General features: G+C 74.5%; 55 protein-coding genes, 1 other RNA gene and 1 pseudogene (2 of these 57 running past the window's edge). 15 read left to right on the top strand and 42 right to left on the bottom strand.

Annotated features, from left to right (window positions below; all coding sequences use genetic code 11):
* From IEW03_RS11085 to clpS, 4 genes are all read right to left on the bottom strand, one after another.
* Positions 1-265: the start of an MBL fold metallo-hydrolase gene (locus IEW03_RS11085; RefSeq protein ID WP_188523736.1), read on the bottom strand. Its footprint begins 575 nt before the window's first position; only the first 265 of its 840 coding nucleotides appear in the window; it begins with the start codon at positions 263-265; its stop codon lies beyond the left edge, outside the window.
* Complete coding sequence (murI, locus tag IEW03_RS11080; protein WP_188523735.1) at positions 262-1,065, bottom strand: glutamate racemase; 804 nt, start codon at positions 1,063-1,065, stop codon at positions 262-264. The genes IEW03_RS11085 and murI overlap by 4 nt, the downstream gene beginning before the upstream one ends.
* A 132-nt stretch (positions 1,066-1,197) precedes the next feature.
* On the bottom strand, positions 1,198-1,995 hold the full coding sequence (locus IEW03_RS11075; protein ID WP_188523734.1) for a DUF2017 family protein: 798 nt from the start codon (positions 1,993-1,995) through the stop codon (positions 1,198-1,200).
* The gene (gene clpS, locus IEW03_RS11070) at positions 1,992-2,333 is read right to left on the bottom strand and encodes an ATP-dependent Clp protease adapter ClpS (protein WP_371870619.1); all 342 of its coding nucleotides are present in this window, start codon (positions 2,331-2,333) and stop codon (positions 1,992-1,994) included. The genes IEW03_RS11075 and clpS overlap by 4 nt, the downstream gene beginning before the upstream one ends.
* A gap of 104 nt (positions 2,334-2,437) precedes the next feature.
* Between clpS and IEW03_RS11065 the strand changes: the two genes are divergently transcribed.
* The gene (locus IEW03_RS11065; RefSeq protein WP_188523733.1) at positions 2,438-3,910 is read left to right on the top strand and encodes a nicotinate phosphoribosyltransferase; all 1,473 of its coding nucleotides are present in this window, start codon (positions 2,438-2,440) and stop codon (positions 3,908-3,910) included.
* A 52-nt stretch (positions 3,911-3,962) separates the two neighbouring features.
* Here the strand turns inward: IEW03_RS11065 and IEW03_RS11060 are convergent, their stop codons facing one another.
* The 9 genes from IEW03_RS11060 to IEW03_RS11020 form a co-directional block, all read right to left on the bottom strand.
* Positions 3,963-5,819 carry a DEAD/DEAH box helicase gene (locus tag IEW03_RS11060; protein WP_229737921.1) on the bottom strand — a complete coding sequence of 619 codons (1,857 nt, stop codon included), beginning with the start codon at positions 5,817-5,819 and terminating at the stop codon, positions 3,963-3,965.
* Entirely contained in the window at positions 5,816-6,124 is a 309-nt protein-coding gene (locus IEW03_RS11055; RefSeq protein WP_188523732.1) for a DUF3039 domain-containing protein, read from the bottom strand. The genes IEW03_RS11060 and IEW03_RS11055 overlap by 4 nt, the downstream gene beginning before the upstream one ends.
* An 86-nt stretch (positions 6,125-6,210) precedes the next feature.
* A complete protein-coding gene (gene nagB / locus IEW03_RS11050; RefSeq protein WP_188523731.1) occupies positions 6,211-6,993 on the bottom strand; it encodes a glucosamine-6-phosphate deaminase in 783 nt (260 codons plus the stop codon).
* Between the two features lie 174 nt (positions 6,994-7,167).
* Positions 7,168-8,508 (bottom strand): extracellular solute-binding protein, encoded by a 1,341-nt coding sequence (locus tag IEW03_RS11045; RefSeq protein WP_188523730.1) that lies wholly within the window; start codon positions 8,506-8,508, stop codon positions 7,168-7,170.
* 45 nt (positions 8,509-8,553) lie between these two features.
* Positions 8,554-9,618: an ROK family protein gene (locus IEW03_RS11040; protein WP_188523729.1), complete on the bottom strand. Its 1,065-nt coding sequence runs from the start codon at positions 9,616-9,618 to the stop codon at positions 8,554-8,556.
* Between the two features lies 1 nt (position 9,619).
* A complete protein-coding gene (locus IEW03_RS11035; RefSeq protein WP_188523728.1) occupies positions 9,620-10,570 on the bottom strand; it encodes a carbohydrate ABC transporter permease in 951 nt (316 codons plus the stop codon).
* The gene (locus IEW03_RS11030) at positions 10,567-11,505 is read right to left on the bottom strand and encodes a carbohydrate ABC transporter permease (RefSeq protein WP_188523727.1); all 939 of its coding nucleotides are present in this window, start codon (positions 11,503-11,505) and stop codon (positions 10,567-10,569) included. Before IEW03_RS11030 ends, IEW03_RS11035 begins: the two co-directional genes overlap by 4 nt.
* Positions 11,506-11,512: 7 nt before the next feature.
* On the bottom strand, positions 11,513-12,844 hold the full coding sequence (locus IEW03_RS11025) for an extracellular solute-binding protein (RefSeq protein ID WP_188523726.1): 1,332 nt from the start codon (positions 12,842-12,844) through the stop codon (positions 11,513-11,515).
* Between the two features lie 142 nt (positions 12,845-12,986).
* Positions 12,987-14,138: an ROK family transcriptional regulator gene (locus IEW03_RS11020; RefSeq protein WP_188523725.1), complete on the bottom strand. Its 1,152-nt coding sequence runs from the start codon at positions 14,136-14,138 to the stop codon at positions 12,987-12,989.
* 220 nt (positions 14,139-14,358) lie between these two features.
* Between IEW03_RS11020 and IEW03_RS11015 the strand changes: the two genes are divergently transcribed.
* A complete protein-coding gene (locus tag IEW03_RS11015; RefSeq protein ID WP_188523724.1) occupies positions 14,359-15,399 on the top strand; it encodes a DUF4349 domain-containing protein in 1,041 nt (346 codons plus the stop codon).
* Here IEW03_RS11015 and IEW03_RS11010 read toward each other — a convergent pair.
* The 8 genes and pseudogenes from IEW03_RS11010 to IEW03_RS10975 form a co-directional block, all read right to left on the bottom strand.
* Positions 15,306-17,141 (bottom strand): beta-N-acetylhexosaminidase, encoded by a 1,836-nt coding sequence (locus IEW03_RS11010; RefSeq protein ID WP_188523723.1) that lies wholly within the window; start codon positions 17,139-17,141, stop codon positions 15,306-15,308. The two genes, IEW03_RS11015 and IEW03_RS11010, sit on opposite strands and share 94 nt — an antisense overlap.
* A 76-nt stretch (positions 17,142-17,217) precedes the next feature.
* Positions 17,218-17,586: a transfer-messenger RNA gene (gene ssrA / locus IEW03_RS11005) on the bottom strand.
* A gap of 121 nt (positions 17,587-17,707) precedes the next feature.
* Positions 17,708-18,208, bottom strand: coding sequence for an SsrA-binding protein SmpB (gene smpB / locus IEW03_RS11000; protein ID WP_188523722.1), 501 nt, complete (start codon positions 18,206-18,208; stop codon positions 17,708-17,710).
* A 73-nt stretch (positions 18,209-18,281) separates the two neighbouring features.
* Positions 18,282-19,733 (bottom strand): M23 family metallopeptidase, encoded by a 1,452-nt coding sequence (locus IEW03_RS10995; protein ID WP_188523721.1) that lies wholly within the window; start codon positions 19,731-19,733, stop codon positions 18,282-18,284.
* Between the two features lie 4 nt (positions 19,734-19,737).
* Entirely contained in the window at positions 19,738-20,649 is a 912-nt protein-coding gene (ftsX, locus tag IEW03_RS10990; RefSeq protein WP_188523720.1) for a permease-like cell division protein FtsX, read from the bottom strand.
* A 368-nt stretch (positions 20,650-21,017) separates the two neighbouring features.
* Positions 21,018-21,695: pseudogene (gene ftsE, locus IEW03_RS20645) on the bottom strand (cell division ATP-binding protein FtsE); the annotation flags it as partial.
* A gap of 239 nt (positions 21,696-21,934) precedes the next feature.
* Positions 21,935-23,050 (bottom strand): peptide chain release factor 2, encoded by a 1,116-nt coding sequence (gene prfB, locus IEW03_RS10980; RefSeq protein ID WP_188523718.1) that lies wholly within the window; start codon positions 23,048-23,050, stop codon positions 21,935-21,937.
* A 50-nt stretch (positions 23,051-23,100) separates the two neighbouring features.
* Entirely contained in the window at positions 23,101-23,469 is a 369-nt protein-coding gene (locus IEW03_RS10975) for an ankyrin repeat domain-containing protein (RefSeq protein WP_188523717.1), read from the bottom strand.
* 64 nt (positions 23,470-23,533) lie between these two features.
* On the opposite strand from IEW03_RS10975, the gene IEW03_RS10970 reads away from it, so the two are divergent.
* A complete protein-coding gene (locus IEW03_RS10970; protein WP_188523716.1) occupies positions 23,534-24,076 on the top strand; it encodes a putative glycolipid-binding domain-containing protein in 543 nt (180 codons plus the stop codon).
* A gap of 12 nt (positions 24,077-24,088) precedes the next feature.
* Here the strand turns inward: IEW03_RS10970 and IEW03_RS10965 are convergent, their stop codons facing one another.
* The 12 genes from IEW03_RS10965 to IEW03_RS10910 form a co-directional block, all read right to left on the bottom strand.
* Entirely contained in the window at positions 24,089-25,300 is a 1,212-nt protein-coding gene (locus IEW03_RS10965; protein WP_188523715.1) for a globin domain-containing protein, read from the bottom strand.
* Positions 25,301-25,344: 44 nt separating this feature from the next.
* Positions 25,345-25,788 (bottom strand): Rrf2 family transcriptional regulator, encoded by a 444-nt coding sequence (locus IEW03_RS10960; RefSeq protein ID WP_188523714.1) that lies wholly within the window; start codon positions 25,786-25,788, stop codon positions 25,345-25,347.
* Between the two features lie 177 nt (positions 25,789-25,965).
* On the bottom strand, positions 25,966-26,436 hold the full coding sequence (locus IEW03_RS10955; protein WP_188523713.1) for a hypothetical protein: 471 nt from the start codon (positions 26,434-26,436) through the stop codon (positions 25,966-25,968).
* Complete coding sequence (locus IEW03_RS10950; protein WP_188523712.1) at positions 26,433-26,927, bottom strand: pilus assembly protein; 495 nt, start codon at positions 26,925-26,927, stop codon at positions 26,433-26,435. The genes IEW03_RS10955 and IEW03_RS10950 overlap by 4 nt, the downstream gene beginning before the upstream one ends.
* Positions 26,924-27,340 carry a TadE family protein gene (locus IEW03_RS10945; protein WP_268236090.1) on the bottom strand — a complete coding sequence of 139 codons (417 nt, stop codon included), beginning with the start codon at positions 27,338-27,340 and terminating at the stop codon, positions 26,924-26,926. Before IEW03_RS10945 ends, IEW03_RS10950 begins: the two co-directional genes overlap by 4 nt.
* Complete coding sequence (locus IEW03_RS10940) at positions 27,337-27,744, bottom strand: VOC family protein (RefSeq protein WP_188523711.1); 408 nt, start codon at positions 27,742-27,744, stop codon at positions 27,337-27,339. The genes IEW03_RS10945 and IEW03_RS10940 overlap by 4 nt, the downstream gene beginning before the upstream one ends.
* Positions 27,745-27,817: 73 nt before the next feature.
* Entirely contained in the window at positions 27,818-28,024 is a 207-nt protein-coding gene (locus tag IEW03_RS10935; protein ID WP_188523710.1) for a hypothetical protein, read from the bottom strand.
* A 72-nt stretch (positions 28,025-28,096) separates the two neighbouring features.
* The gene (locus tag IEW03_RS10930) at positions 28,097-29,050 is read right to left on the bottom strand and encodes a type II secretion system F family protein (protein ID WP_188523709.1); all 954 of its coding nucleotides are present in this window, start codon (positions 29,048-29,050) and stop codon (positions 28,097-28,099) included.
* Positions 29,047-29,904 carry a type II secretion system F family protein gene (locus tag IEW03_RS10925; protein WP_188523708.1) on the bottom strand — a complete coding sequence of 286 codons (858 nt, stop codon included), beginning with the start codon at positions 29,902-29,904 and terminating at the stop codon, positions 29,047-29,049. Before IEW03_RS10925 ends, IEW03_RS10930 begins: the two co-directional genes overlap by 4 nt.
* On the bottom strand, positions 29,904-31,178 hold the full coding sequence (locus IEW03_RS10920; RefSeq protein ID WP_188523707.1) for a TadA family conjugal transfer-associated ATPase: 1,275 nt from the start codon (positions 31,176-31,178) through the stop codon (positions 29,904-29,906). The genes IEW03_RS10925 and IEW03_RS10920 overlap by 1 nt, the downstream gene beginning before the upstream one ends.
* Positions 31,179-31,395: 217 nt before the next feature.
* Complete coding sequence (locus IEW03_RS10915) at positions 31,396-32,271, bottom strand: alpha/beta fold hydrolase (RefSeq protein ID WP_188523706.1); 876 nt, start codon at positions 32,269-32,271, stop codon at positions 31,396-31,398.
* Complete coding sequence (locus tag IEW03_RS10910; RefSeq protein WP_188523705.1) at positions 32,268-32,963, bottom strand: TetR/AcrR family transcriptional regulator; 696 nt, start codon at positions 32,961-32,963, stop codon at positions 32,268-32,270. Before IEW03_RS10910 ends, IEW03_RS10915 begins: the two co-directional genes overlap by 4 nt.
* 92 nt (positions 32,964-33,055) lie before the next feature.
* Here IEW03_RS10910 and IEW03_RS10905 point away from each other — a divergent pair, with 92 nt between their 5' ends.
* Positions 33,056-34,276: a pyridoxal phosphate-dependent aminotransferase gene (locus IEW03_RS10905; protein ID WP_188523704.1), complete on the top strand. Its 1,221-nt coding sequence runs from the start codon at positions 33,056-33,058 to the stop codon at positions 34,274-34,276.
* 65 nt (positions 34,277-34,341) lie between these two features.
* Here the strand turns inward: IEW03_RS10905 and IEW03_RS10900 are convergent, their stop codons facing one another.
* Positions 34,342-34,965, bottom strand: a complete 624-nt coding sequence (locus IEW03_RS10900) for a LysE/ArgO family amino acid transporter (RefSeq protein ID WP_188523703.1) — start codon at positions 34,963-34,965, stop codon at positions 34,342-34,344.
* A gap of 84 nt (positions 34,966-35,049) precedes the next feature.
* On the opposite strand from IEW03_RS10900, the gene IEW03_RS10895 reads away from it, so the two are divergent.
* Positions 35,050-36,012, top strand: a complete 963-nt coding sequence (locus IEW03_RS10895; RefSeq protein WP_188523702.1) for a LysR family transcriptional regulator ArgP — start codon at positions 35,050-35,052, stop codon at positions 36,010-36,012.
* 12 nt (positions 36,013-36,024) lie between these two features.
* Here IEW03_RS10895 and IEW03_RS10890 read toward each other — a convergent pair whose 3' ends face one another.
* The 3 genes from IEW03_RS10890 to IEW03_RS10880 all read right to left on the bottom strand — a co-directional run bounded on the left by IEW03_RS10890 (position 36,025) and on the right by IEW03_RS10880 (position 41,059).
* On the bottom strand, positions 36,025-37,326 hold the full coding sequence (locus IEW03_RS10890; RefSeq protein ID WP_188523701.1) for an LCP family protein: 1,302 nt from the start codon (positions 37,324-37,326) through the stop codon (positions 36,025-36,027).
* Positions 37,327-37,428: 102 nt separating this feature from the next.
* Positions 37,429-39,705: an esterase-like activity of phytase family protein gene (locus IEW03_RS10885; protein WP_188523700.1), complete on the bottom strand. Its 2,277-nt coding sequence runs from the start codon at positions 39,703-39,705 to the stop codon at positions 37,429-37,431.
* A 115-nt stretch (positions 39,706-39,820) separates the two neighbouring features.
* On the bottom strand, positions 39,821-41,059 hold the full coding sequence (locus IEW03_RS10880; protein ID WP_188523699.1) for a multidrug effflux MFS transporter: 1,239 nt from the start codon (positions 41,057-41,059) through the stop codon (positions 39,821-39,823).
* Between the two features lie 117 nt (positions 41,060-41,176).
* Between IEW03_RS10880 and IEW03_RS10875 the strand changes: the two genes are divergently transcribed.
* Entirely contained in the window at positions 41,177-41,989 is an 813-nt protein-coding gene (locus tag IEW03_RS10875) for an SOS response-associated peptidase (protein WP_188523698.1), read from the top strand.
* A gap of 63 nt (positions 41,990-42,052) precedes the next feature.
* On the opposite strand, the gene IEW03_RS10870 is transcribed toward IEW03_RS10875, so the two are convergent.
* Entirely contained in the window at positions 42,053-43,150 is a 1,098-nt protein-coding gene (locus tag IEW03_RS10870) for an adenylate/guanylate cyclase domain-containing protein (RefSeq protein WP_188523697.1), read from the bottom strand.
* Between the two features lie 69 nt (positions 43,151-43,219).
* Positions 43,220-44,089, bottom strand: coding sequence for a biotin--[acetyl-CoA-carboxylase] ligase (locus tag IEW03_RS10865; RefSeq protein ID WP_188523696.1), 870 nt, complete (start codon positions 44,087-44,089; stop codon positions 43,220-43,222).
* Positions 44,090-44,213: 124 nt separating this feature from the next.
* Here IEW03_RS10865 and IEW03_RS10860 point away from each other — a divergent pair, with 124 nt between their 5' ends.
* The 4 genes from IEW03_RS10860 to IEW03_RS10845 are packed head-to-tail and all read left to right on the top strand — an operon-like array spanning position 44,214 to position 47,320.
* Positions 44,214-45,833 (top strand): acyl-CoA carboxylase subunit beta, encoded by a 1,620-nt coding sequence (locus IEW03_RS10860; protein ID WP_188523695.1) that lies wholly within the window; start codon positions 44,214-44,216, stop codon positions 45,831-45,833.
* Positions 45,834-45,876: 43 nt separating this feature from the next.
* The gene (locus IEW03_RS10855) at positions 45,877-46,479 is read left to right on the top strand and encodes a hypothetical protein (RefSeq protein ID WP_188523694.1); all 603 of its coding nucleotides are present in this window, start codon (positions 45,877-45,879) and stop codon (positions 46,477-46,479) included.
* The gene (locus IEW03_RS10850) at positions 46,476-46,715 is read left to right on the top strand and encodes an acyl-CoA carboxylase epsilon subunit (RefSeq protein ID WP_188523693.1); all 240 of its coding nucleotides are present in this window, start codon (positions 46,476-46,478) and stop codon (positions 46,713-46,715) included. Before IEW03_RS10855 ends, IEW03_RS10850 begins: the two co-directional genes overlap by 4 nt.
* Positions 46,712-47,320, top strand: coding sequence for a hypothetical protein (locus IEW03_RS10845; RefSeq protein ID WP_188523692.1), 609 nt, complete (start codon positions 46,712-46,714; stop codon positions 47,318-47,320). Before IEW03_RS10850 ends, IEW03_RS10845 begins: the two co-directional genes overlap by 4 nt.
* Before the next feature lie 84 nt (positions 47,321-47,404).
* Here the strand turns inward: IEW03_RS10845 and IEW03_RS10840 are convergent, their stop codons facing one another.
* A complete protein-coding gene (locus tag IEW03_RS10840) occupies positions 47,405-48,766 on the bottom strand; it encodes a GntP family permease (RefSeq protein WP_188523691.1) in 1,362 nt (453 codons plus the stop codon).
* A 79-nt stretch (positions 48,767-48,845) separates the two neighbouring features.
* Positions 48,846-50,048 carry a glycerate kinase gene (locus IEW03_RS10835; protein WP_229737920.1) on the bottom strand — a complete coding sequence of 401 codons (1,203 nt, stop codon included), beginning with the start codon at positions 50,046-50,048 and terminating at the stop codon, positions 48,846-48,848.
* A gap of 131 nt (positions 50,049-50,179) precedes the next feature.
* Here IEW03_RS10835 and IEW03_RS10830 point away from each other — a divergent pair, with 131 nt between their 5' ends.
* The 5 genes from IEW03_RS10830 to IEW03_RS10810 all read left to right on the top strand — a co-directional run bounded on the left by IEW03_RS10830 (position 50,180) and on the right by IEW03_RS10810 (position 55,803).
* Entirely contained in the window at positions 50,180-50,401 is a 222-nt protein-coding gene (locus tag IEW03_RS10830) for a DUF6458 family protein (protein ID WP_188523690.1), read from the top strand.
* 38 nt (positions 50,402-50,439) lie between these two features.
* Positions 50,440-52,182 (top strand): DUF885 domain-containing protein, encoded by a 1,743-nt coding sequence (locus tag IEW03_RS10825; RefSeq protein WP_188523689.1) that lies wholly within the window; start codon positions 50,440-50,442, stop codon positions 52,180-52,182.
* A gap of 34 nt (positions 52,183-52,216) precedes the next feature.
* Positions 52,217-53,137, top strand: a complete 921-nt coding sequence (locus tag IEW03_RS10820) for an AEC family transporter (RefSeq protein WP_188523688.1) — start codon at positions 52,217-52,219, stop codon at positions 53,135-53,137.
* Between the two features lie 57 nt (positions 53,138-53,194).
* Positions 53,195-53,851 carry a Maf family protein gene (locus IEW03_RS10815; RefSeq protein ID WP_188523687.1) on the top strand — a complete coding sequence of 219 codons (657 nt, stop codon included), beginning with the start codon at positions 53,195-53,197 and terminating at the stop codon, positions 53,849-53,851.
* 164 nt (positions 53,852-54,015) lie between these two features.
* Positions 54,016-55,803, top strand: coding sequence for an acetyl/propionyl/methylcrotonyl-CoA carboxylase subunit alpha (locus IEW03_RS10810; protein WP_188523686.1), 1,788 nt, complete (start codon positions 54,016-54,018; stop codon positions 55,801-55,803).
* A gap of 14 nt (positions 55,804-55,817) precedes the next feature.
* Here IEW03_RS10810 and IEW03_RS10805 read toward each other — a convergent pair whose 3' ends face one another.
* Positions 55,818-56,416, bottom strand: the 3' portion of a protein-coding gene (locus tag IEW03_RS10805) for an MFS transporter (RefSeq protein ID WP_188523685.1). It continues 718 nt past the right edge of the window; 599 of the gene's 1,317 nt are visible here — the last part of the coding sequence; its start codon lies beyond the right edge, outside the window; it ends in the stop codon at positions 55,818-55,820.

The raw sequence follows: 56,416 nt of genomic DNA, 5'->3' as shown, positions 1-56,416 counted from the left end.
AGACGTAGAGCCCCGACAGGTCGGCGCAGTGGTCGGGGTGCAGGTGGGACAGCGCCACGGCGTCCAGGTCGAGCGGGTCCACGTGCCGCTGCAGCGCGCCCAGCCCGCCGTTGCCGAGGTCGAGGACGACGTTCCAGTCGCGCACGTCGTCGCCGGTGGCCCCGGCCGCCTCGGCCTCGGACGCCGGGACGTGCACCAGGTACGTGGACGCGGGCGAGGCCGGGCCGGGGAAGGAGCCGGACACGCCGACCGTCACGAGCCTCATGCGGCCTCCACCAGCGACACCTCCGGCCCCAGGAAGCGCCGCGCGAGCTGCTGGAAGGGCGCGGGCTCCCCCGTGGCGAGGAACCGGTGGGTGGGCGGCGGCGCGTCGACGGAGCGCTCCAGGCCGTGCGAGACGAGGTTGCGGAACACGTCCTTGGCGGTCTCCTCGGCGCTGGAGACCAGCGTGACGTCCTCCCCCATGACGTACGAGACGACGCCCGACAGCAGCGGGTAGTGCGTGCAGCCCAGCACGAGCGCGTCGACCCCCGCAGACTTCACGGGATCGAGGTAGCGGTGCGCGACCTCGAGCACCTCGGGCCCCGAGGTGAGCCCCTTCTCCACCAGCGGCACGAACTCGGGGCAGGCCTGGGTGGTGATCTCCAGCCCCGGCGTGACGTGGAAGGCGTCGTCGTACGCCCGGGAGTCGATCGTCGCCTTGGTGCCGATGACGCCGATCCGGCCCGTCTTGGACGTGACGACCGCTCGCCGGGCCGCGGGTCGGATCACCTCGATCACCGGGATGCCCCGGCGCACCGTGTACCGCTCGCGGGCGTCCGGCAGCGCGACCGCCGTCGCGGAGTTGCAGGCGATGACCAGCATCTTCACACCGTCGTCGACGAGCCGGTCCATGACGGCCAGCGCCATCGCGCGCACGGCGGCGAGCGGCTTCGGCCCGTAGGGGCTGTTCGCCGTGTCGCCGATGTACAGCAGCTGCTCGTGCGGGAGCTGGTCGAGGATCGATCGCGCGACGGTCAGCCCGCCGACACCGCTGTCGAAGATCCCGATGGGGGCGTCGTTCACGGCTGGCAGCCTAGCCGCGTCGACGGCTGCCGAGCCCGGGGAGTGAGGGGGAACACGGCGTGGCGCCCACCACACCGCTGCTGTTCACGGCGATATTCGTGGCCATTCTCACGGCCGTTCTCACGGCCATGTTCACCGGCCGTCCGCGCCCGACGGGCCCGGGCCGCCCCGCCCCGCGCGCAGGTCGTGGAGCATCTCGTCCATGAGGGTCTCCTGCGCGAAGCCCGCGGCCACGAACACGCCGCCCCAGTAGCGCCGCGCCGCGCCGCTCAGCCCTGCGTCGTCGAGGTCGTCGTCGTCCGGGTCGTCGTCCGGGTCGTCGTCCGGGTCGTCGTCCGGGTCGTCGTCCGGGTCGTCGTCCGGGTCGCCGTCCGCCTCGGCGAGCGCGTCACCGAGCACCTGGTCGTGCAGCGCCTCCACGTCGGCGTCCTCCTCCAGCGCGAGGCGCTCGGCGAGCACGAGCCGCACGTCGGTGAGCGCGCCCGCGAACCCCTCCGCGTCCTCGCGGGGAACCACCACCTCGTCCGGCTCGTCGGACGCCTCCGCGCCCGGTCCCGCGTCAGAACCCGCGTCAGAACCCGCGTCGGAGCCCGCGTCGCGCGGGCCGGCGGGCGACAGGGTCTCGGCGAACGCCTCGAGCCGCGCCGCCTTCCCCGCGGCCAGGTCGGTCTGGGTGAGGTGCCGGAACTCCGCGGCGACCTCCTCGTCGTCGCGGTGCGCGTCCGGCAGCAGCCGCTGGACGGCCGGGTCCTGCGGCAGCCGGGCGACGCCGGTGAACGCCACGCCGTCGCCGACCTCGACGTCCGCCCCGACGCCCGAGTCGGCGCGCAGCAGCTCCGCGACGTCCCGGGCGACGCGCGCCAGCACCTCGCGCTCGAGCGGCGCCCAGCGCGCGACGTACCCCACGGGCGCGGAGCGGAACGGCGTCACGCGGCACCGCCGTCGGTGCCGCCGCCGTCCCCCGACGAGCGCATCGTGGCCCACAGCCCGTAGGAGTGCATCGCCTGCACGTCCACCTCCATGCGCTCGCGCGGCCCGGAGGAGACCACGGCCCGCCCGTCGTGGTGCACCTGCAGCATCAGCTTCTCGGCCTTGGCCTGCGGATAGCCGAAGTAGCTCTCGAAGACGTAGCTCACGTACGACATGAGGTTCACGGGGTCGTTCCACACGATGGTGACCCAGGGGTCGGCGAGGCCGGCCGCCGCCTCGGTCCCGGTCTCCTCCTGGACGTCGGTGGCCGCGGCCCGCACCACCGTCGCCGTCCGCACGTCGTCCACCGTCCCAGCCTAGGTGCAGCCCGCCCCTGGTCGTCGCCCGTCCGCACCGTGAGCCACGACGGGCCGGATCGCCCCCGGCGACCTACCGTGTCCCCATGATCGACGCGCACCGGAGCAGCGTGGCTCCGACGCCCACGAGCGGCGGCTCGTCGGCGTCCCTCCCCGACTCCCTCCCGGCCGCGCCGCTCCCGGCCGTCCGGCCGTCCGTGGCACTCCTGACCGACCGCTACGAGCTCACGATGCTCCAGGCCGCGCTCGCGGACGGCACCGCGCACCGGCACTGCGTCTTCGAGGTCTTCACCCGGCGCCTTCCCGCCGGCCGGCGGTACGGCGTCCTCGCCGGGACCGGCCGGGTCCTCGAGGCCCTCCCCCACTTCCGGTTCGGCGACGCCGAGCTGGCGTACCTGGAGCGGTCCGGGGTCGTGGACGACCGCACCCTCGACTTCCTGCGGGGCTACCGGTTCACCGGCACGATCCTCGGGTACGCCGAGGGCGAGATCTTCTTCCCCGGCTCCCCCCTGCTGCAGGTCGAGGGCACGTTCGCCGAGGCCGTGCTGCTGGAGACCCTCGTGCTGTCGATCCTCAACTACGACTCGGCGGTGGCGTCCGCCGCGTCCCGGATGACCAGCGCCGCCGTGAACCGGCCGGTCCTGGAGATGGGGTCGCGGCGCGCCCACGAGCAGGCCGGGGTCGCGGCCGCCCGGGCCGCCGTCATCGCCGGGTTCACCGGCACGTCCAACCTCGAGGCCGGGTTCCGCTACGACCTGGAGACGATCGGCACCGCCGCCCACTCGTTCACCCTCCTGCACGACGACGAGCCCGCCGCCTTCGCGTCGCAGGTCGCGTCGCTGGGCCCCGGCACCTCGCTGCTGGTCGACACGTACGACGTGCGCCGCGGGGTCGAGAACGCCGTCGCCGCGGCCGGCACCGGGCTCGGGGGCGTGCGGCTCGACTCCGGCGACCTCGGCGTGCTGGCGGTCGAGGTGCGCCGCCAGCTCGACGAGCTCGGCGCCCGCGACACCAAGATCGTCGTCACCTCCGACCTCGACGAGCACGCGATCGCGTCGCTGGCGGCCGCCCCGGTCGACGTGTACGGCGTCGGCACGGCGCTCGTCACCGGTTCGGGGGCGCCCACCTGCGGCATGGTCTACAAGCTCGTCGCGCGGGCGGACGCCACCGGCGTGCTGCAGCCCGTGGCCAAGGCCTCGGCCCACAAGCGCAGCCAGGGCGGGCGCAAGGTCGCCGCCCGGCGGTACGGCCCCGACGGCCGCGCCGTCGAGGAGGTCGTCGTGAGCGGGCCGGACGACCGCGTCGTGGCGTGGTCGCCGGAGGACCACGCGAGCGCGGACCGGGCGCCGGACGCCCCCGCCGACGAGCGCGGCGACCTGCGCCCGCTGCTCGTGCCGCTCGTCGTCGACGGCGCCGTGGACTCGCGCTGGGTCGGCGGCTACGGGGTGCAGAACGCGGCACGGCACCACCGGCAGGCTCGCGCGGAGCTGCCGCGCGGCGCCCGGCGGCTGTCGAGCGGCGACCCCGCGATCCCCACCGTGGAGCTCACGCTCGACTGATCGTCGGTCGGGCCCGTCGAGGCCCGGTCTCGACGGGCCCGACCCGCGACGGCTACTTCTTGCCCACGAACCAGCCGCGCACCATCTCGACGCGCTCCTGGAGCTGCTCGGCCGTGGCCAGGGGCACCTCGGGCCCGCCGCACCGGCGCCGCAGCTCCGTGTGCACGGTGCCGTGCGGCCGGCCCGCCTTGCGCGCCCAGGCGGACACGAGCTTGGCCAGCTCCTTGCGCAGCTCGGCCGCGCGCCGGTGCTCGGCCTCCGACCGCTCGAGGGCGGCCTCGCTCGGCGTCGCGCCGCGCCCGCGCTGGTGGTCGGCCTGGCGCTGACGCAGCAGCGTCGTCACCTGGTCGGCGTCGAGCAGCCCGGGCAGGCCGAGGAAGTCCAGCTCCTCCGCCGAGCCGAGCTCGCCTCCGGTGCCGAACTCGCCGCCGTCGAACAGCACGCGGTCGAACGACGCCTGCGCCTCGAGCGCCTCGAAGGACCCCAGGAGCTCGCCGGACGCCTTCTCCTCGCGGTTCGCGGCAGCGAGGAGCGCGGCCTCCGGGTCGTACTCGATGCCCTGCTCCTCGGCCGTCGCCGGGCGGTCGAGCGCGTGGTCCCGCTCGATCTCCATCCCGTTCGCGAGCTCGAGCAGCAGCGGCACGCTGGGCAGGAACACCGACGCCGTCTCGCCGCGCTTGCGGGCACGGACGAACCGGCCGATCGCCTGCGCGAAGTACAGCGGCGTGGACGTGCTCGTGGCATAGACGCCCACGGCCAGGCGCGGCACGTCGACGCCCTCGGAGACCATGCGCACCGCGACCATCCACCGCGACGTGCCGGAGGAGAACTCGTCGATGCGGGCGCTCGCGCCGTCGTCGTCCGAGAGGACCACGGTAGGGCTCGTTCCCGTGAGCCGGGCCAGGTGCCCCGCGTAGGCGCGCGCGTCGGTCTGGTCCGACGCGATGACCAGCCCGCCGGCGTCCGGCACCGTGCGGCGCACCTCCGTGAGGCGCTTGTCCGCCCCGGCGAGCACCGACGGGATCCACTCGCCGTTCGGGTCCAGCGCGGTGCGCCAGGCCTGGCCGTGCATGTCCTTGGTCATCGCCTCGCCGAGACGGGCGCTCACCTCGTCGCCCGCGCGGGTGCGCCAGCGCATCTCCCCCGAGTACGTCATGAACAGCACCGGCCGCACGACGTTGTCCCGCAGCGCGTCGCCGTACCCGTAGGTGTAGTCGGCCTTGGAGCGGCGGATCCCGTCGCGGTCCTGCTCGTAGGTGACGAACGGGATGGGGGCCGTGTCGGAGCGGAACGGGGTGCCGGTGAGCGCCAGCCGCCGGGTCGCGTCCTCGAAGGCCTCCCGCACCGCGTCGCCCCAGCTCAGCGCGTCGCCGCCGTGATGCACCTCGTCGAGGATGACGAGCGTGCGCGCCGCCTCGGTCCGCGCCCGGTGCAGCGCCGGCTTGGCCGCCACCTGGGCGTACGTCAGCGCGACGCCGTCGTAGTGGGACCCGTGCCGGCCCTGGCTGTTCTTGAACGACGGGTCGATCCGGATCCCGACGCGCGCGGCGGCGTCGGCCCACTGGTGCTTGAGGTGCTCGGTCGGCGCGACGACGGCCACGCGTCGCACGACCCCGGCCTCCAGCAGCTCGGTCGCCACGCGCAGCGCGAACGTCGTCTTGCCGGCACCGGGCGTCGCGACCGCGAGGAAGTCGCGCGGCGACCGCTCGTGGTACAGCGCGAGCGCCTCCGCCTGCCAGGCGCGCAGGTTCGACGCGGTGCCCCACGGGGCGCGACGCGGGAACGCCGGGCTCAGCTGGGACGCGGCCGACACCGACGGGGACTGCGGGAGCGGCTTGTGCGCAGGCTCTTCCGCCGCGGCGAAGAGGTCTGGGGTGGACTCGGGGTCGGGAAGTGGCTGCGCGCTCACTTGCCGGAGTCGCCCTCGCCGTCCTGCGGCTCCCGGAGACCGTCGTAGATCTCCTTGCAGATGGGGCAGACCGGGAACTTCGCCGGGTCACGACCCGGCACCCACACCTTGCCGCACAGGGCGATCACGGGCTTGCCCGACAGGGCCGACTCCATGATCTTCTCCTTGCGCACGTAGTGCGCGAAGCGCTCGTGGTCGCCCGGCTCGGCCGCCTGCTCGCTCGTCGCCGGGCGCTCCAGGACGCTCGTCGACGACCCGGTGTCCTGCGAGGGGTCGGCGGGAGGTGCGGAGAGGGGGTCGCTCATGACGGGCAGTCTACGACGCACCCCCGACGGTGCCGCCGGGTGCCCGCCGTGACGTTCCCGACGGGCACCCGGTCGGACGGCGTGCGTCACAGGCCCTGCCAGCCCGGCTTGCTCTCGAACGTCTGGCGGTAGTAGTCGCCGAGCTGCAGACGCGACGCGGCGGCGTCGTCGACCAGCACCGTCGCGTGCGGGTGCATCTGCATGACCGTGGCCGGCCACATCGCCGAGATCGGTCCCTCGACCAGCTGGTGCACCGCCTCGGCCTTGTGCCGGCCGGTCGCCAGCAGCACCAGGTGGCGGGCGTCCATGATGGTGCCGAGCCCCTGCGTGAGGCAGTGCGAGGGCACCTGGTCCACGTCGTCGTCGAAGAACCGCGCGTTGTCCAGGCGGGTCTGGCGCGTGAGCGTCTTGATCCGCGTGCGCGACGCGAGCGACGACCCCGGCTCGTTGAAGGCGATGTGCCCGTCCGTGCCGATCCCGAGGATCTGCAGGTCGACCCCGCCCGCCTGCGCGATCGCGGCCTCGTAGGCGGCGCACGCGGCCGGCAGGTCGTCCGCGAGGCCGTCCGGCCCGTGCACACGGTCGGCGGGCCACGCGACGCGCGACGCGATCTCCGTCTCGATGACGTTGCGGTACCGCTGCGGGTGGTCCTCCGTCAGCCCGACGTACTCGTCGAGCATGAAGCCGGTGGCCCGGTCGAACGACAGCCCGTCCTGCTCGTGGCGGCGGGCCAGCTCGTCGTACACCTTCAACGGGCTCGAACCCGTCGCCAGCCCCAGCACCGTGGCCGGGTCACGGCGCAGCAACGTCTCGATCGCGTCGGCGGCCAGCACGGCCAGCTCCTCGGCGGGGGCGATGACGACTTCCATGCTCAGGGCTCCAGTCTCAGGGACGACGCGCGGCGGGCGTCGTCGTGCGGTTCTCATGAAGTTCTCGTCGTGCGGTGCCCGCCGGAAGGGTCCACCGGGCGGTGCCCGGGCAGGTCACGCCCGGTCCGGGATCACATCATGGGCGCGCGTCCTGGCGCCACCCGGTGGCCGTCGTCAGTCCTCCCCGCCGGCCAGCTCGAGCGCCGAGCGGTTGAGCATCGGCGTGAGGCGGGCGTCGAACTCGGCGGCCAGCGCCTCGACGTCCTCCCCCTCCGCGATCCGCGCGAAGAGATCCTCGTACACCCCGGCCTCCTCGATGGCCGCCCATCCCGGCGCCGCGGGCGTGAGCTTCGACGCGGCGGCCGTGCGCACCAGCGTCCGGCCGAACACATCCTCCATCATGAGGTCGGTGAACTCACCCCGAGCGGGCCCGAGGCCTGCCTCGGCGAGCATCGTCTGGTACTCGTCGGAGAAGACCACCCGCAGCACGTCCTCGGCCAGCTCCGGGCTGGGCGTCGTCGCGGAGATCGCGACGTTCGAGCCGCCGGCGAAAACGGGCGCCACGCCGCCGTCCACGCCCGGCAGGGCGAAGACCCCGAAGGTCGAGCGGTCCGCCATCCCGTCACGGACCTCGGCCCCGTCGTCGCCGCGCACCAGGTCGCCGATCGACCATCGCGCCCACGCGGGCGCCATGATCGTCGCCGCGGCCGGCGGGCGGCCCTCGACGCCGTCGTTGAGGAAGTGCCAGTACTCGACGTCCTTCTCGGTCGACGGCAGGTAGGAGGCGTCGTCGTAGACCTCCTGCCACATCCGCAGGCCCTCGACGGTCCGCGGGTCCGCGAGCGTCGACCGCCAGGAGCCGCCGTCCTTCACGGCGAGCTCGCCGCCGTGCGCGAAGACCCAGGAGATGCCGTTGCGCCAGTCCTGCCCGCCCATGGCGAAGCCCGCCGCCCGGTCGTCGGTGAGCGTCACGACCGACTCGCCGAACTCCGCCAGGGTCCGGGGGACCTCGAGCCCGGCGGCGTCCCACACGTCCTTGCGGTAGAAGACGTACCGGGAGCCGAAGTAGTAGGGCAGCGCGTAGCGGTGGCCGTCGACCGAGCCCGCCTCGACGAACGACTGCAGCAGGTCGTCGCCGCCGAGCTCCTCGTAGAGCGCGGGCGAGATCTCCCGGAAGGCGCCCGCCGTGGTGAAGGCCGGCGACTGCGTGTTGCCGATCTCCACCACGTCCGGGGTGAGCTCCGGGTCACCGAGCGTCTCGGACAGGCGCTCCACGAGGTCGCCCCAGTCCTGCTCCTCGATCGTGAGGGTGGCGCCCGGGTGCTGCTGCTCGAACGCCTGCACGAGGTGCTCGCGCAGCTCGGGGCCGGTGTCGGTCCCGACCAGCCACATCACCAGGTCGGTGTCGGGGCCGGTCTCCTCCGGCTCGTCCTGGAGCGCGCCGCAGCCGCTCAGGACCAGCGCGGCGGCGGTCGCGACCGACAGGGCGGCGGCGGTACGGCGCCTCGGGTGCATCGGTGTTCCTCTCGGCAGGACGACGGTGGAGGCGGCCCCGGCAGGTCAGGCGGGCTGGTGGTCGACGGCCGGGCGCGGGTCGCCGGCCGCCGGCGCAGGGCGCGCGGCACGTCGTCCGACGACGGCGGCCCCCACGGCGCCGACCGGCACCCGGCCGGGCGCGAGCCGGACCCGCTCCGGCAGGTGCAGGGACGACAGGAAGCCCGACCCGGCGGACTCGCGCGCGAGCGCGTCCCGCACGGCGACGAGCAGCGGCTCGCCGAGCTGGGCGACGCCGCCGCCGAGCACCACGGCCGGGACGTCGACGGCCAGCACGAGCATCCGCACGGCCGCGGCGACCGCCGACGCGTACCGGTCGCGTGCCTCGGCCGCGCCGGGGGCTCCGGCCGCGGCGGCCTCGAAGAGCTCCACCGGCGCGGGCCGTCCGGTGCGTGCCGGCCACAGCGCGGCGACCGCCGTGCCGGACGCGTACAGCTCCAGGCAGCCGCGCTGGCCGCAAGGGCACAGCGGGCCCGCGGGGTCCACGGGCACGTGCCCGATCTCCCCCGCGGCTCCCCCGACGCCGCGGCGCAGCCGGCCGTCCAGGACCAACCCGGCCGCCAGGCCCGTGCCCAGCGCGAGGAACGCGAGGTCGACACCGGCCGCGTCGCCCTCGCCCGGGCCGTCCTCCGCGAGTGCCAGGTGCGCGGCGCCGAGCGCGGCGACGTTCAGGTCGTTCTCCACCCCGACGGGCAGGCCGCCCAGCTCCGCGCCCAGGAGCCTGGACAGGTGCAGGGGCGCACCGTCGACGCCGACGTTGACCGCGTGCCGGACCGTGCCCGGCCCGGGGTCCACGAGGCCGGGCACGCCGACGCCGACGCCCCCGAGGTCGGCCGGCGTCAGGCCGGCCTGGCGGGTGACCCCGCGCACGGCCCGGGCCGCGCCCGCGACGACGCCCTGCGGCCCCCGCTCCGTGGCGAGCCGCGCCTGCGCGACGACCTCGCCGGCGGCGTCGAGCAGCACGGCCAGCGTCTTCGTGCCGCCGATGTCGAGGCCGACGGACGGCCCCGTTCCCGGCCCGGTCCCCGGCCCCGCCGGCGGTGCCGCGGCGGTCCTGCGTGCGTCGTCCACGTCAGCCCTTCACCGCCCCGGCCACGAGCCCGGACGTCATCCGGCCCTGCACGAACAGGAAGAACACGATGACGGGGACCGCGATGAGGGTCGACGCGGCCATGACCTCGGCCCAGTCGATGCCGCGGTTCGCCGACGCCGACAGGAAGCTGCGCAGCCACACCGGCAGCGACTGGCTCGACTCGGACGGCAGGATGACGAGGGCGGTCGTGAACTCGTTCCACGCCTGGAGGAAGGCGTAGACGCCGGAGGCCACCAGGCCGGGCGCCAGGAGCGGGAACGTGATCCGCAGGAACGCCTTCGTGCGGGACAGCCCGTCGACCATCCCGGCCTCCTCGAGCTCCGCCGGGACGCCCGCGACGAAACCGCGCAGCATCCAGATCGTGAACGGCACGAGCATCGCGGTGTACAGGATCGAGATGCCGAGCACCGAGTTCAGCCCCAGGACCGGGGCGGTCTCGCCGAACGACGACAGCATCTTGTACTGGGCGATGAACAGCCCCTCGGCGGGCAGCATCTGGATGAACAGCACAGCCAGCACGAAGCTCGCCCGCCCGCGGAAGCGCCAGCGGCTGATGGCCAGGGCCGCCAGGAAGGCGAAGGCCAGGACGAGGACGATCGTGATGCCGGTGATCATGAGGCTCATCCGCAGCGCCCCCAGGAAGCCCGAGTCCGCGATCACCCCGGAGAAGTTCGCCAGCGTGAAGTCCATGGGCAGGAAGCTCGGCGGCGTCGCCCGCAGCCGGGCGTTCGGCGTGACCGCCGACAGCACCATCCAGTAGACGGGGAACACCCACACGAGCGACAGGGCCAGGCCCAGGACGCTCAGCGCGACCTTCCCGGCGCGCGGGCGGCGCCGCGTCGTCGGGCGCGGGCCCGGCGCCCCGGCGCCCGGCGCCGGCCCGGCGGGAGGCCGGGCGACGGTGGGGGCGGGCTCGGTCGTGGCGCTCATGCGGCGTCCTCCTTCATGAGGCTGCGGACGTAGGGGGCGGACAGCGCCACCGTGAGCAGCAGGACGAAGATCGACACGGCCGCGGCGCCGGAGAAGTCCTGGCTGCCGACGCCGAGCTCGTAGATGAAGTTGCCCAGGAGGTTGGTCTCGGAGACCGGGGCGCCGCCGTCCTGCAGCAGCCGGATCTGCGCGAAGACGCGCAGGTCCCAGATGATCTGCAGCAGCAGCACGATCGCGAGCACCGGCCGCACGAGCGGCAGCAGGATCCGCACGAGGATCTGGGTGCCGTTCGCGCCGTCGAGCCGCGCGGCCTCCAGCACCTCGTCCGAGACCTGGGTGAGCCCGGCGTAGATGGACATCGCGACGAAGGGCACGGACATCCACACGACGACGAACGTCGCGACGAGGAAGAACGTGGCCGGCTGCGCGAGCCAGGCGAAGCCGTCGGCCTGGGAGAACCCGAGCTGGACGAGCAGCCAGTTGACCACGCCGGTGCGGTAGTCGAAGAGCCACCGGAAGACCGTCACGGCGGCCACCAGCGGCGTCGCCCAGGCGAGCAGCAGCACCACCTGCATGACGATGCGCACCCACCCGTGCACCGCGCGCATCAGCGTCGCCAGGCCCAGGCCGATACCGACCGTGAGAAACGCGTTGACGAGGCAGAACGCGATGGAGCGCGCCACGACGGGCACCAGCCGGTCGTCGGCGAGGATGCGCGCGTAGTTGTCGAGCCCCGCGAACGTCGGCGGGGCGCCGAACTGCTGCAGCATCCCGTACTCCTGCAGGGAGGTGACCACCTGCCAGTACACGGGGTAGCCGAGCCCGACGAGCAGCACGGCCACGGCGGGCAGCAGCAGGAGATAGGGGGTGGCCGGCCGGCGCCGACGGCGGATCGCGATGCCGGACGTGCTGGTCGTGCTGGTCGTGCTGGCCATGCGGTCCTCAGCCCGCCTGGCCGTTGAGCATCGGCGTGAGCTTCTCGTCGTACTGCGCGGCGAGCGCGGTCACGTCGCCGCCCTCGGCGATCTTCTGGAAGAGCTCCTCGTAGACCTTGGCACCCTCGACGGCCGCCCAGCCCGGCGCGGCCGGGGTGAGCTTGGAGGCCTCAGCCGTCTCCACGGCGACCTCGCCGAACTTGTCCGCGGCCATCACCTCGTTGAAGTCGGTGTTGGCGGGCCCGAGTCCGTTCTCGGCCAGCATCGTCTGGTAGTCGTCCGAGTAGATGATGCGCAGCAGGCTCTCCGCGAGCTCGGGGTGCTGCGACTTCGCCGAGACCGCGAGGTTCGAGCCGCCGGCGAAGACCGGGGCCACGCCGCCGTCGACGCCCGGCAGGGCGAAGATGTCGAACTTCTTGGTGTCCGCCATCCCGTCGCGGACCTCGTCACCCTCGTCGTTCTTGGTCAGGTCGCCGAGGGACCAGCGGGCCCAGCCCGGCGCCATGATGGTCGCGCCCTCGGGCTCGCCGCCCTTCTCCGGGTCGTTGAGGAACTCCCAGTAGGCCTCGTCGGTCTGCGTCGGCGGGAGGTTCGACGCCTGGGCGAACACGTCCTGCCACTGCTCCAGGCCCTTGACGGTGCTCGGGTCGGACAGCGTCGAGGTCCACTCGTCGCCCTCCTTGACGGCCAGCTCGCCGTCGTTCGCGAACACCCAGGAGATGCCGTTGCGCCAGTCCTGGCCGCCCAGGGCGAAGCCGGACCGCTCGCCGGTGCGCAGCTCCTGCACCGCGTCGCCGAACTCCTGGAGGGTCGTGGGGACCTCGAGCCCGGCCTTCGTCCAGAGGTCCTTGCGGAAGAACATGTAGCGCGAGCCGTAGTAGTACGGCAGCGCGTACTTCGCGTCGTCGATCGAGCCCGCCTCCACGAAGGACGGCAGCAGCTTCTCGCCGCCGAGCTCGGCGTACAGCTCGGGCGAGATCTCGCGGAACGCGCCCGCGTAGGTGAAGGTCGCGGCCTGCGTGTTGCCGATCTCGACGACGTCGGGGGTGTTCTGCGCGTCCGGCAGGGCCGTCGTGAGCTTCGTGACGACGTCCTCCCAGTCCTGCTCCTCGATCGTCAGCGTCGAGCCGGGGTTCTCCTCGGCGAACTCCGCGACGAGGAAGTCGCGCAGCTCGTCCGGGGTGTCGGAGCCGTTGAGCCACAGCGTGATGTCCGCGGCCTCGGGCGTCCCGCCCTCGGAGCCGCCGTCGCCGCTGTCCGTGCCGGAGCCGCAGGCGGTCAGGGCGAGCGCCAGGGTCATGCTCGTCGCCACGCCGGCGGTGAGTCGGGTCCTCTTCATCGGTGTTCCTCTCGCTGGGAAGCGCGACGGCGCCGGGGCTCGACGTCGTCGGATGGGGTCGGGGGGGCGCCCGGGCAGGCGCGCACGGCGGCACCCGGGGCCGGGGCCCGGTGCCGTGGGTCGTTCGGTGGGTCGCTGCGGGTCAGGACACGCCGAGCTGGGCGGCCAGGACCAGGACGGCCGCGCCCGCGAGGACGACGTCCTCGTCGAGGCTGGCCATCCGCAGCCGCAGCCCGGCGGCGGTCGCCGGCATCGTGCGTTCGGTCAGGGTCTGCAGCGCCGCCGTGCGCAGGGCGCCGTCGAGCAGCTCGGGCGGGCCGCTGAGCAGCACCTCCGCGAGGTTGAGCGCGCCGACGACGGGTGCGAGCGTCACGCCGAGCGTGCGGCCCACGGACGCGAGCGCCTCGTCGGCCTCGGCCGGGTCGAGGCCCGCGACCGCACGGCGCAGCGCGGGGGCGGCGAGCACCGTCTCGAGGCAGCCGCGCCGCCCGCACGCGCACTCCTCGCCGTCGTCGACGACGGTCACGTGCCCGAGCTCGCCCGCGGCGTCCGCGGCCCCGTGCACCCGTCCCCCGTCGACCATGACGCCGGCGCCGACGCCCTGGCCGATCGTGAGGACGAGCATGGCGCCGGCCGCGCCGCCGTACGTGTACTCGCCGAGCGCCGCGGAGTTGGCGTCGTTCGCGACGTGCACCGGCAGGCCGAGCCGGTCGGTCAGGGTCGCCGCCAGCGGCAGGTTCGCCCACTGGCGGTTGGGCGCCTCGATCACGGTGCCCGAGTCGTCCACCACGCCCGGGGAGCCCACGCCGACCCCGATGACGGGGCTGGTCGCGGCCGCGACCAGGGTCCGGGCGAAGCGGGTGATGAGGTCGACCAGCCCGTCGCCGACCCGGCCGTCGACGGGCAGCGAACGTCGCACGACGGCCTCGCCGGTGAGGGTCATGACGGCGCCGCGCATCACGGCGTCGTCCGACAGGTCCACGGCGACGATCTGGTAGGCGTCGGTGCGCATCCCGACGAGGATGGCCGGCTTGCCCACCCGGCGGACGGGCTGCACGCCGAGCTCCTCGACGAGGCCCTCGGCGAGCAGCACGTTGACGAGGTCCGAGACGGTGACCCGCGTGAGGGACGTCGCCCGGGCCAGGTCGGCGCGGGAGGTCGGCCCCTCGTGGAACAGGTGCTGCAGCACCAGGGAGCGGTTGTGCGCACGGGCGTGCTCGGGCAGGACCTTCGAGGTGGCGCGCAGGCCGGTCCCGAGACCTCGTCGTGCGGGACGCGTCGTCGGCGTGGACATGTTTGTTAGTACAGCGTCTTAACTGTCGGGGTGTCCAATCCGATCGGCCTTCGTTACGTGATCGTGACCCCCGCGCGGCGCCCTCGGCGGGCGCGGTGAGCAGCCTGCGGGTAGTGGTCCCGGCGCACGCCGCGCGCCAAGGTCACGGTCTCGGCACGGTCTTGTCACGATGCACCCTCACGACCTGGGACGACGGGCTCCGCGCCGTACGCTCGTGGCCATGTCGACGACCGCCCGCCGCGCAGGGACGCGCCGCGCCGCCCCCCTCGCCTGGCTCTGCGCACCGCTCGTCCTCGTGCTCGCCGCCTGCTCGGGCCCCGGCGCGGGCGAGGGCTCCTCGGGCTCCTCGAGGGCCGGCGAGACGTCCGCGGGTGCGGTCGAGGACGCGGGCGGCGAGGTGGCCGACGAGGGGGCCGCCCTGGGCGAGGCCGCGTCCGAGGGCACCGCGGCGACCGATGACCGGGAGATCATCACGACCGGCCACGCGACGGTCGTCGTGGACGACCCGTCCGCCGCCGCCGCCGAGCTCGCCCGGCTCGTCGAGCAGGCGGGAGGCCGGGTCGAGCGCCGTAGCGAGTCGGCGGGCGGCGCCGACGAGCCCGGCTCGGCCAGCATGACCTTCCGCATCCCCTCCGACCGGATGACCAGCGCCGTCGAGGCCCTCGACGGCATCGGCGACGTCCAGGACGTGCAGCAGGACAGCGTCGACGTCACCGGCGAGGCCCAGGACCTCGACGCCCGGATCGCGGCCCTGAACACCTCCACGGGCCGCCTGCGCGAGCTCATGGCGGACGCCGCCAGCACCGGCGACCTGCTCGAGGTCGAGCAGGAGCTCTCCGAGCGCCAGGCGGAGCTCGACTCCCTCACCGCGCAGCGGCAGCGCCTCGCCGACCAGGTCGCCATGTCGACGCTCGACGTCGAGCTCGTCTCCGAGCCGGTCGCGGTCGCGCAGTCCCGCGGCGGCTTCCTGGGCGGCCTGGCGTCCGGCTGGGACGCCCTGGTCACCACGCTGTCCACCCTCGTCCTCGTGCTCGGGGTGGTGCTGCCGTGGCTCGCGCTCGTGGGCGTGGGCTACCTCGGGTACCGCTGGTGGCGCCGTTCTCGCTCGTCCCAGGCCGCAGGCGGGCAGGGACCGGCCGGCGGCGCGGGCCCCGACGACGGGCCGGGCTACGGCCCGTCCGGCGACGGTCCGGACGACACGGCCGCGTCGGACGACGCCCCCGACGACGCGCCGGCCACGCCGGTACCCGCCGGCCGCTGACCGCCGGGCTCCGCGCCCGCACGTCCCTCGACCCACCCGCCGACGCCGGCCCAGCCCCCGGCCGCCCGCTCGGCGTCGAGGTCCCGGGGATACCCGGCGACCCCCGGCCGGCGCTGCCACGGCAGCGGCCCCGACAGGGGCCGGTACTCCACCCCGAAAGCGTCGAGCCGGGGCAGGTGGGCCGTGCGCAGCCGCTCCAGGAACTCCGCCGACGCGGCGGTCCCCGGCTCGCGCCCACCGTCCGGCTCCGGGGACCACACGACCTCGGCGAACGCCGACAGCCGCGGGTAGGTCGCGTAGTCGACGCGGCGCACCGAGTCCAGGTGCTCGGCCCAGACCTGCGCCTGGCCCCCGAGGACCCGGCCCGCCCCCGGGCCGTCGAGGTCCGGCCGGGTCGCCCGGAACGCCTCCGGCAGCGGCTCGAACGCGTACACGTCCTCCACGGTGCGCAGGAACCCGACGGGGATCGGCTCGTCGGGCCCGTCGCCGGCGCGGTGGTCGAGGTAGGTGACCTGCTCGGGCGCGAGGACGACGTCGTGCCCGGCGGCGAGCGCGTCGGCCGCCACGGACCAGCCCCGCCAGCACGTGACGACGGCGTCGAGCGGCAGGTCGGGCCCGAAGCCCTCGTCCCACACGACGGCGCGGCGCCCGCGCGAGCCCAGGTGGCGGGCCAGCTGCCCGAGGAACCAGCCGTGCAGGCGGGCCACGTCACCGGCGCCTTCCGGTGTCCGGTAGCCCAGCGCGGCGGCCCGCTCGACCAGGTCGGGGCGCGCCCGCCACGCCGTCGTGGGCACCTCGTCGCCGCCGATGCCCACGAAGGGCGAGTCGAAGACCTCGCACACCTCGTCGAGGACGTCGCGGAAGAACTCCACGGCCTCGTCCGTGGGCGCGAGCACGTCGTCGCTGATGCCCCACGTGGTGCGGACCTCGTGCTCGCCGGGCCGTGCCGCGAGGTGCGGGTAGGCGGCGAGCACCGCCTGCACGTGCCCGGGGACGTCGATCTCCGGCACCACCGTCACGCCGCGCTCGCGCGCATGGGCGACGATCTCCCGCAGGTCGTCGCGCGTGTAGAACCCGCCGTGCGGGCGCCCGTCGCGGCTCCCGGTACGCCAGGTGCCGACGGTCGAGGACGTCCGCCACGACCCGACCTCGGTGAGCCGCGGGTAGCGGCGCGACTCGAACCGCCAGCCCTGGTCGTCGTTCAGGTGCAGCTGGACCACGTTGAGCCGGTGCGCCGCCGCCAGGTCGACGAAGCGCAGCACGTCGGCCTTCGGCAGGAAGTGCCGGGAGACGTCGAGCATGACGCCGCGCCAGCCGTGGCGCGGGGCGTCCGAGACCGTGCAGGCGGGCAGGCGCAGGGGGCCGCCGACGGCGCCGCGCCGGTACGCGGCCGGGCCGGCGAGCTGGCGCAGGGTCTGTACCGCCGCGTGCGCCCCGTCCAGGTCGGCCGCGGCGACCCGGACGCGCCCCACCGGATCGCCCACGACGAGCCGGTACCCGCCCGCGGGCAGGGCCCTGTCGACGGTGAGCGAGACGTCGGCCGCGTCGTCGAGCACCCCGTCGACGCGCACCGGGACGAGGTCGACGCCGAACGCCTCCTCGGTGACGCGCCGCCACCAGCGTGCCGCCGGCGCGAGGGCCGGGGACGCGGCGACCGCGGCCCGGTCGACGATCACGACGACGCCGTCGTCGCGTGTCGAGGTCACGGGTGCGGGCACCAGCCCGAGGGTGCGGTCGAACATGGAAGCCACCCTAACGAAACCCCTGCGCACGACGAAGGCCCCGCCGGCTGGTGGGCCGGCGGGGCCTTCGTCGCAGGGGTGGAGCTGCCGGGAATCGAACCCGGGTCCGGTGACGCTTTTCGTGTACTTCTCCGGGCGCAGTCTGCTGTGCTTTTCTCGGCCCCCGCACTCACGCAGACAAGGTGCGGACGGGCCCAGTCATCTAGAAGTCCCCGGAGCCCCGATGACGGAGGCTACGAGCAGTGGCTCTCTAGTCGACGCCGGCGACCGGGGCGAGAGCATCCCCGGGCCGACGGACTTCAGGACTCGCTCAGGCGGCGAGTGCGAAGTCGGTGCGCTTGTTATCGGCACCTATAGATGTGCAGGCAAGTCGTTAACGAGATGAGCCTGCATCCTCGGCCCGCTTCTCCACGAAGCACGACCACCGTCGAAACCGATCAGCCCCTGTGGTGTTGTCAACTGCCGGCGCTCGCGCACCGACGTGTCCATCGTAGTGCGTCAACCGCCCGAGGTGCGAACCTATTCCGCCGTGGCGGTCGGCCGGATCGCGTCCGTGCGCCCTCGCGTCAGCTCAGCATCTCGCGGTGGCGGACGGCGCGCTGCGCCTCGCGCAGGTCCTGCTTCTCGCGCAGGGTCTGTCGCTTGTCGTACTCCTTCTTGCCGCGGGCCAGCGCGATCTCGACCTTGGCCCGCCCGTCGAGGAAGTACAGGCTCAGCGGGACCAGCGTGTGCCCCTTCTCCTGGACCTTGGACTGCAGGCGCGTGATCTCGTCGCGGTGCAGCAGCAGCTTGCGCCGCCGCCGCGGCGCGTGGTTGTTCCACGTGCCCTGGAAGTACTCCGGGATGTGCACGTGCTCCAGCCACGCCTCGCCGTGGTCGATGGCGGCATAGCCGTCCGTGAGCGAGGCCCGCCCCATGCGCAGGGCCTTGACCTCCGTGCCCGACAGGACGAGCCCGGCCTCGACGACGTCCTCGATCACGAAGTCGTGGCGCGCCTTCTTGTTGTTCGCCACGATCGTGCGCGGGTCGGACGCCTTCTTCTTGGCACCCTTGGCCTTGTTGGACACGGTCTCCTCCTCCCGGGTTCGCGGTCTCGCGACGTCCCAGGATACGGGAGCCTCCGGCCGGAGCCAGGACTTTTCAGTTCAGCCAGCCGCTCATCGGGTCGGTGGTGCTGCCGTTGACGTACACCTCGAAGTGGAGGTGGCAGGCCGACGAGCTCCCGGTCGAGCCGGAGTAGCCGATGACCTCGCCCTTGCCGACGTACTCCCCCACGCTCACGGTGTCGTACGTCAGGTGCAGGTAGCGCGACATCACGTTGTCGCCCTGGTAGGTGCCGTGGTTGACGAGCACGTTGTTGCCGGGCCCGCTGCCGTAGTACGCCTGCTCGACGTAGCCGCTCTGCGCGGCGTAGATCGGCGTGCCGCAGTACGTGCGGATGTCCGTGCCGGCGTGCAGCCGCCAGTAGTGCAGCGTCGGGTGGAACCGCATGCCGTACGAGCTGGTGACCACGTGGTAGTCGGTCGGCCACCCGAAGAACGACCCTGAGGACGACCCGCCGCCACCGCCACCGCCACCGCCGCCGCCGGAGCCGCCTCCGCCGCCGGAGCCACCGCCGGAGCCACCGCCGGAGCCACCGCCCGAGCTGCCGCCGGAGCCGGACGAGTCGTTCTGCGCGGCCTGGCGCCGCGCCTCCGCCTCGGCCTTGCGCCGCTGCTCCTCGAGGCGCGCGTCCCGCGCCTTCTGCTTCGCGATGATGTCCTTGATCTTCGACTCGAGCTGCGCCTGGGCCTGCTCGTTGGCCTTGAGCTCGGCGAGCGCGTTCTCCTTCTGCGCCGCGATCGAGGCCTTGAGCTTCCGCTGCTTGCTGATGAGCCGCTCGACCTCGGCCTTGCGGTCCTGCGCCTGGCGCTCCGCCTTCTCGGCGGCGACCACGTTCGCGTCCGCCTCGCGCTTGAGCGCCGCCACCGTCTCCCGGATGGCGTCGAGGCGGGCCTGCTGGTTGCGGGCCACCGCCTCCGCGTCCTGCAGCTGCGTGAGCGTGCGCGCCTGGCTGCGCGCGGCCGACGACGAGACCGCGAACTCCTCGAGGAACTCCTCGGTGGTCTGCGCCCCGGTGACGATGCCGATCGTGCTCGGGTCGTCGCCGTTGCGGTACGCCTGCCGCGCCATCTCGACGACGTCGGCCCGCGCCGAGTCGACCTTCCCCGCGCCGGCCTCGATCTGCTCGGACACGGCGGCCTCCTCGGCCTCCGCGTCGGCCAGCCGCTGCGCGAGGATCGCGGCCTTGCGGCGCGCCTCCTCGAGCGCCGCCTGCGCCGCCGCCAGCTCCGCCTGCGCCACGGGCAGGCGCCCCTCCACCTCGTTGAGGTCGAGCACCGCCTCCCGGTACTTGGCGTTGGTGTCCTCCAGCTCGTGGGACAGGTCGTCCCGCTCGCGCTCCTTCTGGCGCTGCTCGGCCTCGGCGGCCGCCCGGCGGTCGTCGATGTCGTCCGCCCCCGCGGCCGTGGCGCCGCTCAGGACCAGCCCGACGGCGAGGAGCGCGCCGATCAGGCGCGTCCGGCGGCTGGTGCTCGATGATCTCGACTGCACGTCCTCACACCCTCGTGTACCGGTTCAGAGTGACCACCGACGACACCACCGCCAGGAGCACGGCGATGCCGATGAGCAACGGCGCGACCGCCAGCACGTCGCCCACGTCGACATAGGCGACCCAGTCCACCGCGTCCTGGAGCCAGTCCAGGACCAGGTACTGCACCGCCAACCACAGCCCGCCGACCGCGAGGAGCGCCCCGATCAGCGCGGCGATCGCGCCCTCGAGCATGAACGGCAGCTGCACGAAGAGGTTCGACGCCCCCACGAGGCGCATGATCCCCGTCTCGCGGCGGCGCGAGACGGCGGACAGGCGGATCGTCGTCGTGATGAGCAGGACGGCCGCGAGCAGCATCACGCCCGCCAGCCCGGCCGCCAGCATGGAGGCGCGGCCGAGCGCGACGAAGAGCGGCTCGAACACGGCCCGCTGGTCCTCCACGACCTCGACGCCCGCCCTGCCCTCGAGCACGTCGTCGACCACCTGGTACTGCTCCGGGTCGACGAGCTTGAGCCGGAACGACGCCTGCATGTCGTCCGCGGTGAGCTGCGTGCCCTGGTAGCCGTCCGGGTACAGCTCCGTGAACGCCCCGAAGGCGTCGGCCTTGGACTCGAAGTAGGTCTGCTCGACGACGGTCGACAGCTCGGTGTCGATGACCTGCTCGAGCTCGGCGATCTGCTCCTCGGTCGCCTCGCCCTCCGCGCAGGTCGGGGCCGTCGAGCCGTCCGGGCACAGGAAGACCGAGACCTCGACCAGGTCGTACCAGTCGCCCTTGAGCTTGTCGACCTGCGTCTGCATCAGCGCGGCCGCCCCGACGAACGTGAGGGACACGAACGTCACGAGGATGACCGACACGACCATGGAGAGGTTGCGTCGCAGGCCGTTGAGGACCTCGGTGAGGACGAACTGCAGCCGCACGCTCAGGCCTCCCGTCCGGCGCGGACGCGCTCGTGCTCACGCAGCACCTGCTGCACCACGTCGTCGGGCGACCCGGGTTCGGGCACCCGGTCCGCCGCGGGCGGCCCGACCGGCTCCACCGGTGCCTGCGCGACGGGCCGCTGGTCCACCGGCCGGTCCTCCACCGCGGGGGCTGCGGGCAGCGCCGCGGCGGGCTGCTGGTCCCCGGACTCGGCGGCACGGGCGGCGGCGGCCTCCGCGGCCCGCTCGGCCTCGAGGTCCGCCGGCTCGGGCGTCACCTGGACGCGGTGCACGACGGCCGGCGCGTCGCGGCCCGGGGCGTCGAGCACCGGCGTCTGCCCGACGGCGGGCAGGATCGACTCGCGGTGCCCGTAGACGGCGTCGATCTCGTCGCGCACGACGGAGCCCGTGGAGAGCTCGACGACGCGCTTGCGCATCTCGTTGACGATCTCGTCGTCGTGCGTGGCCATGACCACGGTGGTGCCCGTGCGGTTGATGCGGTCCAGCAGGCGCATGATGCCGAGGGAGGTGGTGGGGTCGAGGTTGCCGGTGGGCTCGTCGGCCAGCAGGATCTGCGGCCGGTTGACGAACGCGCGCGCGATCGCGACCCGCTGCTGCTCCCCGCCGGAGAGCTCGTGCGGCATCCGCTTCTCCTTGCCGTCGAGCCCGACCATCTCCAGCACCTCGGGGACCGTCGTGGAGATCGTGTGCCGCGGCTTGCCGATGACCTGCAGCGCGAACGCGACGTTCTCGTGCACGGTCTTGTTCGGCAGGAGGCGGAAGTCCTGGAAGACGACCCCGATGCTGCGGCGCAGCGACGGCACCTTCCAGCTCGACAGCCGCGACAGGTCGCGGCCCGCGACGTACACGCGCCCGCCCGTGGGGCGCTCCTCGCGCAGCACCAGGCGCAGGAACGTGCTCTTGCCCGAGCCGGACGCCCCCACGAGGAAGACGAACTCACCGCGCGAGACGTCCACCGAGACGTCGTCGAGCGCCGGCCTCGCCCCGCGGGCGTACACCTTCGAGACGTTCTCGAACCGGATCACGACGTGCCCTCCCCTGCCCTGTCGACGGCACGACGACGGCCGGGAGCCGCTGTCGTCCGGCTTCCGAGAGTCGCACCGCCCGGGCCGGGTCACGGGAAGGACACGCCGGAGTGTCGCCGGTCGGGCCGTTGCCCGGAGGAACGGGCGGCGCCGCGATCAGGCCCTGGACCGGACCTTCGGACTCGCCCCCGGACCAGCCCCCGCCGGGCCCGCCTGTCCTCGGGCGAGCGGGGCGGCCGTCAGGAGGCGTCGGCGCCGCCGGAGCGGCGCCAGCGGATCCCGGCCTCGATGAAGTCGTCGATCGCGCCGTCGAACACGGCCTGCGTGTTGCCCGACTCGTGCTCGGTGCGCAGGTCCTTGACCATCTGGTACGGCTGCAGGACGTAGGAGCGCATCTGGTCGCCCCAGCTCGCCTTGATGTCGCCGGCGAGCTCCTTCTTCTTCGCGGCCTCCTCCTGCTGACGGATCAGCAGCAGGCGGGACTGCATCACGCGCAGGGCCGCGGCACGGTTCTGGATCTGCGACTTCTCGTTCTGCATCGACACCACCGTCCCGGTCGGGAGGTGGGTCATGCGCACGGCGGAGTCGGTGGTGTTCACGGACTGCCCGCCGGGGCCCGACGACCGGAAGACGTCGATCTTGAGGTCCGACTCCGGGATCTCGATGGAGTCGGTCTGCTCGATGAGCGGGACCACCTCGACCGCGGCGAACGACGTCTGGCGGCGGCCCTGGTTGTCGAACGGCGAGATGCGCACCAGACGGTGGGTGCCGGCCTCGACCGACAGGTGCCCGAAGGCATAGGGGGCGTTCACCTCGAAGGTCGCGGACTTCAGCCCCGCCTCCTCGGCGTAGGAGGTGTCCATGACCTTCGTCGGGTAGTGGTGACGCTCCGCCCAGCGCAGGTACATGCGCATGAGCATCTCCGCGAAGTCGGCGGCGTCGACGCCGCCCGCGCCGGCCCGGATGGTCACCACGGCCTCGCGGGCGTCGTACTCGCCGGCCAGCAGGGTGCGGATCTCGAGCAGGTCGAGGTCCTTGCGGATGGCGGCGACCTCGGCCTCCGCCTCGACGAGGGTGTCCTCGTCGTCCATCTCGAGGCCCATCTCGACGAGCGTCTCCACGTCGGCGATGCGCTGGCCCAGCCGCTCGACCCGCTCGAGCTCGTTCTGCGTGGTGGACAGTGCGGACGTGATCTTCTGCGCCGCGTCCGGGTCGTCCCACAGGTCGGGGGCGGAGGCCTGCTCCGACAGGTCGGCGATCTTCGCCTGCAGCGCGGTGGGGTCGCTCACGGCCTCGATGGACTCGAGGGTGGCGCGGAGCGCCTTGATCTCTGCGGGAAAGTCGATGGTGGCCACGATCCTCAAGGTTACCTGGCCACAGGGGAAGGCCTTGTCGGGGTGCGGCGCTATGCGCCCTCGGGCAGCGTGCGACCGAACATCTGCGCCGTCTCGCGGGCGCTGGGCGAGCCGGCGTCCGGGTCGGCGCCCGCCGCGACCAGCACCGCCACGACGTCGTCGGCCCCCTTGAAGACCGCCCCCGCGAGCGGCGCCTGGCCGCGGGCGTTGGCCCGGTCGACGTCGGCCCCGCGCTCGGCCAGGCCCCGCACCAGGTCGGCGTGCCCGTGGTAGGCGGCGAGCATGAGCAGCGTGTTGCCCTGCGCGTCCGCGTAGTCGGCCGGGACGCCGGCGTCGACGAACTCCAGCAGCAGGTCGGCGCCCGCCCGGGCGAGGTCGAACATCTGGTCCAGGTCGACAGGCAGCTTGTCGTCGGTCATGACGGGGAATCTACCCGCGCGAGGCCGCCCTGCCCGGTCGATCCTGGGGTGGGGGTGGTCCACCATGACGACGTACCGGTGGCGCGGTGCGAGGACCGGCAGCGTCGAGCACCTGGACGTGGAGCTGCGCGACGACCGCTGGCGCGCCCGGTTCCTGGTCGACCTCGGGCCCGTGCGGGTGGAGTACGCGATGGAGCTCGACACCGCCTGGGTGTTCCGGGCGCTGCGGCTGCGGACGTCGTCGGGCGGCGAGCTCGACCTGGACCGGGACGACGACGCGATGTGGTGGGTGAACGGCGCCGCGCGGCCCGACCTGGCCGAGGCGGTGGACGTCGACCTGTCCTTGTCGCCGTTCACGAACACGCTGCCGGTCCGCCGCCTCGACCTCGCGGTCGGGGCGGCGGCCGACATCGTCACGGCGTACGTCGACGGGGCGAGCCTCGCGGTCTCGCCCGACCCGCAGCGCTACACCCGGGTGGACGACGACCGGTACCGGTACGAGTCCCGCGACAGCGACTTCCGGCGCGAGATCACGGTGGACGTCGACGGGTTCGTCGTCGACTACGCCGGGCTGTTCACCCGCCTGCCCGACCGGTCGACCTCCTGACCGCGACCGGCGTCAGGCGGCGATCTCCTGTGCGGGACCGAACACCTCGTGGTGGATCCTGTCGCCGGTGATCCCCCGGCCCAGCAGCGCCGCCTGGACCATGGTCATGAAAGGCACCGGGCCGCACAGGTACGCGTCCGCGTCGTGCGGCAGGTCGACGCCGTCCAGGTCGATGAAGCCGGCGCGCAGGCGGTCCTCGGCCGGCCGGGCCCCGAGGTCCTCGTACCAGCGGTGCAGCTCGGCCGTGGGGATGTCGTCGACGAGGGCCCGCAGCTCGGCACGGTGCGCATGCCGCGCCGGCGACCGGTCGGCGTGCAGCACGACGACCCGGCGCGTCGTGCCCTCGCGGCGCAGGTGGTGCAGGAAGCCGATCATCGGCGTGATGCCGATCCCCGCCGAGATCAGCACCAGCGGGTTCTCCCCCTCGACCAGCGTGAGCTCGCCGAACGGCGCCGAGACGTCGAGGCTGTCGCCCTCGAAGGCGTTGGCGTGCAGGTGGTTCGACACCTCGCCCGCAGGCGCGACGCCCCCGCGGTCGGCGCCGGCGGGGATCGCCTTGACCGAGACCGTCCACGCGTCCGGCGCACCGGACCCGGTGAGGCTGTACTGCCGGATCTGGCGCGCGCCGTCGGGCAGCGTCACCGCCACCGAGACGTACTGGCCGGGCCGGGCCGCCGGCAGCGGGCCGCCGTCGGTGGCGACCAGCTCGAGCGAGACGGTGTCGGGCGACTCCTGCACCCGGCGGCGCACCAGCACCGTGCGCCACACGTCCCCGGGCGTCACCGCCGCGTCGGCGTAGAGGCCCAGCTCGATCTCCACGAGGGCGTCCGCCATGTCCCAGTAGACCTCGTCCCACGCCGCCGCGACCTCGGGCGTGACCGCGTCGCCCAGCACCTGGGCGATCGCCGCGAAGAGGTGCTCGTGCACGATCGGGTACTGCTCCGGCAGGATCCCGAGCGACGCGTGCTTGTGCGCGATGCGGGCGAGCACGCCGCGCGGGTCCGGGCCGTCGTCGACGAGGAGCGTCGCGTAGGCGGCGATCGCACCGGCGAGCGCCCGCTGCTGGTCGCCGCGGGCCTGGTTGCCGCGGTTGAAGAGGTCGCGCTCCAGCTCGGGGTGAGCGTCGAACATGCGACGGTAGAAGACCGGCGTGATGTCGCCGATCGCGCCGCCGATCACGGGCAGCGTGGCGCGGACGACGGCGGCGGACTCGGGGGTGAGCATGCGTGACTCCTGTCTTTCGGGCTGGCGGGCGTCCGGTCGGGCGCTCAGCCGGGCGGGCGCGCTCCGATGTGCAGGAGCAGCTCCCGGGTCGGGGGCGCGGCGACGTCGGCGAGGGTCACCGGGTCGAGGGCCGCGAAGAACGCCTCGCGCGCGCGGGCGAGCGCGGTGCGCAGGCGGCACCCGCCGCGCAGCGGGCAGGGGTGGGCGCCCTCGCACTCGACGACCTCCCCGTCGCCCTCGAGGGCCCGCGCGAGGAAGCCCACCGACACGGTGCGCGCGCCGGGGGCCAGGCGCAGGCCGCCGCCCCGGCCGCGCCGGGCGTCGACCACCCCGAGCCTCCCCAGCTGCGTGACGACCTTGGCCGCGTGCGTCGCGGGCACGTTCAGCTCCTCGGCCAGCGCGCGCGTCGTCGCCGCCTGCTCGTCGTCGAGCACGGCGAGGCGCATGACGATGCGCAGTCCGAGGTCGGTGAACGCGGTGAGCTGCACGAGCGCGACGCTACCCAATTCGGTATCTGAGATGCGCCTTTTGGTCGTGTGGGAAGTTCCACAGCGCCGTGTCAGATCCTCGGGGTGCGACCGGGCGGGGTGCGACCGGGCGGGGTGCGACCGGGCGGGGTGCGACCGGGCGGGGCGCGACCGGGCGGCCGACCGGGGAGGGGGCGGTCAGCCGGCGCGGGCGGACGACGTCGCGGCGACCGTGAACCCGCCGCCGAACGCGTCCGTGAACCACCGCACCAGGGGCGGGTGCGACGTCGCCTGCACGCCCACCCGGGCGGTGCGGCCGTCCGGTGACGACGCCTCGACGAGGCGCAGGCCGTCGAGGCCCGCCGCACCCTCGGGGTGCGCGGCCAGGTAGTCCAGCGCGGACCGCTCCACGTCCGCGTCGGTGAGCGTGAGCACCGCCGTGCCGTCCGGGGCACGGGCCTCGCCCGCGTAGAAGCGTTCGGGCGGCATCGCGTCCGCGGCGTCGGCCGCCACCGCGTCGGCGAGGTCGTACAGCTGCTTGCGGTCCAGGTGCACCGCCGTGGCCGACGCCACCATCGCCACGATCATCAGCGCCACGGCGACCATGCCCGCCGTGAGCAGCATGATCCGGCCCTCCTCGCGGGCCTCGCCCGCTCCCCTGCCGGTCACGGCCGCACCTGCCCGTACTCGTCCACCGTGGCGACCTGTGTCGCCTCGACGGGGATCTCCAGCGGCACCCAGTCGCGCAGGCCGGTCGGCACGAACGGCAGGCCTACCGCCACGCGGACCCGCACGCCCACGGTCGCTCCCGGCGTCAGGCACGGGTCGGCCGAGCAGTCGAGCGTCAGCGCCTCGGCGACCGCCACGTCGTCGAAGCCCTGGTCGGCCAGGGCGATGCCCGCCGCGGCCTGCGCCCGGGCGACCCCCTCGGACGACGAGTCGGCCGTCACCATCGCCCGGCCCGCCTCGCGCGCCGCGCCCTGCACGGCGAACGTCCCCGCCTGGAGCTGCGCGAGCGTCAGCACGAGGTACACCAGCGGCACCAGCAGCAGCACCGCCGTGCCGAGGAACTCGACCAGCGCCGCGCCGGCCTCGGGATCGGCCGGCCCGGTGTCGCGCGGCTCGCCCCCGCCGCCGGTCGCCGGCGCCGGGGCGGTCATCCCTCCTCCAGCGCGTGCCCCTGGAGCGTCAGCACGCCGGACGGACCGAGCAGCCCCACCACCGGGAGCGGCACCCGCGCCGTGACCTCGATGACGTCCAGGCCGGCGTCGGTCGTCCGCCGCACGGACACGTCGCCGGCGTACCGGCTGCCGAGCGAGGAGGCCAACAGCTCCTGCGTGCGTGCCGCCCCGCTGGCCAGGTCGCGGTCGGCGCGCGCCGCGATCCGCGCCCCCTCCGCGGCGGCGTCGATCGTCAGGGCACGCACGTGCATGGCGAGCGCCACCTGCACGACGCCCAGGAACAGCGCGAGCACCAGCGCGGAGACCATGACGAACTCCGCGACCGCCGAACCCGACTCGTCGTCCGCGGGCCCGGCCGGACGCGCCCGGGCGCACGACGTCGAGGCCGTCACCGGTCCGACCCGTCGACCGGCGACGCCCAGCCGGGGCGCGGCACCAGGCAGAACGGGTGGCCCGCCGGGTCGGCGTAGACGTCACCGGCGCCGGCGCCGGCGCCGGGGGGCGTGGTCGTCAGACGGCGTGCCCCCAGCTCCAGGACCTGGGCGTGGGCGGCGGCGACGTCGTCGACCATGACGTCCAGGTGCAGCTGTTGCGGTCGCGCGGGGTCGCCCCAGACGGGCGGCCGATGGTCGGGCGCGCGCTGGAACGCCAGCCCCGAGTGCTCGCCGTCCGGCGCGACCACCACGAAGTCGTCGCTGCGGAAGCTGATCGGCGTGCCGAGCACCTCCGACCAGAACGACGCGAGCGCGAGGGGGTCCGGGCAGTCGACGACCGTGTGGTGCAGCCGGCCGATCATCGTTCCTCCTTCGACGTCGGCGCCCCGCGGGTCCGCCGGACGAGGGAGACCGCCGCGCCGCCGACGGCTCGGCTCAGCGGCCCGTGACGCTCGAGATCGCCTGGGTGAACGCGTCCTCGAGCAGCGGGCCGGCGATGGCCCACAGGGCGACGACGAGCCCCGCGGTCATCAACGTCACCAGCACCCGGCCGGGGACGTCGCCGCGCTCCGGGTCGTCGGACGCGGGGAGGTCGGCACGCGGCGTCGGGGTGGCCCGGGCCGGGGTCTCGTCGTGCTGCATGGTCGTTCCTTTCACGTGGTGCCGCGGTGGTGCGGCGGAGCGGTCGGCCGGCGGGGCGCTGGAGCACGGGGCTCACAACCCGATCCGCAGGGTGGCCAGGGAGGGGAAGACGGCGAAGACGACGGTGATCGGCAGGATGAGGAAGACGACGGGCACGAGCATGGCGACCTCCTTCTTGCCGCCGGCCTCCATGAGCGCCCGGCGGCCGGACTCGCGCACGTCCTGGGCCTGCGCGCGCAGCACCTCCGCCAGCGGGGTGCCCCGCTCGAGGGCGACGGCGACGCCCTCGGCGAAGCGCGTCAGCGACGGCAGCCCGGTGCGGTCGGCCATGGTGGTGAGCGCGGCGGCGATGGGGGTGCCCGCCCGCACGTCCGCGAGCATCGCGGAGATCTCGCCGGACAGCTCACCCCGCGCGGTGGCGGCGACCCGCTCGAGCGCGGGCACGGGGCCCTCGCCCGCGGTGACGGCCAGCGCCAGCAGCTCGGCGATCGTGGGGAACTCCGCGAGCATCCGCTCCTCGCGGCGGGCCACGGCCCGACTCAGCTGCTGGTCGCAGAGCACGAACCCGCCCCCTCCGCACAGGAGCACCAGGGCCACCAGCGGGACCGGCGACGAGCCGCGGGTCGCGGCCAGCAGCAGCGCCAGCGCGAGGCCCGCGGCGAGACCGAGCGCGGTCCACACCACCTGCCGGGCACGGAACGACTCGACGCTCTGGCCCAGCCCCGCCCGGTCGAGCCGGCGCCGGAGCTCGGCCCGCGGCGAGCCGAGGCGCTCGAACCAGTGCGCGGCGTCGGCGACCCAGGGGGCGAGCAGGCGCTCCACCACCCCGAACGGCGTGCGCACCTCCTGCTCGCGCAGCAGGCTCGACGTCGCGTCCCGCGGCCGCAGGGACGGGCCCAGCCGCTGGTCGAGCGTGATCCGCCGCGCGCGCAGCCGCGAGATCACGAGCAGCACGCCGAGACCGCCCAGGAGGCCGATCAGCGCGCCCGGCACGGAGACCCACGCGGCGAGCCAGGCCCCCGTCATCGCAGCACCCGCCCTTCCTCGGGCAGCCGCCCGATGCGCATCATCAGCCGGTAGGCGACCAGCGACGTCGCGGCACCCGCGGCCAGGACCGCGACACCGGCGCCGGAGTCGTACGCCCGCGCGGTCTCGGGACGCGTGGCCAGGAAGGCCAGGACCACCCACGGCCCGGCGGCGGCGAGCCGCGCACCGTTGACGGTCCAGGACTGCCGCGCCTCCAGCTCGCCGCGGGTGCGGGCGTCCTCGCGCAGGAACGACGAGAGGGTGCGCAGCAGCCGCCCCAGGTCGGTGCCGCCCACCTCCCGGGTGAGCCGCAGCGCCTCGATGATGCGGTCGGCCACCGGGTCGGCCAGCCGTGCCTTGAGCAGGTCCAGGCACTCGCCGAAGCGACCTGTCGCCCGGTAGTCGGCGGCGAACCGGGCGAACGGCTCGCGCAGCTCGACGGGGCCCCGCTCGGCGAGCTGCGCGACCGCCTCGGGCAGCGACAGCCCCGCGCGCACACCGGACGCCAGGTGGTCCACGACCTCCGGCCAGACCTCCCGCAGGTCCCGCCGGCGCTTGCGCGCCCGGGCGCGGACCAGCACCTCGGGGGCGAGGGCGGCCATGACGCCGAAGCAGAGGGCGATCGCCGGCGAGCGCGTCACGGCGATCCCGGCCAGGAGGACGGCCAGCCCCGCGGCCGCGCTGAACCACCACAGCGCCCGAGGCGTCACGGACGGCGCCCCGGCCTGGACCAGGAGGTCCTGGACGACCGCGCTGCGCCGCCCCCGGCCGGCACGCCGCGGCGCGGGCTCCCAGCACGACAGCCACATGCACAGCAGGCCCGACCCGAGCAACAGGCCGACGACCACACCCATCAGCGCGTACCCACGAGCAGCGCCCGCACGTCGACGCCGGCGCGGGCGAAGCGCTCCTCGCCGGGCGGGAACCCGTCGCCCCGCACGAGGTCGCCGCCGGTACCGTCACGCGCGTCGGCCGGCCGGCGGTGGAACAGGCCCGCGGTCTCGACGCGGTCGCCCTCGACCCGGCCGGTGACCGCGACGATCTCGCGCACCTGGCGCGCGCCGTCGGCCGCGACGTCGAGGTGGACGACGACGTCGATCGCGGAGGCCACGGTGGGCACGACGAACCGGTCCGACACGTTCTCGCCCGCGAGCAGCGGCAGCGTGCACATCTTGGTGACCGCCTCGCGCGCAGAGTTGGCGTGCACGGTGCACATCCCGGGGATGCCGGCGTTGAGGGCGACGAGCATGTCGAAGCTCTCGGCCTCGCGCACCTCGCCGATGACGATCCGGTCGGGTCGCATCCGCAGCGCCTCCTTGACCAGCCGTCGCAGGGGGATCTCGCCCGTGCCCTCGAGGCTCGGCTGCCGGCACTGCATCGCGACGTGGTCGCGTGCCGCGAGCCGGACCTCGAAGACCTCCTCGCAGGAGATCACCCGCTGCCCGACCGGGATCGACCCCGCCAGCGCGTTGAGCATGGTGGTCTTGCCGGCCTGCGTCGCGCCGGAGACGAGGACGTTGAGGCCCGCGCGCACCGCCGCGTCGAGGAACGCCGCCGCGTGCGGCGTGAGCGACCCGAGGCGCACCAGGTGGTCGAGGTGGCTCGCGCGCACGAGGTGCTTGCGGATGTTGACGGCGAAGTGCCGGCGGGTGATGTCGGGGATGACGACGTGCAGCCGCTCGCCGCCGGGCAACGAGGCGTCCACGAAGGGCGAGCTCAGGTCGAGGCGACGGCCGCTGGCCTTGAGCATGCGCTCGACGAGGTCGCTCACCTGCGCGTCGGTGAGGATCGTGGTGGTGAGCTCGGGCACCCCGCGGCGTGCCACGAAGACCTGCGCCGGGCTGTTGATCCAGACCTCCTCGACCTCCGGGTCGTCGAGGTACTTCTGCAGCGGCCCCAGCCCTCCGAGCGCGTCGGCCACCGAGCGCGCGGTGTCGGCGGGGTCGGCCAGCGCCGGCACGACGCCGAGCGTGGCACGCTCGCCGTAGTCGGCGACGGCCTCGGCGACGAGCCGTTCGAGGCCCGCGCGGTCGCGCACGGGGTCGATGGCCCGGCGGCGCACGAGCTCGCGCACCTCCTGCTCGAGGATGGCGGTGGCGTCGCGGGACGCCAACGTCTCGATCGGCACTGATCTTCCTCTCGTCCTGCCACCACGGCGTTCGCCCGAGGCGCGCCCCAGAGTAGGCGACCGGGGCAACGTCACGGCGCCACCCTGTGGACAACCTCGGCCCGGACCTGGCGGCACCCCCACCGGCCCTGGACGAAACCCCCAGGTCGTCACGCTCGCGCCGGCGCGCCGTCCCCCGGCGGGACGGCCCGCGACCCCGTCCGCGCTGTGACGCACCTCACACGACGACGGACGCCAGGAAGTCCCGCACCAGTCGCGTCGTCTCGTCCGGCTGGTCGTAGGTGACGATGTGCCCGGCGTCGCGGAGCGTGACCAGGCGCGAGCCCGGGGCCGCCGCGGCGGCCGCCGCCAGCTCCGCGTGGCCCACCAGCGGGTCACCGTCGCCGCGGACCCACAGCGTCGGCACCCGCAGCCCGGGCAGGTCGGGGATGCGGTCCACGGCCATGGCGAACGGCCCGTAGGCGCGCACCATCCAGTCGTCGAGGGCGGGCTCGCCGTGGGCGGCCTTGGCCCGTGCCTCCTCGACCACCACCGCGACGATCTCCTCGAGGTCGAGCGCGCGCTCCCCCGCGACAAGGTTGTCGACCAGCGACCGGCGCACGAGCGCGGGCCGCCGGGCCAGGTAGCGGCTCGTGAGCCGCAGGAGGCCAGGGGTGCGCAGCAGCAGCCAGGTGAGCAGCTGGGCCTTGCGCCGCGCGCCGATGCCGCCGGGCCCGACGGCGACGACGGCGTCCACGCGCTCGGGGTGGTCCAGGGCGTACCCCAGCGAGACCCCCGCGCCCAGCGACAGGCCCACCAACGACACGCGCTCCAGACCGAGGGCGTCGAGCAGCTCACCGAGGAACCGGCGGTAGAACGCGTCGTCGAGGAGTCCTCGCCACGGCCGGCTCCCGCCGTGGCGGGGCAGGTCGACCACGTGCACCTGGTGGTCGACGGCGAGCGCCGGGGCGACGCGCCGCCACACCCCCTGGGCGGTGTCCAGCATGCCGCCGTGCAGCAGCAGCACGGGCGGCCCGGTGTCCCCCGCGCGGTACGTCCGCACCGGACCGCCGGACACCGTGAGGTCGGTCCAGGTGTCGAAGACGTCGGTCATGCGGGCTCCTCGGGATGGTCGGCGAGCTGGTGGTCGAGGCGGGCGAGCAGGTCGAGCTGCGCGGCGCGCGCGGCGGCCGGGTCGGCGGGGCGGCCGGTCGCCAGCCCGCGGCCGACGAGGCCGGCGAACAGGTCGACCGCCGCGCGCAGCTGGTCGTCCGTGGTGGTGCCGAGGATGCCGGGGGCGTGCACGAGGCCGACGGTGAAGACGGCGAGCATCCGCACGACGGTCTCGCGCGGCACCGCGGCGTCGAGGACGCCCGCGTCCTGCAGCCGCCCGACGTACTCGCCGAGCCACTCGGACCGGCGCAGGTAGCGGTCCTCGCCCGAGGCGGCGACGTGCCGGACGTGATCGCCCAGCACGCCCTCGTCGCCGAGGTACAGCGCGCGGGCGAGCGGGTCGGCGAGCAGCGCCTCGACCCCGAACCGGTAGACCGCGGGGAGGTCGACGAGGTCCGGGGCGGCGAGCACACGCCGGTGCACGTCGGCCGTCAGGGCGCGCATGCTGCGCTGCAGGGTGGCCGCGAGGATCGCGTCCTTGCCGGGGAGCTCGAGGTAGACGGCACCCTTGCCGATCCCCGCGCGGGCGGCGACGTCGGCGACCGTCGTGCGCGGCCAGCCCTGCTCCAGGATCAGCTCGCGCGCCGCGTCGAGGATGCGGCCCCGGCGGTCCGGGACGAGCGGTCGTGGCACGGCGACCCCTTAGTGACTGGAAATTGATTCTCGGTCACTACGACCCTACTCCATCCGCCGGGCAGCGCCGCGTCGGGCTAGGGTCGACGACCATGCCGACCTCGCCCACCTCTCCCCCGACCGGCCGCTGGCTCGACGTCGCGCGCGCCACCGGCCTGCTCTCCGACGACGGCGCCGTCGCGCAGACGATCTTCGCCGAGATGACGGTGCTCGCGAACCGCACGGGGGCGATCAACCTCGGCCAGGGATTCCCCGACGTCGACGGCCCCGGCGCCATCAAGGAGGCGGCGAAGGCCGCCATCGACGCCGGTCGCAACCAGTACGCGCCGGGCGACGGCGTCCCCGAGCTGCGCCGCGCCGTCGCGGACCATCAGCGCCGCCGCTACGGCCTCGACGTCGACCCGGACACCGAGGTGCTCGTGACGACCGGCGCGACCGAGGCCCTCACGGCGTCGATCCTCGCCCTCGCCGGTCCGGGGGACGAGGTCGTGACGCTCGAGCCGTTCTACGACTCGCACGCCGCGGCGATCGCCATGGCCGGCGCGACGCACGTCCCGGTGCCCCTCACCGCCGAGGGCCTGCGGCTCGACGCGGCCGCCCTGCGCGCCGCCGTCTCGCCGCGCACCCGGATGATCGTCGTCAACACCCCGCACAACCCCACCGGGACGGTGCTGACCCGCGCCGAGCTGGAGCAGGTCGCCGCCGTCGCGCGCGAGGCGGACGCGGTCGTGCTCACCGACGAGGTCTACGAGCACCTGGTCTACGACGACGCCGTGCACGTGCCCCTCGCGACGCTGCCCGGCATGGCAGGCCGGACGCTCACCGTGTCCTCCAGCGGCAAGACGTTCAGCCTCACCGGCTGGAAGGTCGGCTGGGTGCACGGTCCGGCGCCGCTGATCACGGCCGTGCGCACGGTCAAGCAGTTCCTCTCCTACAGCTCGGGCGCGCCGTTCCAGCCGGCGATCGCCGGCGCCCTGGCGGACGAGGAGACCCCCCGCGCCCTGGCCGCCTCCCTCGCGTCGCGCCGCGACCTGCTGTGCGACGGGCTGGAGGCCGCCGGCTTCGACGTCGTGCGACCGCAGGGCACGTACTTCGTCATCGCCGACGGGGCCCCGCTCGGCTTCGACGACGGGCACGAGCTGTGCCGGCGGCTGCCCGACCTCGCCGGCGTCGTCGGCGTGCCCGTCTCGGCGTTCTGCCGCGCGGGCTCCACCGCGGCGGAGTCGATGCGCTCGCGCGTGCGGTTCACGTTCGTCAAGCGCCAGGACGTGCTGGCGGACGCCGTCGGCCGGCTCGCGCGCCTCACGTCGTAGGCCGCGCGGTAGTGCCGCCCGTCCCGCAGTAGTGCCCTGCGGGCACGACCGGAGCACGGCAGGCACTACCAGGTGGGCAGCACCAGGCTCACCGCGACGACGAGCATGATCCCGGCGACGACGCCGTCGACGACGCGCCACGCCCCCGGCCGCGCGAGCACCGGGGCCAGGAGGCGGGCCCCGTAGCCGAGCCCGAGGAACCACAGCACGCTCGAGACCGCCGCCCCGGCGGTGAACACCCAGCGCAGGTCGCCGTGCGAGGCGGCGAGCGAGCCCTGCAGGACGATCGTGTCCAGATAGACGTGCGGGTTGAGCCACGTGAGGGCGAGGGCGGTCAGCAGCACGGGCCGCAGCCGCCGCCCGGCGTCGGGCACCGCCCCGGAGGCCGCCGCCTCCAGGCCCGCCTCGTCCCCGCGCCACGCCCGCCGTGCGGCCAGCGCGCCGTACCCGAGCACGACGGCGGCGCCCGCCCACCGCGCGACCTCGACCACGGCCGGGTGGCTCACGACGAGGGCGCCGAGGCCCGCCGTCCCCGCGGCGTACAGCAGCAGGTCGGACACCACGCACACCGCGACGACCGCCCCCAGGTGCTCGCGTCGGACGCCCTGGCGCAGCACGAACGCGTTCTGGGCGCCGATGGCGACGATGAGGGACAGGCCGAAGCCGAGGCCGGTGAGGAAGGTGAGCACGTCCCGACGCTAGGTCGGGCGTCGTGTGAAGTCCATCTACATCTTCTTCAGTTGATGAAGCATCACTTCATCTATGCTCGTCTGATGCGATGGGACTCCCGCCAGCTCGAGGCGCTCGCCGCCGTGGTCACCGAGGGCTCGTTCGAGGCCGCGGCCCGCGCCCTGCACGTGACGCCCTCCGCCCTGAGCCAGCGGGTGCGCGCGCTGGAGGGCGCGGCCGGGACGGTCCTGGTGCGGCGCACCCGGCCGGTCGGCCCGACCGAGCCGGGCCGGACCCTGCTGCGGCTCGCCCGCCAGGTCGAGCTGCTCGACGCGGAGGCGAGCCGGGAGCTGGGCGGCGAGGCAGGCGGGCCGGGCACCACGCCCGGAACCACAGACGGAACCGCAGCAGGTACCGACGCCGCCCCGGTGACAGTCCCGCTCGCGGTCAACGCGGACTCGCTCGCCACCTGGCTGATGCCGGCGCTCGGCCGGCTCGACGGCGTGTGCGTGGACCTGCACGTGGCCGACCAGGACCGCACCGTCGACCTGCTTCCGGCGGGCGTCGTCATGGTCGCCGTCACGTCCCAGCGCGCCCCCGTGCAGGGCTGCGTCTCGCGCCCGCTCGGTGTGATGCGCTACCGCGCGGCAGCGAGCCGCGCGTTCGCCGAGCGGTGGTTCCCCGACGGCCCGACGACGGCGGTCCTCGGCCGGGCCCCGATGGTCGTCTTCGACCGGTCGGACGGGCTGCAGGACACCTGGCTGCGCGAGCGCGCGGCGGCCGCCGGCGAGCCCGTGCCCGCGCCGCCGCGGCACCACGTGCCGAGCACGTCCGACTTCCTGGAGGCGATCCGGCTCGGGCTCGGCTGGGGCATGTGGGGTCCGCTGCCGGGCCCCGGGGCGTCGTTCCCCCTGGTGGACGAGCGCGCGCAGGAGATCGTCCCGCTCGACGACGCGACCCTCGACGTGCCGATGTACCTGCAGCAGTGGAAGCTGCGCTCGACCACGCTCGACCACGTCACCGAGGCGCTACTGGCGGAGGCACGGCGGTCCCTGGGCCGGCCCTGAGCAGCCGGGTCGTCAGGCGCAGACGCCGGGCAGCAGCGTCGCGCTCGGCGACGGGTCCGGCTTCTCCTTCGGCGGCTCCTCGCCCTCCTTGCCGCCGCGGGTGCCGCCGTCGGCACCGTCGACCCCGCCGTCGTCCCCGGGTTCGACCGCGCCCGGCGAGACGACGTCGTCGTCGACCGCGGTGGCGCCGGACGTCTTCGGGGAGCCGTCGCCCTTGGCCGGCTCCGTGCCCGGGGGCGGCTCGTCGGCCCTGATCCGCTCCCAGATCGCGTCGGCCTCCGACGTCCACACGACGCGGTTGGGGTCGCTCGGCGCCGCGGCGACGGGCACCGACGTGAACACGATCTGCGCGGGGTCGATGTCCCGGATGCTCCAGGCGAGGCCGGCGAGCGCCGTGGGGCTCGCGAGGTCGGGGCTGGTCGAGATGGCGCCGAGGATCTCGCGCACCATGCGGTACAGCCGCGGCGAGTCGGTGATGACGTTCTGGGAGAGGATCTCGCGCATCGTCGCGTCGAAGAAAGCCTGCTGGCGCTCGATCCGCTTGAGGTCGCTGCCGACCTCGAGCCCCATGCCCTCGCCCTTGCGGGCGCGCAGGAAGTTGATCGCGGTGTACCCGTCGAGCCGCTGCTCGCCCTTCGGCAGGTCGAGGTCCACCCGCTCGCCCCGGACCGCCTCCGGCAGGCACATCCGCACACCGCCGATGGCGTCGACGACGCCGATCACCCCGGTCATCTCGACGACGACGTGGTCGGTGACCCGCACGTCGGTGAGGGACTCGACCGTGCGGATGGTGCAGGCAGCGGCACCCGTGACGTCCTTGTCGGGCCCGCCGCCGATGGTGAAGGACGTGTTGAACATGGCGCCCGACTGCGGGGACGTCTCGCCCCCGCCGGGCAGGGGGCACGACGGGACGTCCACGAGCGAGTCGCGCGGGATCGACACCGCCTCGATGCGGCTGCGGTCGCCCGAGACGTGCACGAGCATCGTCGTGTCGGAGTGGAACTCGTCGCCCGCGCCGGCGATCTCGGCGTTCGCCTCGTCGCGGAAGTCCGTGCCCATGACCAGGATGTTCAGCGCCTTGCCGGCGAACGGGTCGCTCGGGTCCTGCTCGGCCCCGACCTCGGGCGGGCGGTCGCCGTCGGCGCCGAGCAGCGCGTCCACGTCGGACACCCCGATCTGCGAGCGCAGGTCGAGGAACGTCGCGATCGCGCCCACGCCGACGAGCACGACGATCCCGGTGGCGACCAGCGCGACGATCCGGAGCGCACCGTGCGAGACGAGACTCGTCGTATGGCGGGGCAGGGTCCGCTGCACACGGCGAGCCTAGGCGCTGAGCAGCGCGTTCGCGCGTGGGGCGCCCGGTTCACCCGCCGGCCGCGCCTGCCGGGACCGGTCCCTGCGGGCGCGGCCGGGGGGTCAGCCTCGCGCGTCGATCGCGGCGACGGCGAGGTCCGGGTGGTCCGAGAACACGCCGTCGATCCCCGTGTCGAGGAACGCGTCGAGCTCGCCGGCCAGGTCCCCGTGGGCCGCCGGGTCGTCCGACGACCGGAGCTCGGCCGGCAGGAACTGGTTCTCGGCCCGGAACGTCCAGGCGTACACGTCCAGCCCGGCGCGGTGCGCGTCGCGGACCACGGAGGTGGGCTCCCCCAGCTCGTCCGCCTCGGTGCGTGGGATCACGACGTTCTTCTCCAGGCTCGCGATGTCGGCGTACCGGGCGACGTCGCGCAGACCGCGCGGCGTGACGAGGTCGGCGTACGTGCGCGGGTCGCCGGCCGCGACCAGGTCGTACGGCGCGCCGCTGGCCGAGACGTTGAGCGCGAGGCGCACGCCGGTCCTCCGGTCGAGCTCGCGCAGGTTCGTGGTCTCGAACGACTGCACCACGACGGGGTCGCGCGGCGAGTCGAGGCCGTTCGCGTCGAGCTGCTCGACGAGGGGTCCGGTGAGCGGGAGGCCGATCGAGTCGAAGTACGTGGGGTGCTTGGTCTCGGGGGCGACCCCGACGGGTTCGCCGTCGCAGGTCTCGGAGTGCCGCGCGAGGTCGAGCACCTCGTCGAGGGTCGGGACCTGGTAGAGGCCGTCGAACGCGGTGTTGCCGGGCCGAACCTCGGGCAGCCGCTCGACCGCGCGCAGGGTGCGCAGCTCGGCGAGCGTGAAGTCCTCGGTGAACCAGCCGGTCACGTCCCGGCCGTCGATCGTCTTGGTCGTCCGGCGGTCGGCGAACTCGGGGTGGTCGGCGACGTCGGTCGTGCCGCCGATCTCGTTCTCGTGCCGGGCGACGAGCACCCCGTCCTTGGTCGGCACGACGTCGGGCTCGATGTAGTCCGCGCACTGCACGATCGCCTGCTCGTAGGCGGCCAGCGTGTGCTCCGGCCGGTGGCCCGACGCGCCACGGTGCCCCACGACGGTGACGCCGTCGTCCGCGGTGCGCCTCTTCTCCAGGTCGACGACGACCATCTCGGTGTCGTCCGGTGTCCCCGGGTTGCGGGCCGCGTTGCCCGGGTAGTTGTTGTCGTTGCCGATCAGGATGCGGCCGTCGCGCAGGCGCAGCACCGTCTCGAACGACTGCACCGGGAGCGCGTACGTGTCGCCGAGCCCGTAGCCCTCCCCCGCGTCGATGCCGCGCGGGTTGTCGACGCGCAGCGCGTCGAGCACGAGCTCCTTGCGCACGAAGCCGTCACGGTCCGTGAGGCTCAGGTCGAACTCGTAGACGCGCTTGGTGACCGAGGCCGGGCCCTCGTGGTCGTCACGCTCGACGACCCAGAAGGAGTCCCGACCGACCGCGAAGGCGTCGCCGATCACGTTGGCCTCCTGGTCGGCCTGGTAGTCCCACGTGCGGCCCGTGTACTCGCCGCGCCGCGTGTCGAACTCGAGGATCTCCCGGCGGCGCTGGTCGTCGTCGCCGGGCAGCGCGCCCTCGAGGACGGGGTAGAGGTATCGGCCGCCCTTCGTGCCCGCCATCGCCTCGAGGCCACGGCTCGCGCGCACCGTCGGTTCCTCGCCGTCGGCGAGGTACGGGTTCTGCGGCGACCTCAGCCCACCCGGCAGCGGGAACGGCTTCTCCAGCAGGGTGCCGTCCGCGTCGAAGTGCAGCAGGAACGGGCCGAACTCGTCGCCGACCCACAGCGTCCCGTCCTTCGCCCGGACCACGGACTCGATGTCCAGGTCGGCGCCCGTGAGCAGGCGGTCGTCGGTGCCGTCGTTCACGATCGGGAAGTCGAGGACGCCGTTCGCGTCGTCGTAGGAGATGTGGTCGAGGACCTCGATCTCGCCCGTGCCACCCGTGCCCTTCCCGCCCGTGCCACCCAGGTCCCAGTCCGGCTCGACCAGGTAGCTGCGCAGCAGGAAGTCGGCCGAGTTGTCCTTGCTGCCGAAGCCGTTGTCCGGCTGCGCCCAGAACGTGCCGTCGCCGTTGTCGATCATGGCGGAGAACCCCGGGACCACCTGGCCGTCCCACGGCCCTTGGCGTCCGTTGGCGGCGCTCGCGTCGGCGCCCGACGGCGGCCCGTCGGCGAGGAAGTCCGCCGACAGCGTCGCCCGGCCCTGGAGCGTCGGCTCCAGGTGCGTGGCGTGGCGTCCGCCCCCGCGTGGGTCGTCGTGCCCGTGACCGCCGGCGACGGCGGTGCCTGCGGTGGTGACCAGGAGGGCCGCGGCGGTTCCGGCCGCGACGATGCTGACGAGCCGTGAGGATCCCATGCGCCGATCCCACCGGGACCCGGCGACGTTCGCAACAACAGGACGTGACGTCGCGGCGTCGGGCGGATGAACGCCCGCGCGGCCCGAGCGGCGGGCCGGCCCCGGTGGGGCGCGGTCAGTGGGCCAGCTCGACCCAGCCGCCGCGCCGGTAGGCGGGGGTGGCGAGCGCGAGCACCAGGAGGCTGCAGCACAGGGCGCCGAGCATCACCGACGCCATCGCGACGGTGCCGCCGCCGAGGACGCCGACGAGCGGCGAGACCGCGCCGGCGACGCCCGACTGCACGGCGCCGATGACGGCGGCGGCGGTCCCGGCGCGCTCGCCGTGCCGGGAGAGCGCGATGGCCGACGCGTTCGCCGGGATGAGGCCCTGGAACGCCAGCACGACCCACAGCACCGCGAGCAGCCCGATCAGCCCGCCGGCCTCCGTGAGCGCCACGACCAGGAGCCCGACGGCGAACACGCCCTGGATCGCCATGGCCGCGCGCAGGATCCGGATGGGTGCCACCCGCCGCACCAGCGCGGCGTTGACCTGCGCCGACAGCACCAGCCCGAGCCCGTTGAGCGCGAACAGCAGGGAGAACTGCGCGTGGGTCAGCCCGTAGCCCTCCTGGAACACGAAGGGCGACCCGACGACGTAGCTCATGAGCACGGCCTGGCCGAGGCCGGGGATGACGGCGAGCGCCATGAAGCGCCGGTCGCGCAGCAGCACCCGGTACCCGGCGAACACGTGGCCCAGGCCGCCGCCGGTCTGGCGCCGCTCGGCAGGCAGCGTCTCGGGCATGAGCTGCCACACGACGACCGCCATCACGACGCCGGCCAGCGCGAGGACGGCGAAGACCCAGCGCCAGCCCGCGGCGGCGGCGACCGCCGACCCGAACGTCGGCGCCAGCATCGGCGCGACGCCGATGACGAGCATGAGGCGCGACAGGATGCGCGCGGCCTCGGCACCGACGAAGCGGTCGCGCACGACCGCCATCGCCGCCACGCCGCAGGCCGCGTTGAAGAAGCCCTGGAGCAGCCTCAGCCCCACGAGGACGGTCATGTTCGGCGCGAACGCGCACAGCAGCGAGGTGAGGATGTGCAGGCCCAGGCCCCACAGCAAGGGGGCGCGGCGGCCGAAGCGGTCGGAGAGCGGCCCGATGACGAGCTGTCCCATCGCGCCGCCGATGAGCATCACCGAGACGGACAGCTGGGCGAACGACGCCGACGAGCCGAGGTCGGCCGCGACCTCGGGCAGCGACGGCAGGTACATGTCGACGGTGAAGGCCGGCAGCGCGGCCAGCGCCCCGAGCATGAGCACCCAGCGGTACGGCGACCGGGCGCGCACGGGTGTCGGGGCGGGATGGTCGGGCATGACCCCCATGCTATCGAAACGATACGACGACGGCAGGGGAAAATCGCCGCCGGATCCGTGACGCCCCTCACCGGCCGTGGCCGCGGGTCTGTCGGTGGGGTGCGCGACGATGGGGGCATGTGCGGCCGCTACGCGTCCTTCCGCGACGCCCAGGACCTCGTCGACGACCTGGCGATCGCCGACGTCGCCGACGACGCGCGGCTGCTGCCCCCGTCGTGGAACGTCGCCCCGACCGACCCGGTGCGCATCGTCGTGGAGCGGCCCCGCCGGATCGACGGGAAGAACACCGGGGAGATCACCCGCTCCCTGCAGGTCGCCCGCTGGGGCCTCGTCCCGTCGTGGGCGAAGGACCCGGGCGTGGGCGCGCGGATGATCAACGCCCGCTCCGAGACGCTGCTGGACAAGTCGGCGTTCGCCAAGCCGCTCGCCGTCCGGCGCTGCCTGCTGCCGGCGGACGGCTACTACGAGTGGCGCAAGCTCGACCTGCCGCCGGGAGACGCGGCGACGGGCGAGGCGAAGGGGCGGTCGAGGGCCAAGGTGCCCAAGCAGCCGTACTGGATCCACCCGGCGGGCGGCGGGGTGGCGGCGCTGGCGGGCCTCTACGAGTTCTGGCGCGACCGGTCCAGGGCGGACGACGACCCCGACCGCTGGCTCGTCTCGGCCACCGTGATCACCACCGCGGCCTCCGACGACCTCGAGCGCATCCACGACCGCATGCCGGTGATCCTCCCGGCGCACGCCTGGGACGCCTGGCTCGACCCCGCCGTCGGCGCCGACGAGGCGATGGCGATCGTCGGCGGCCCGCAGGTGGGCATGGCCACCCGCCCGGTGGGCGACGCCGTCGGGTCGGTGCAGAACAACCGGCCGTCGCTCCTCGACCTCGACCCCGACCCGCGCGACCCCGACGCGGCGGCCGCCGGCGAGGGCTGACCGCGCCTCGCCCGAACCCCGGCGGTCGTGCGGTTGCAGGCCGGCCCCACCATCTCGACGCGCTCAGGAGCCGGTGTATGCCCGCTGCAGCCGCACGGGCGTGATCTCGCCGATGCCCTGGACCTCCTGCGGCTCCTGCGCCGTCAGCGCATAGCGGGCCGACGACGACAGCAGCTTGGCGGTCGGCGGGTCCACCAGCACCGACGTCGGCTCCGCCAGCTCGGTGATGCGCGAGGCGAGGTTGACGTCCGGCCCGAAGACGTCGCCGAACCGCGACAGCACGCGGCCCCACACGAGGCCGACCCGCACGGGGATCTGGTCGTCCGCGGCGTGCGGCGCGGCCAGGCCGAGCGCGACCTCCGCCCCGGTGGTCACGTCGTCGGCCACGAACAGCACCGCGTCGCCGATGGTCTTGACCACGCGCCCGCCCGCCTCCGTGATGACGTCGCGGGCCCGCGACTCGAAGAGCTGCACGAACTCGGCCAGCTCCTGGGAGCCGAGCCCTGCCGTGCGCTTGGTGAACGACACGATGTCGGCGAAGCCCACCGCGCGCCGCAGCGGAAGCTCGTCCACCCCACCCGCGGCTGCGGCGCCGTGCGCGCCGCCGAACTCCGTCGCGAGCCGGCCCGTGAGCGCGGCCAGCTGCAGCCGCCACGCGTGCTCGAGCTGCCGCGCCATCTTGTCCGCGAGCTCGGGCACCCGGTCCAGCGCCGTGAGGCGCGCGCTCACGTCGTCGAGCCCGCGGCGGCGCTGGATCAGCTCGACCAGGGCCTCCACGTGCCACAGCGCGAGCCGGTCCGTGGTGTGCCCGAGGGAGCGGATGAAGGTCATCTGCGCCTGCTCGTCGAGCCCCTCGGCGTCGACCAGCTCGCCGATCTCGCGCAGCGCCCGCATGTCCGCGTCGGTGAACCAGGCGTCCGTGGGGTGGGTGACGGGCAGGCCGAGCCAGCGCCAGTAGTTCTCGATGAACTCCCGCGACAGCCCGGTGCCCTCCACCAGGTCGGGCAGGGTGTAGCGCCGCGGGCCGCCGAGGATCTCCCGGTCGAGGCGCGCGGCCGTGTCCGTCGACCGTCGCTCGCCCGCGGCGGACCCCGCCGGCCCCTCCCCGCCTGCCGGGACGTCGTCGTCGGTGGGGTTGCCGGTGGTGGTGTCGCTCGTCACGCGACAACTGTAGTGCGCGTCACCTGGGCGCCCGCTGAGCCCGCGGCCATGCGCTCCTCGCCCTCCCCCTCACGCCGGCGGGACACGCAGGTGGTGCACGTCCCCCGCGCCGACGACTCGCTCGCCGGCGGGGGTGGCGAGCACCAGCGCCCCGTCGTCGGCGATCCGCACGGCCTCGCCCTCGACGACCTCGGCGCCTCCGGCCAGCTCGGCACGCACGACCGCCCCGAGCGTCGCGGACCGGGCGGCGTACTCGTCGGCCAGCCCGGCCGCCCGCGCGTCGCCGCCCGAGCGCTCCAGCCGCCCGACGGCGCCGACCAGCTCGCGCACCATCGCAGCCAGCAGCGCGGTGCGGTCGGTCGCGGACGGCACCGCTCCCGACGCCGCGCCCGCGAGCGCCAGCGACGTCGCGGTGGGCACGGGAAGCTCGCCGGCCTCCTGCGAGACGTTCAGCCCGACCCCGACGACGACCGCCGGCGCGTCCTGACCCGGCACCACCTCCGCGAGGATGCCGGCGACCTTGCGGTACGCGCCGAGGCCGGGGGCGGTGTCGGCCGCGGGCAGGAGCACGTCGTTGGGCCACTTGAGCCGGGCGTCGACGCCGGCGTCGTCGAGGGCGCGCGCGACGGCGACCCCGGCGGCCAGCGGCACCCAGCCCAGCACGGCGGCCGGCAGGCGCGGGCGCAGCAGGGTCGACACCGTGAGGGCGGCGCGCGGCGGCGTCTCCCACGCCCGGCCCGCGCGCCCGCGGCCGGCGGCCTGGTGCTCGGCGACCAGGACGGCGGGGGCCGGCCACGCCCCCGGGTCCCGGCGCGCGGCCGCCACCAGCGCGGTGTTCGTGGACGGCGAGGCGTCGACGACGTCGAGCCGGCGCAGCGGGCCGGCGGGGGCGAGCAGCGCCGCGCGCAGGGCGGCGGCGTCGAGCGGTGGACGCGGCATGCCCCGATCCTGCCGCAGCGGGCACCGATCACGGGCCGATTGTGGGGAACCTCCAAGAGATCGCCGCACCGCGGCGGCCTGTCGCCCATCGATCCGTAGGCATCGGCCATCTAGGGTCGGTCGGGTGAACGACGCGACCACGGCCGACGCCGCCGAGCCGACCATCCGCACGGGCACCGCCGCCAAGCTCGCCGACCTGGAGCGCCGCCGCGCGGAGGCCCTCACCGACGCCGAGGAGAAGGCCAAGGCCCGGCAGCACCCCCGCGGGAAGAAGACGGCGCGCGAGCGGATCGAGGCGCTGTGCGACGAGGGCAGCTTCGTCGAGCTCGACGCGCTCGCCAAGCACCGCAGCCGCAACTTCGGCCTGGACAAGCGCCGGGTCGCGGGCGACGGCGTCGTGGTCGGGTACGGCACGGTCGACGGCCGCCAGGTGTGCGTGTTCAGCCAGGACTTCACCGTGTTCGGCGGGTCGCTCGGCGAGGTGCACGGCGAGAAGATCGCCAAGGTGCAGGACCTCGCGCTGCGCACGGGCGTGCCGATCGTCGGCATCTCCGACGGCGGCGGCGCCCGCATCCAGGAGGGCGTCGCGGCGCTCACGCAGTTCGCGGAGATGTTCCGCCGCAACGTCGCCGCGTCGGGCGTCATCCCGCAGATCTCCCTCATCCTCGGCCCCAGCGCGGGCGGCGCGGTGTACTCCCCCGCCCTGACGGACTTCATCGTCATGGCCGACGGCACCTCGAACATGTTCATCACCGGCCCGGACGTGATCCGCACGGTCACCGGGGAGGACGTCGACTTCGAGACGCTCGGCGGCGGGCGCACGCACAACAGCACGTCCGGCGTCGCCCACTACCTGGGCGCGGACGAGGACGACGCGATCGACTACGTGCGCCACCTGATCGGCTACCTGCCGCAGAACAACCTCGGCGACGCGCCCTCGTTCCCGCCCGAGGACGAGCTCCCGCTCGAGGTCACCGACGACGACGAGGCGCTCGACGTCATCGTCCCCGACAGCGACAACCAGCCGTACGACATGCGGGCCGTCGTGGAGACCGTCCTCGACCCGGAGTCGTTCCTCGAGGTGCAGCCCCTGTTCGCGCAGAACGTGCTGGTCGGCTTCGGCCACGTCGAGGGGCAGTCGGTCGGCATCGTCGCGAACCAGCCGCTGTCCATGGCCGGCACGCTCGACATCGACGCCGCCGAGAAGGCGGCCCGGTTCGTGCGCACCTGCGACGCCTTCAACATCCCCGTGCTGACCTTCGTCGACGTGCCCGGCTTCCTGCCCGGCGTGGGCCAGGAGCACCAGGGCATCATCCGCCGCGGCGCCAAGCTCATCTACGCCTACGCCGAGGCGACGGTGCCGCTGGTCACCGTCATCACCCGCAAGGCGTACGGCGGCGCGTACATCGTCATGGGCTCCAAGCAGCTCGGCGCCGACGTGAACCTCGCGTGGCCGACGGCGCAGGTCGCGGTGATGGGCGCGTCCGGCGCGGTGAACATCCTGCAGCGCTCGGCGCTCAAGGAGGTCGCGGAGTCCGGCGGTGACGTCGAGGCCGAGCGCCAGCGCCTCACCGACGAGTACACCGAGGCGATCGTCAACCCGTGGGACGCCGCCGAGCGCGGGTACGTCGACGCCGTCATCCGGCCGTCGGAGACGCGCGTGCAGGTGGTGCGCGCGCTGCGGGCGCTGCGCAGCAAGCGCGCGAGCCTGCCGCCGAAGAAGCACGGCAACATCCCGCTGTGACCGGTGGTGGTCGAGCCCGGCCGGGGCAAGGGAGAATGAACCGATGAGCCACGAGGACGCCACCCACGGACCGGCCCCGCTCGGGTCGGTCGACCCGGAGCCGCTGCACCGCGCCGTCGACACGCTGGCCGAGGCCCTGCACCAGTACGTCCAGACGGCGGTCGGCGTGCGCGCCGAGTTCGGTGCCGCGGAGGCAGACGAGGACCCGCGGGTCCTCGCGCTGGAGAACCGGGTCGGGCAGCTCAACGCCGCCGTCTTCGACTCCCTGCACGACTCGCTGGGCATGCACCCCGACCTCACCAGCTCGGTGTGGGAGGCGCAGGACGGCCCGGAGCCGGAGCACGCGCACGTCGCCCCGGAGGGCGCCGTGGCGGCGGAGGTCTTCTACCTCGGCTTCGTCGTGGCCGACCCCGCCCCGGGCGCGAGCATGACGCTCGACGGCGTGATCGAGCTGCTCGACGAGGCGGGCGGCGACGTGGCGCAGCGCCTGTTCGACGGCGGTTACGAGGTCGCGGAGTGGGCGACGTCGCGGGGCGCGGCCGTGGAGTTCGGCGACGACCCGGACGACGACCTCGACACCGACGACACCGACGACACCGACACCGGCGGCGGCGCCCCCGGGGCCGGCCCGCAGGAGGACCGATGAACCAGGTGCGCGTGCTGCGCGGCGAGCCCGACGACGTGGAGGTCGCCGCCCTGGTGGCGGGGCTGGCGGCGGTCGCGTCCGCCAGCGGGCTTCCCGACGACGAGGCGCCCGTCGACGAGTGGACCAACCGCGCGCGCACGGTCCGCGGCAACGGCGCGGGCGTGACCGCGAAGACCTTCGGCGGCCGGTGGGGCCGCCACCACGCCGACGCGTGGCGCTGGAGCCTGCACTCGTGAGCGTCCTGTGGCAGCAGGTCCCGGACGTCGACGCCGTCGAGGCCCCGCTCGACGAGCTGCCCGCCGCCGACCGGCCGGGGTGGCTGCGGCGGTGGCTGTGGGCGCCGGCCCTCGTCGTGGCGGTCGGCCTGTACGTCGTGCGGCGGACCATCACCGACCCGTCCGGCGAGGTGGAGATGTGGCTCTTCCTCGGGATGCTCGCGGCGCTGATGGTCACGGCCGTGACCTCCCTCGTGCGCTACCGGGACGACCAGCGGACCGCGGCCGAGACCCGCGCGGCGAAGGCGTTCGCCTCGGGCGCGCGGTCGGTCACGGGCACGGTGCTCGTGCGCGAGCGCACCATGTCCGGCGGCCGGCTGCTCAGCGGCCTGGTCTCCTACCCGACCGACGACGGCACGGCGGAGCAGACGTGGTCGCACATGCTCAAGGGGCGCCCCGACGACGCGGCCGACGATACCGACGAAGGTGCCGAGGGCACCGCGGCGCTGCCCCCGCGCGACGGCGACCCCGTCGCCGTGTGGTGGGCGCCCGGCACCGAGACCGTCGTGGTGCGGTACCACCGCGACTGGGCCGACGCCGTGCGGCGCCGGGCCCAGGGACGCTGACCCCGGCCCGACGCCGCCGCGTCGTCGGTCGACGGTCACAGCACGTGACGGTCACATCAGGTAGCGGTCACAGGACGACGGCACTCACAGCACGACGGCACTCAGCGCGGCGACGGCGCCGAAGGCAGCGAGGCCCTGGATGCCCGTGGCCACGGTGAGGGTGCGGTAGGCCGTCCCCACCGGGATGCGGCTCATGCGGGACACCACCCAGAAGTACGAGTCGTTGGCGTGCGAGACCACCATCGCGCCGGCCCCGATCGCCAGCACGGCCAGCACCGTGCCCTGGGTCGTCCCGAGGCCGAGCGAGCCCAGCAGCGGCGCGACGAGCGCGGACGACGTCACCATCGCGACGGTCGACGAGCCCTGCGCCGTCTTGAGCGCGGCGGCGAGCAGGAACGGGACCGCGATGCCGAGACCGAGGGTGGCGAGGTTCTCGCTGAGGAAGTCCGTCAGGGACGACGCCGCGAGGACCGCGCCGAACCCGGCCCCGGCAGCCGTGACCAGCAGGATCGGCGCCGCGACCCGGATGGCGCTCTCGACGAGCTCGTTGAACGCCGTCCGTCCCCCACGCCCTCGCAGGAGGCCGACGGACGCGAGCATGCCCACGGCGAGCGCGATCACCGGCGTGCCCGCGAAGTCCAGCACGGTGAGCACCGTGCCTTCCCCGAGGGGCGCGCTCGGCAGGTTCGCGACCGAGCCGACACAGATGAGCACGAGGGGAAGCAGGATCGGCCCGAACGCCGCGAACGTCCCCGGGAGGCGTCCGTAGGACGCCCGCAGGGCGGCGTAGTCGGTGGCCTCGTCGACGTCGTCCTCGCCGGCCGGCTCGAGCGGGACGTCCCGGCGCAGGAACGCGTTGGCGAACAGGAGCGCCACGAGCGCCGAGACGAGCGCGACCGGGAGGCCGTACGCGATGATCACGCCCACCGAGTCCTCGATGCCGAGGTTCGACGCCGCCGCCAACGGACCCGGCGTCGGGGGCACCAGCGTGTGCGTGGCGTACAGCCCCGTCATGAGCGCGATCGCGGTGGCGACGAGGGACGCGCCGGTGCGCAGCGACACGGCCTTGCGCAGCGAGTTGAGGATGACGTACCCGGAGTCGCAGAACACCGGGATCGACACCACGTACCCGATCAGCGACATCGTCAGCGTCGGGAACCGTTCGCCGACGACCTTGATGATCGCCTCGGCCATGACGATCGCCGCTCCGGACCGCTCCAGGACGACGCCGATGATGGTGCCGAAGAGGATGACCAGGCCGATGTTGCCGAGCGTGCCGCCGAAGGCGTCGGAGATCGTCGTGACGATCTCGGAGGTCGGCAGGCCGAAGGCGAACGCGCCGATCAGCGCCGCTCCCAGCAGCGCGAGGAACGGGCTGATCCGCCAGCGCGACGTGACCAGCACGATGGCGGCGACGAGGACGAGCAGGACGACGATCTCGAACATGCACAGGCTCCTTTGCCCAGGACGGTCTCTGGTCGTTCTCGGGGTCGGGTCTCGAGGTCGTTCTCGAGGTCGGTCCCGGTCAGGCGGGGTCGCGGCCCGCCGCGAACAGGCGGCACACGTGCGCGGCGGTGCGCTCGAGCTCCACGACGGCGTCGCGGCTCAGCTCCGGGAGCGTCCGCGGGCCGGGGGCGATGGAGAACGCGGCGGCGATCCCGGCGTCCGCGACCTGCCCCGGGGTGAGCTCCACTCCCCCGGCGACCACCACGACCGTCGCACCGGGCCGCGCGAGCCGGACGACCGTGTCGACGACCTTCCCGTGCAGCGACTGCTCGTCGAGCCGGCCCTCGCCGGTGAGGACGAGGTCGGCGTCCGCGAGCGCCGCGTCCAGGCCCACGGCCTCGGCCACGAGCGTGCCGCCGGGCACCAGCTCCGCGTCGAGGACGGCGGACAGTCCGGCCGGCAGCCCGCCCGAGGCGCCCGCGCCGGGCAGGTCGCGCACGTCGCGGCCGGTCGCGGCGGCCAGCGCGTCGGCGAGCCGGGTCAGCCCCGCCTCGAGCGCCGTGACGTCGTCGGGCGTCGCGCCTTTCTGCGGCCCGAAGACGGCCGCGGCGCCGCGCCGGCCGAGCAGCGGGTTGTCGACGTCGCACGCGATGCGCCAGCGCACGTGGCGCGCCCGGGCGTCGATCCCGGCGGCGTCGACGCGCGCCAGGTCGCGCAGGCCACCGCCGCCGGGCCCGACGGGCGTGCCGTCGGCGTCGAGGAACCGCACGCCGAGCGCGTCGAGGAGGCCGGCGCCGCCGTCGGTGGTGGCGGAGCCCCCGACGAAGAGCACGACCTCCTCCGCCTTCGGCGCGGCGGCCAGCGCGGCGAGCGCCAGCGTGCCGACGCCGTGGCTGGTGGCCTCCAGCGGCCGCAGGCCGTCCGCGACGAGGGGCAGCCCGTACGCCTCGGCGGCCTCGACCAGGACGGTGCGCCCGTCCGGCGAGACGCCGTAGCGCGCGGTGACGGGCCGGCCCAGGGCGTCCGTGGTCGGGCACGTGCCGGCCACGACGCCCCACGCGTCCAGGACCGCGTCGAGCGTGCCCTCCCCGCCGTCGGCGAACGGGATCGCGCGGACGTCGGCCCCGTCGCCGAGCGCGGCGCGGGCGCCCGCGGCGAGCGCCGTCGCGACCTGCGTCGCGGTGGCGCTGCCCTTGAACGAGTCCGGGGCGACCACCACCCGCAGCGGCGACGTCGGGTCGGTGGCGTCGATGGCCTGGTCGTGGATCACGTCGTCGTGCACGGCGGCGAGGCTACCGGCCCGGCGCGACCTGTGTGCGCGTGTCTCGGAAGGTCCGGCGTGCGAGGCCCTTATGCCCTCGCGATGATCGTGGGGACGGGCGACCCCCGTCGCCCGGGACAGGAGGCACGACCGTGGGTATCGGACTCGGCATCTTCCTCGTCGTCGTCGGCGCCGTCCTCGCGTTCGCGATCGCACCGGACACGTGGGAGGTCGTCAACCTCAACATCGTCGGCTACATCTGCATCGGCGCCGGCGTCCTCGCGCTGATCCTCGGGCTGGTGCAAAACCGCCAGCGAGCGCACACCAGCCACCGTGTCGAGCGTTACGACGACCGGACGCCACCGCCCGTCTGACCGGCGGTGTCGCCCGAACCTGGGTCTAGGCTGCGCGTGTGACCCAGGACACCGGAGCCCCGACGATCTCCCGCACCGCCACCGCGATCGACGCCGCCGCGGACGCGTACGTCGCACGCAGCGCCGCGCTCGACCCGATGACGGCGACCGCGATCGGCGTGCCCGGGCACGACCATCTCCTGACCGACCTCTCCCCCGCCGGGCACGAGGAGCGCGCCGCCGCCGACCGGGACGTGCTGCGCGAGCTGGACTCGATCGAGCGCGACGGGGGCGGCCCGGTCGACGACGTCGACCGCGTCACCCTGGCCGCGATGCGGGAGCGCCTCGGCCTCGCGCTGGAGCTGCACGAGGCGGGCGAGCCGCTCGCCAGCCTCAACAACATCGAGTCGCCGGTGCAGCAGCTGCGCGACGTCTTCGACCTCATGCCGACCGGCTCGGTCGAGGCGTGGGAGAACGTGGCGTCGCGGCTCACGGCGATCCCGGAGGCGGTGGAGGGCTACGTCGCGTCGCTCACGGAGGCGGCGCGGCGCGGCCAGGTCGCCGCGATCCGGCAGGTGCGCGAGGGGGTCGCGCAGTCCCGCGAGCTGGCGGGGCTGGACGGCCACACGTCGTTCTTCCGCAGCCTCGTGCGCAGCGACGACGCGGCCGCGGTGCTCGACGAGTCGTCCGCCTGCAGCCTGGTGCGCGCCGAGCTGGAGCGCGGCGCCGACGCCGCGGCGTCCGCGTACGCGCGGCTCGCCGACTTCCTCGAGCGCGACCTGGCGCCGCGCGCCCCCGAGCGGGACGCGGTCGGGCGCGACCGGTACGCCCTGTTCTCCCGGGAGTTCCTCGGGGCCCAGGTCGACCTCGACGAGACCTACGAGTGGGGCCTGGACGAGCTCGCCCGCATCGTCGCCGAGCAGGAGGCCGTCGCGGCGCAGATCGCCGGGCCGGGGGCCAGCGTCGCCGACGCCGTCGCCGCCCTCGACACCGACCCCGCGCGGACGCTGCACGGCACCGACGAGCTGCGCCGCTGGATGCAGGAGACCGCGGAGGCCGCGATCGCCGACCTGTCCGGCACGCACTTCGACATCGCGGGCCCGGTGCGCACGATCGAGTGCCGCATCGCCCCCACCCAGACCGGCGGCATCTACTACACCCCGCCGAGCGACGACTTCTCCCGCCCGGGCCGCATGTGGTGGTCCGTGCCCGCCGACGTCACGACCTTCAACACCTGGCGCGAGAAGACGACGGTCTACCACGAGGGCGTGCCGGGCCACCACCTGCAGTGCGCCGCCACCGTCGTCGCCCGCGACACCCTCAACTCCTGGCGCCGGCTGATGTGCTGGGTGTCGGGCCACGGCGAGGGCTGGGCGCTGTACGCCGAGCGGCTGATGGCCGACCTGGGGCACCTCGACGACCCGGGCGACCGGTTCGGCATGCTCGACGCGCAGCGGATGCGCGCCGCCCGCGTCGTGCTCGACATCGGCGTGCACCTGGGCAAGCGGGCGCCCGAGCAGTGGGGCGGCGGTATCTGGGACGCCGAGAAGGCGCTGCCGTTCCTCTCGGCGAACGTCAACATGCCCGCGTCGTTCGTGCGCTTCGAGCTCAACCGCTACCTCGGCTGGCCCGGGCAGGCGCCGTCGTACAAGGTGGGCCAGCGGCTGTGGGAGCAGGCGCGGGACGAGGCCCGGGCCGCGGCGACCGCCCGTGGCGAGGAGCTCGACCTCAAGGCCTTCCACGCCCGGGCCCTCGGGCTGGGTTCGGTGGGCCTGGACGTGCTGCGCGGGGCGCTGTCCTGACGGCGGCCGCCGGGCGGGCGGCGAGGCGCAACCGATGAGCGGGATCCTCACCGGCTTCGCCATCATCGGCGTGGTCGTCGCCGTGGGCTGGTTGGCGGCGCGGCTACGTCTCGGCGGCCCCGACGCGCGGACCACGCTCAACCGGATCGGGTTCTTCGTCGCGAGCCCCGCGCTGCTGTTCACGGTCGTCGCGCGCGCGGACGTCGGGGCGCTGTTCCAGGCGCCGCTGCTGGTGCAGGCCGCGGCGGCCGTCGGGACGGCGGCGCTCTTCGTCGTCGTGAACGCCGTGTGGCTCCGCCGCCCGGCCGCCGAGGCCACCATCGGGGCCGTGGGGGCCGGCTACGTCAACGCCAACAACATCGGCCTGCCCGTGGCGGTGTACGTGCTCGACGACGCGTCCGCGGTGGTGCCGGTGATCCTGCTGCAGCTGCTGGTGCTCGCCCCGGTGACGCTGCTGGTGCTGGACGCCCTGACGACCGGGCGGGTCTCGGTGCGCTTCGTGCTGGCGCAGCCGGTGCGCAACCCGATCATCCTGGGGTCGCTCGCCGGCGCGGTGGTGTCCGTGGCGGGCTGGACGCCGCCCGACGTGGTGATGGCGCCGCTGGAGATCCTCGGCGGCGCGGCGATCCCGATGATCCTGCTCGCGTTCGGGATGTCGCTGCACGGCTCGCGGCCGCTCGCCGCCGGGTCGGGACGCGGCACCGTGCTGGTCGCGGCGGCGCTCAAGGCGGTCATGATGCCGGTCCTGGCGTTCGTGCTGGCCCGGTACGCCGTCGGCCTGGACGACGCCGGCGTGGTCACGGCGGTGACCCTCGCCGCCCTCCCCACGGCGCAGAACGTGTACAACTACGCGGCGCGCTTCCGTACCGGAGAGGTGCTCGCCCGCGACGTCATCCTCGTCACGACGCTCGCCTCCCCCGCGGTGCTCGTCGTCGCGACGCTGCTGCTCCACTGACCGGCGCCGGCCCACGGACCGGTGCCCGTCGCACGCCCGCCGCGGTAGCGTGCGTGCGTGCCGCACTCCCATGTCTCGCCGGTCCCGCTGGTCCTCGCCTCGAAGTCCCCCGCCCGCCTCGCCACCCTGGCCGCCGCCGGCGTCACGCCGCGGGTGGTGGTGTCCGACGTCGACGAGCCGGCGGTCCTGGCCGCCGCCCGGGAACGCTTCGGCGCCCTGGAGCCGGCCGACGCCGTCCTGGTGCTCGCACAGGCGAAGGCAGAGGCGGTGGCACGCGAGGTCTCGGACGCGCTCGTGCTGGGCGGCGACTCGATGCTGGAGCTCGACGGCGAGGTCGTCGGCAAGCCGGCGGACGCGGACGACGCACGGGCCCGTTGGCGGGCCATGCGGGGCCGGTCCGCCGTGCTGCACACCGGGCACTGGCTCGTGGACGCGCGCGACGCCGACGACGGCGGCACGGGCGCGACGCTCGGTGCGACGTCGTCCACCACCGTGCACTTCGCGGACGTCGACGACGCCGAGATCGACGCGTACGTCGCCACCGGCGAGCCGATGCACGTCGCGGGGGCGTTCACCATCGACGGCCTCGGCGGGCCCTACGTGGAGCGGGTCGAGGGCGACCACCACGGCGTCGTCGGCCTGAGCCTGCCGCTGCTGCGGTCGCTGCTCGCCGAGCTCGACATCCCGTGGCGGACCCTGCGCGACGCCGGCTGAGCCTGTCGAAACCACCAACGACCGACGGCTCCGGCAGCCCGATGGGGCGCAGTCCATGTCGGATCCCTCCAAACGGGCCCGAACGCCGTTGGCACCGGGCACAGACTTCTCCGCCCGCGGCCCGCGAGTGCCGGAGGGACCAGGCGCACGCGTTACCGTGAGCCGTGCCCACCATCAGCAAGGTCCTCGTCGCCAACCGCGGTGAGATCGCCGTCCGTATCGCCCGCGCGTGCGCCGATGCCGGCCTCGCCTCCGTCGCCGTCTACGCCGACCCTGACCGGGACTCGCTGCACGTGCGCCTCGCCGACGAGGCGTTCGCCCTGCACGGCGTGCGTGCCGCCGAGACCTACCTCGACGCGGACAAGCTCCTCGACGTCGCCCGCCGCTCCGGCGCCGATGCCGTGCACCCGGGGTACGGCTTCCTGTCGGAGGACGCCCGGTTCGCGCAGGCCGTGATGGACGCCGGCCTGGTGTGGGTGGGCCCGCCGCCCGCGGCGATCGAGGCGCTGGGCGACAAGGTGAGCGCGCGGCACATCGCGCACGCCGCGGGCGCCCCGCTCGTGCCCGGCACGCCGGACCCCGTGACGGGCGCCGACGAGGTGCACGCGTTCGCGGCCGAGCACGGGCTGCCGATCGCGATCAAGGCGGCGTTCGGCGGCGGCGGTCGCGGCCTCAAGGTCGCGCGCAGCGCGGACGAGATCGACGAGCTGTACGAGTCTGCGGTGCGCGAGGCGACGGCGGCCTTCGGCCGCGGCGAGTGCTTCGTCGAGCGCTTCCTGGACCGGCCGCGGCACGTCGAGACGCAGTGTCTGGCCGACTCGCGCGGGAACGTCGTGGTGGTCTCCACCCGCGACTGCTCCCTGCAGCGGCGCCACCAGAAGCTTGTCGAGGAGGCGCCGGCGCCGTTCCTCACGCCGGAGCAGGAGGCCGAGCTCGACCGTGCGTCGAAGGCGATCCTGCGCGAGGCGGGCTACGTCGGGGCCGGCACGTGCGAGTTCCTCGTCGGGACGGACGGGACCCTGTCGTTCCTCGAGGTGAACACGCGCCTGCAGGTCGAGCACCCCGTGACCGAGGAGGTCACGGGCATCGACCTGGTGCGCGAGCAGCTGCGCATCGCGGCGGGCGAGGAGCTGGGCTACGACGCCGCGCCGGTGCGCGGGCACTCGTTCGAGTTCCGCATCAACGGCGAGGACCCGGCCGCCGGCTTCCTCCCCGCTCCCGGTACCGTCACGACGCTGCGCTGGCCCAGCGGGCCCGGCGTGCGCGTCGACACCGGTGTCGTCGAGGGCGACACGATCTCCGGCGCGTTCGACTCGATGCTCGCCAAGCTGATCGTCACCGGCGCCGACCGCACCCAGGCGGCGCAGCGGGCCCGGCGGGCGCTTCGCGAGCTCGAGGTCGCGGGCATCCCGACGGTCGTGCCGTTCCACCGCGCCGTGCTCGACTCCGAGGACTTCGTGCCCTCCGACGGCTCCGGCTTCCGCGTCCACACGCGCTGGATCGAGACCGACTTCGCGGACACCGTGGCGGGGCTCGGGCCGTCCACGCCCGCGCCCGCCCCCGAGGCCGAGGAGCCGGAGGAGCTCGCCGAGCGCGTGGTCGTCGAGGTCGGCGGACGCCGGCTCGAGGTCGTGCTGCCGGCCGGCCTCGGCGTCGCCGCGGGTCGGGCGCGCCGCGCCAACGCCGCCCGCCGTCCGGCCCGCCGCAACGGCGGCCGTGCCGCCGGCGCGTCGGGCGGCGCCACCCTCGCCTCGCCGATGCAGGGCACCATCGTCAAGGTCGCCGTCGCCGAGGGCGACACGGTGGCCGAGGGCGACCTCGTCGTCGTGCTGGAGGCGATGAAGATGGAGCAGCCGCTGCTCGCGCACCGCTCCGGCACCGTGCGGTCCCTCACCCTCGAGCCCGGGGCCGGGGTGACGGCGGGCGCCGCCATCTGCGACATCGTCGACTAGGACGCAGCGCAGGCTCAGTCGTCGGCGGGAGCGGTGGGACGAGCGACCGACGCCAGGGACCGGCGCGCGGACGGGACCGCCAGCACCACGGCGACGAACGCCGTGAGCAGCACGCCGGCGACGACGAGCAGCGACTCCACGGCGTAGGTGTCCGCGAGCGGTCCGAACACGACCATGCTCAACGGCATGGACACCGTCATGACGATGCCGACGAAGCCGAAGACCCGGCCCTGCATCTCGGGTTCCACGGTCTCCTGCAGGATCGACATCGCGGGGGTCGACATGAGGGTGAACGCCGTGCCCACGCCCAGGCCGAGCACGAAGAACACCCACAGGTTCGTGGACAGCCCCAGGCCCGCGGTCAGGACGCCGGCCGCGAGCGTGGCGCCGACGACGAGGGCGATCCGGTTGCGGACCCGCGGCCCGATGACGGCCATGAGCAGGCCGCCGGCGAGCATGCCCGAGGCCCAGAAGAGCTCGTTGGCGGTGAGCTTCCAGACCTCCTCGCCGAAGGTGCGCGTCACCATGAGGGGCGTGAGGTACGACGGCGCCCCGATGAGCAGCATCGTCACGGCGAACACCGTCATCAGCCACCGCACGGCCGCGTGGGACC

Origin of the sequence: Isoptericola cucumis (assembly GCF_014635665.1) — a bacterium.
Taxonomy (GTDB): Bacteria; Actinomycetota; Actinomycetes; order Actinomycetales; family Cellulomonadaceae; genus Isoptericola; species Isoptericola cucumis.
Note: the sequence above shows the minus strand (reverse complement) of the source record. Positions and strands in the feature narration are given on the sequence as shown.

Bases quoted from the DNA above. Each gene is read 5' to 3' on its own strand.
- IEW03_RS11065 (WP_188523733.1), top strand. From the start codon at position 2,438: ATGATCGACGCGCACCGGAGCAGCGTGGCTCCGACGCCCACGAGCGGC.
- IEW03_RS11055 (WP_188523732.1), bottom strand. From the start codon at position 6,124: ATGAGCGACCCCCTCTCCGCACCTCCCGCCGACCCCTCGCAGGACACC.
- nagB (WP_188523731.1), bottom strand. From the start codon at position 6,993: ATGGAAGTCGTCATCGCCCCCGCCGAGGAGCTGGCCGTGCTGGCCGCC.
- IEW03_RS11045 (WP_188523730.1), bottom strand. From the start codon at position 8,508: ATGCACCCGAGGCGCCGTACCGCCGCCGCCCTGTCGGTCGCGACCGCC.
- IEW03_RS11035 (WP_188523728.1), bottom strand. From the start codon at position 10,570: ATGAGCGCCACGACCGAGCCCGCCCCCACCGTCGCCCGGCCTCCCGCC.
- IEW03_RS11030 (WP_188523727.1), bottom strand. From the start codon at position 11,505: ATGGCCAGCACGACCAGCACGACCAGCACGTCCGGCATCGCGATCCGC.
- IEW03_RS11025 (WP_188523726.1), bottom strand. From the start codon at position 12,844: ATGAAGAGGACCCGACTCACCGCCGGCGTGGCGACGAGCATGACCCTG.
- IEW03_RS11020 (WP_188523725.1), bottom strand. From the start codon at position 14,138: ATGTCCACGCCGACGACGCGTCCCGCACGACGAGGTCTCGGGACCGGC.
- IEW03_RS11015 (WP_188523724.1), top strand. From the start codon at position 14,359: ATGTCGACGACCGCCCGCCGCGCAGGGACGCGCCGCGCCGCCCCCCTC.
- IEW03_RS11010 (WP_188523723.1), bottom strand. From the start codon at position 17,141: ATGTTCGACCGCACCCTCGGGCTGGTGCCCGCACCCGTGACCTCGACA.
- IEW03_RS10975 (WP_188523717.1), bottom strand. From the start codon at position 23,469: ATGACCGACGACAAGCTGCCTGTCGACCTGGACCAGATGTTCGACCTC.
- IEW03_RS10970 (WP_188523716.1), top strand. From the start codon at position 23,534: ATGACGACGTACCGGTGGCGCGGTGCGAGGACCGGCAGCGTCGAGCAC.
- IEW03_RS10965 (WP_188523715.1), bottom strand. From the start codon at position 25,300: ATGCTCACCCCCGAGTCCGCCGCCGTCGTCCGCGCCACGCTGCCCGTG.
- IEW03_RS10950 (WP_188523712.1), bottom strand. From the start codon at position 26,927: ATGACCGCCCCGGCGCCGGCGACCGGCGGCGGGGGCGAGCCGCGCGAC.
- IEW03_RS10940 (WP_188523711.1), bottom strand. From the start codon at position 27,744: ATGATCGGCCGGCTGCACCACACGGTCGTCGACTGCCCGGACCCCCTC.
- IEW03_RS10935 (WP_188523710.1), bottom strand. From the start codon at position 28,024: ATGCAGCACGACGAGACCCCGGCCCGGGCCACCCCGACGCCGCGTGCC.
- IEW03_RS10930 (WP_188523709.1), bottom strand. From the start codon at position 29,050: ATGACGGGGGCCTGGCTCGCCGCGTGGGTCTCCGTGCCGGGCGCGCTG.
- IEW03_RS10925 (WP_188523708.1), bottom strand. From the start codon at position 29,904: ATGGGTGTGGTCGTCGGCCTGTTGCTCGGGTCGGGCCTGCTGTGCATG.
- IEW03_RS10915 (WP_188523706.1), bottom strand. From the start codon at position 32,271: ATGACCGACGTCTTCGACACCTGGACCGACCTCACGGTGTCCGGCGGT.
- IEW03_RS10905 (WP_188523704.1), top strand. From the start codon at position 33,056: ATGCCGACCTCGCCCACCTCTCCCCCGACCGGCCGCTGGCTCGACGTC.
- IEW03_RS10895 (WP_188523702.1), top strand. From the start codon at position 35,050: ATGCGATGGGACTCCCGCCAGCTCGAGGCGCTCGCCGCCGTGGTCACC.
- IEW03_RS10885 (WP_188523700.1), bottom strand. From the start codon at position 39,705: ATGGGATCCTCACGGCTCGTCAGCATCGTCGCGGCCGGAACCGCCGCG.
- IEW03_RS10880 (WP_188523699.1), bottom strand. From the start codon at position 41,059: ATGCCCGACCATCCCGCCCCGACACCCGTGCGCGCCCGGTCGCCGTAC.
- IEW03_RS10875 (WP_188523698.1), top strand. From the start codon at position 41,177: ATGTGCGGCCGCTACGCGTCCTTCCGCGACGCCCAGGACCTCGTCGAC.
- IEW03_RS10865 (WP_188523696.1), bottom strand. From the start codon at position 44,089: ATGCCGCGTCCACCGCTCGACGCCGCCGCCCTGCGCGCGGCGCTGCTC.
- IEW03_RS10855 (WP_188523694.1), top strand. From the start codon at position 45,877: ATGAGCCACGAGGACGCCACCCACGGACCGGCCCCGCTCGGGTCGGTC.
- IEW03_RS10850 (WP_188523693.1), top strand. From the start codon at position 46,476: ATGAACCAGGTGCGCGTGCTGCGCGGCGAGCCCGACGACGTGGAGGTC.
- IEW03_RS10840 (WP_188523691.1), bottom strand. From the start codon at position 48,766: ATGTTCGAGATCGTCGTCCTGCTCGTCCTCGTCGCCGCCATCGTGCTG.
- IEW03_RS10820 (WP_188523688.1), top strand. From the start codon at position 52,217: ATGAGCGGGATCCTCACCGGCTTCGCCATCATCGGCGTGGTCGTCGCC.